Source organism: Candidatus Microthrix parvicella Bio17-1 (genome assembly GCF_000299415.1).
Lineage (GTDB): Bacteria > Actinomycetota > Acidimicrobiia > Acidimicrobiales > Microtrichaceae > Microthrix > Microthrix parvicella.
In genome coordinates this window covers 115196-172366 of the sequence record NZ_AMPG01000002.1, presented here as the reverse complement: position 1 = coordinate 172366, position 57171 = coordinate 115196, and the positions used below count along the sequence as shown (strand labels likewise).

Annotated in this window: 56 protein-coding genes (2 of these 56 only partly in view); 40 read left to right on the top strand and 16 right to left on the bottom strand. The window is 68.1% G+C overall.

The features are described 5' to 3' along the window. Both MPARV_RS0108975 and MPARV_RS0108970 read left to right on the top strand, forming a co-directional pair. Positions 1-844: the 3' portion of an ABC transporter permease gene (locus MPARV_RS0108975; RefSeq protein WP_012224702.1), read on the top strand. Its footprint begins 275 nt before the window's first position; the window shows 844 of its 1119 coding nt (coding positions 276-1119); the start codon falls outside the window, past its left edge; the stop codon is at positions 842-844. Beyond that, positions 837-1523, top strand: coding sequence for an ABC transporter ATP-binding protein (locus MPARV_RS0108970; RefSeq protein ID WP_012224700.1), 687 nt, complete (start codon positions 837-839; stop codon positions 1521-1523). The genes MPARV_RS0108975 and MPARV_RS0108970 overlap by 8 nt, the downstream gene beginning before the upstream one ends. Before the next feature lie 7 nt (positions 1524-1530). On the opposite strand, the gene MPARV_RS22545 is transcribed toward MPARV_RS0108970, so the two are convergent. Together MPARV_RS22545 and glpK are read right to left on the bottom strand one after the other, a co-directional pair. Continuing rightward, complete coding sequence (locus MPARV_RS22545) at positions 1531-2154, bottom strand: TetR/AcrR family transcriptional regulator (RefSeq protein WP_157789531.1); 624 nt, start codon at positions 2152-2154, stop codon at positions 1531-1533. 117 nt (positions 2155-2271) lie between these two features. After that, the gene (gene glpK / locus MPARV_RS0108960; protein ID WP_020377999.1) at positions 2272-3759 is read right to left on the bottom strand and encodes a glycerol kinase GlpK; all 1488 of its coding nucleotides are present in this window, start codon (positions 3757-3759) and stop codon (positions 2272-2274) included. A 78-nt stretch (positions 3760-3837) separates the two neighbouring features. Here glpK and MPARV_RS0108955 point away from each other — a divergent pair, with 78 nt between their 5' ends. Then, positions 3838-4869 carry a 6-phosphofructokinase gene (locus tag MPARV_RS0108955; protein WP_012224695.1) on the top strand — a complete coding sequence of 344 codons (1032 nt, stop codon included), beginning with the start codon at positions 3838-3840 and terminating at the stop codon, positions 4867-4869. Between the two features lie 24 nt (positions 4870-4893). On the opposite strand, the gene MPARV_RS0108950 is transcribed toward MPARV_RS0108955, so the two are convergent. From MPARV_RS0108950 to MPARV_RS25330, 5 genes are all read right to left on the bottom strand, one after another. Further along, complete coding sequence (locus MPARV_RS0108950) at positions 4894-5595, bottom strand: GerMN domain-containing protein (protein ID WP_020377997.1); 702 nt, start codon at positions 5593-5595, stop codon at positions 4894-4896. 4 nt (positions 5596-5599) lie between these two features. Next, positions 5600-7186: a HAMP domain-containing sensor histidine kinase gene (locus MPARV_RS0108945; protein WP_020377996.1), complete on the bottom strand. Its 1587-nt coding sequence runs from the start codon at positions 7184-7186 to the stop codon at positions 5600-5602. After that, the gene (locus MPARV_RS0108940) at positions 7183-7863 is read right to left on the bottom strand and encodes a response regulator transcription factor (protein WP_012224690.1); all 681 of its coding nucleotides are present in this window, start codon (positions 7861-7863) and stop codon (positions 7183-7185) included. The genes MPARV_RS0108945 and MPARV_RS0108940 overlap by 4 nt, the downstream gene beginning before the upstream one ends. A 106-nt stretch (positions 7864-7969) precedes the next feature. Further along, a complete protein-coding gene (locus MPARV_RS0108935; RefSeq protein WP_051011953.1) occupies positions 7970-8842 on the bottom strand; it encodes an inositol monophosphatase family protein in 873 nt (290 codons plus the stop codon). Continuing rightward, positions 8839-9120, bottom strand: coding sequence for a hypothetical protein (locus MPARV_RS25330; RefSeq protein WP_012224686.1), 282 nt, complete (start codon positions 9118-9120; stop codon positions 8839-8841). The genes MPARV_RS0108935 and MPARV_RS25330 overlap by 4 nt, the downstream gene beginning before the upstream one ends. 50 nt (positions 9121-9170) lie before the next feature. On the opposite strand from MPARV_RS25330, the gene MPARV_RS0108925 reads away from it, so the two are divergent. The 3 genes from MPARV_RS0108925 to MPARV_RS22540 are packed head-to-tail and all read left to right on the top strand — an operon-like array spanning position 9171 to position 11366. Then, complete coding sequence (locus tag MPARV_RS0108925; RefSeq protein ID WP_020377994.1) at positions 9171-9719, top strand: NUDIX hydrolase; 549 nt, start codon at positions 9171-9173, stop codon at positions 9717-9719. Continuing rightward, positions 9716-11014: a DNA polymerase IV gene (locus MPARV_RS0108920; protein WP_012224682.1), complete on the top strand. Its 1299-nt coding sequence runs from the start codon at positions 9716-9718 to the stop codon at positions 11012-11014. The genes MPARV_RS0108925 and MPARV_RS0108920 overlap by 4 nt, the downstream gene beginning before the upstream one ends. Further along, on the top strand, positions 11001-11366 hold the full coding sequence (locus tag MPARV_RS22540; protein ID WP_012224680.1) for a DUF3040 domain-containing protein: 366 nt from the start codon (positions 11001-11003) through the stop codon (positions 11364-11366). Before MPARV_RS0108920 ends, MPARV_RS22540 begins: the two co-directional genes overlap by 14 nt. Before the next feature lie 12 nt (positions 11367-11378). On the opposite strand, the gene MPARV_RS0108910 is transcribed toward MPARV_RS22540, so the two are convergent. The 3 genes from MPARV_RS0108910 to MPARV_RS0108895 form a co-directional block, all read right to left on the bottom strand. Then, a complete protein-coding gene (locus MPARV_RS0108910; RefSeq protein ID WP_157789530.1) occupies positions 11379-13619 on the bottom strand; it encodes a transglutaminase TgpA family protein in 2241 nt (746 codons plus the stop codon). Continuing rightward, on the bottom strand, positions 13619-14821 hold the full coding sequence (locus MPARV_RS22535; protein ID WP_155852357.1) for a DUF58 domain-containing protein: 1203 nt from the start codon (positions 14819-14821) through the stop codon (positions 13619-13621). Before MPARV_RS22535 ends, MPARV_RS0108910 begins: the two co-directional genes overlap by 1 nt. Before the next feature lie 139 nt (positions 14822-14960). Continuing rightward, complete coding sequence (locus MPARV_RS0108895) at positions 14961-15920, bottom strand: AAA family ATPase (RefSeq protein WP_012224673.1); 960 nt, start codon at positions 15918-15920, stop codon at positions 14961-14963. Positions 15921-16070: 150 nt separating this feature from the next. Here MPARV_RS0108895 and MPARV_RS0108890 point away from each other — a divergent pair, with 150 nt between their 5' ends. Then, positions 16071-16946 carry an ROK family protein gene (locus tag MPARV_RS0108890; RefSeq protein WP_031277916.1) on the top strand — a complete coding sequence of 292 codons (876 nt, stop codon included), beginning with the start codon at positions 16071-16073 and terminating at the stop codon, positions 16944-16946. A gap of 255 nt (positions 16947-17201) precedes the next feature. On the opposite strand, the gene MPARV_RS24665 is transcribed toward MPARV_RS0108890, so the two are convergent. Then, on the bottom strand, positions 17202-17744 hold the full coding sequence (locus tag MPARV_RS24665) for an NUDIX hydrolase (RefSeq protein WP_157789529.1): 543 nt from the start codon (positions 17742-17744) through the stop codon (positions 17202-17204). A gap of 21 nt (positions 17745-17765) precedes the next feature. Between MPARV_RS24665 and MPARV_RS24660 the strand changes: the two genes are divergently transcribed. The 22 genes from MPARV_RS24660 (at position 17766) to MPARV_RS0108770 (ending at position 40038) form a co-directional block, all read left to right on the top strand. After that, positions 17766-18509, top strand: a complete 744-nt coding sequence (locus tag MPARV_RS24660) for a lipoyl protein ligase domain-containing protein (RefSeq protein WP_020377989.1) — start codon at positions 17766-17768, stop codon at positions 18507-18509. Between the two features lie 211 nt (positions 18510-18720). After that, positions 18721-19128 carry a division/cell wall cluster transcriptional repressor MraZ gene (locus MPARV_RS0108870; RefSeq protein ID WP_012224664.1) on the top strand — a complete coding sequence of 136 codons (408 nt, stop codon included), beginning with the start codon at positions 18721-18723 and terminating at the stop codon, positions 19126-19128. Positions 19129-19369: 241 nt separating this feature from the next. Then, entirely contained in the window at positions 19370-20329 is a 960-nt protein-coding gene (gene rsmH / locus MPARV_RS0108865; protein WP_020377988.1) for a 16S rRNA (cytosine(1402)-N(4))-methyltransferase RsmH, read from the top strand. A 74-nt stretch (positions 20330-20403) separates the two neighbouring features. Continuing rightward, positions 20404-21117: a hypothetical protein gene (locus tag MPARV_RS0108860; RefSeq protein ID WP_031277912.1), complete on the top strand. Its 714-nt coding sequence runs from the start codon at positions 20404-20406 to the stop codon at positions 21115-21117. After that, on the top strand, positions 21114-23294 hold the full coding sequence (locus MPARV_RS0108855; protein ID WP_020377987.1) for a penicillin-binding transpeptidase domain-containing protein: 2181 nt from the start codon (positions 21114-21116) through the stop codon (positions 23292-23294). Before MPARV_RS0108860 ends, MPARV_RS0108855 begins: the two co-directional genes overlap by 4 nt. After that, a complete protein-coding gene (locus tag MPARV_RS0108850; RefSeq protein WP_162143620.1) occupies positions 23287-24810 on the top strand; it encodes a UDP-N-acetylmuramoyl-L-alanyl-D-glutamate--2,6-diaminopimelate ligase in 1524 nt (507 codons plus the stop codon). Before MPARV_RS0108855 ends, MPARV_RS0108850 begins: the two co-directional genes overlap by 8 nt. Continuing rightward, complete coding sequence (mraY, locus tag MPARV_RS0108845) at positions 24807-25853, top strand: phospho-N-acetylmuramoyl-pentapeptide-transferase (RefSeq protein ID WP_012224655.1); 1047 nt, start codon at positions 24807-24809, stop codon at positions 25851-25853. The genes MPARV_RS0108850 and mraY overlap by 4 nt, the downstream gene beginning before the upstream one ends. Before the next feature lie 167 nt (positions 25854-26020). Then, positions 26021-27142: a putative lipid II flippase FtsW gene (ftsW, locus tag MPARV_RS0108840; RefSeq protein WP_157789528.1), complete on the top strand. Its 1122-nt coding sequence runs from the start codon at positions 26021-26023 to the stop codon at positions 27140-27142. Positions 27143-27147: 5 nt separating this feature from the next. Next, entirely contained in the window at positions 27148-28308 is a 1161-nt protein-coding gene (locus MPARV_RS0108835; RefSeq protein ID WP_162143618.1) for a UDP-N-acetylglucosamine--N-acetylmuramyl-(pentapeptide) pyrophosphoryl-undecaprenol N-acetylglucosamine transferase, read from the top strand. Beyond that, the gene (gene murC / locus MPARV_RS0108830; RefSeq protein ID WP_020377984.1) at positions 28305-29780 is read left to right on the top strand and encodes a UDP-N-acetylmuramate--L-alanine ligase; all 1476 of its coding nucleotides are present in this window, start codon (positions 28305-28307) and stop codon (positions 29778-29780) included. The genes MPARV_RS0108835 and murC overlap by 4 nt, the downstream gene beginning before the upstream one ends. Then, the gene (murB, locus tag MPARV_RS0108825; RefSeq protein WP_012224647.1) at positions 29777-30739 is read left to right on the top strand and encodes a UDP-N-acetylmuramate dehydrogenase; all 963 of its coding nucleotides are present in this window, start codon (positions 29777-29779) and stop codon (positions 30737-30739) included. The genes murC and murB overlap by 4 nt, the downstream gene beginning before the upstream one ends. Then, positions 30736-31539: a cell division protein FtsQ/DivIB gene (locus MPARV_RS22530; protein ID WP_012224645.1), complete on the top strand. Its 804-nt coding sequence runs from the start codon at positions 30736-30738 to the stop codon at positions 31537-31539. The genes murB and MPARV_RS22530 overlap by 4 nt, the downstream gene beginning before the upstream one ends. A gap of 191 nt (positions 31540-31730) precedes the next feature. Further along, a complete protein-coding gene (gene ftsZ, locus MPARV_RS0108815; RefSeq protein ID WP_012224643.1) occupies positions 31731-32876 on the top strand; it encodes a cell division protein FtsZ in 1146 nt (381 codons plus the stop codon). After that, positions 32839-33585, top strand: a complete 747-nt coding sequence (locus MPARV_RS22525) for a purine nucleoside phosphorylase YfiH/LACC1 family protein (protein ID WP_020377981.1) — start codon at positions 32839-32841, stop codon at positions 33583-33585. Before ftsZ ends, MPARV_RS22525 begins: the two co-directional genes overlap by 38 nt. Continuing rightward, the gene (locus MPARV_RS0108805) at positions 33582-34298 is read left to right on the top strand and encodes a YggS family pyridoxal phosphate-dependent enzyme (protein ID WP_020377980.1); all 717 of its coding nucleotides are present in this window, start codon (positions 33582-33584) and stop codon (positions 34296-34298) included. The genes MPARV_RS22525 and MPARV_RS0108805 overlap by 4 nt, the downstream gene beginning before the upstream one ends. Before the next feature lie 23 nt (positions 34299-34321). Beyond that, positions 34322-34951: a cell division protein SepF gene (locus MPARV_RS23545; RefSeq protein ID WP_081582194.1), complete on the top strand. Its 630-nt coding sequence runs from the start codon at positions 34322-34324 to the stop codon at positions 34949-34951. A gap of 28 nt (positions 34952-34979) precedes the next feature. Continuing rightward, positions 34980-35246 carry a YggT family protein gene (locus MPARV_RS0108795; protein ID WP_012224635.1) on the top strand — a complete coding sequence of 89 codons (267 nt, stop codon included), beginning with the start codon at positions 34980-34982 and terminating at the stop codon, positions 35244-35246. Positions 35247-35347: 101 nt separating this feature from the next. Continuing rightward, a complete protein-coding gene (locus MPARV_RS0108790; protein ID WP_020377978.1) occupies positions 35348-36733 on the top strand; it encodes a DivIVA domain-containing protein in 1386 nt (461 codons plus the stop codon). Positions 36734-36799: 66 nt separating this feature from the next. Next, positions 36800-37345, top strand: coding sequence for a TraR/DksA family transcriptional regulator (locus MPARV_RS24655; RefSeq protein WP_012228920.1), 546 nt, complete (start codon positions 36800-36802; stop codon positions 37343-37345). Continuing rightward, positions 37332-37865 (top strand): signal peptidase II, encoded by a 534-nt coding sequence (locus MPARV_RS0108780; protein WP_012228918.1) that lies wholly within the window; start codon positions 37332-37334, stop codon positions 37863-37865. Before MPARV_RS24655 ends, MPARV_RS0108780 begins: the two co-directional genes overlap by 14 nt. 22 nt (positions 37866-37887) lie before the next feature. Further along, positions 37888-38826, top strand: a complete 939-nt coding sequence (locus MPARV_RS0108775; protein ID WP_020377977.1) for an RluA family pseudouridine synthase — start codon at positions 37888-37890, stop codon at positions 38824-38826. A gap of 60 nt (positions 38827-38886) precedes the next feature. Beyond that, entirely contained in the window at positions 38887-40038 is a 1152-nt protein-coding gene (locus MPARV_RS0108770) for a winged helix DNA-binding domain-containing protein (RefSeq protein WP_020377976.1), read from the top strand. Here MPARV_RS0108770 and MPARV_RS0108765 read toward each other — a convergent pair. Continuing rightward, entirely contained in the window at positions 40022-40471 is a 450-nt protein-coding gene (locus MPARV_RS0108765) for an RrF2 family transcriptional regulator (protein ID WP_012228915.1), read from the bottom strand. The two genes, MPARV_RS0108770 and MPARV_RS0108765, sit on opposite strands and share 17 nt — an antisense overlap. 2 nt (positions 40472-40473) lie before the next feature. Here MPARV_RS0108765 and MPARV_RS24650 point away from each other — a divergent pair, with 2 nt between their 5' ends. From MPARV_RS24650 to MPARV_RS0108730, 8 genes are all read left to right on the top strand, one after another. Continuing rightward, the gene (locus tag MPARV_RS24650) at positions 40474-40644 is read left to right on the top strand and encodes a hypothetical protein (protein WP_012228913.1); all 171 of its coding nucleotides are present in this window, start codon (positions 40474-40476) and stop codon (positions 40642-40644) included. Between the two features lie 7 nt (positions 40645-40651). Then, positions 40652-41761, top strand: coding sequence for an alkaline phosphatase family protein (locus MPARV_RS0108760; RefSeq protein ID WP_020377975.1), 1110 nt, complete (start codon positions 40652-40654; stop codon positions 41759-41761). Positions 41762-41780: 19 nt separating this feature from the next. After that, complete coding sequence (locus tag MPARV_RS0108755; RefSeq protein WP_012228911.1) at positions 41781-42377, top strand: proteasome activator; 597 nt, start codon at positions 41781-41783, stop codon at positions 42375-42377. Positions 42378-42428: 51 nt separating this feature from the next. Next, positions 42429-45968 carry a DNA polymerase III subunit alpha gene (gene dnaE, locus MPARV_RS0108750; RefSeq protein ID WP_020377974.1) on the top strand — a complete coding sequence of 1180 codons (3540 nt, stop codon included), beginning with the start codon at positions 42429-42431 and terminating at the stop codon, positions 45966-45968. A 99-nt stretch (positions 45969-46067) separates the two neighbouring features. Further along, positions 46068-46754 (top strand): hypothetical protein, encoded by a 687-nt coding sequence (locus MPARV_RS0108745; protein ID WP_012228907.1) that lies wholly within the window; start codon positions 46068-46070, stop codon positions 46752-46754. Between the two features lie 8 nt (positions 46755-46762). Beyond that, positions 46763-47446, top strand: a complete 684-nt coding sequence (locus tag MPARV_RS0108740) for a nitroreductase family protein (protein WP_020377973.1) — start codon at positions 46763-46765, stop codon at positions 47444-47446. A gap of 47 nt (positions 47447-47493) precedes the next feature. Then, entirely contained in the window at positions 47494-48009 is a 516-nt protein-coding gene (locus tag MPARV_RS0108735) for a GNAT family N-acetyltransferase (protein WP_012228900.1), read from the top strand. Next, on the top strand, positions 48006-48791 hold the full coding sequence (locus MPARV_RS0108730; protein ID WP_012228899.1) for a class I SAM-dependent methyltransferase: 786 nt from the start codon (positions 48006-48008) through the stop codon (positions 48789-48791). Before MPARV_RS0108735 ends, MPARV_RS0108730 begins: the two co-directional genes overlap by 4 nt. On the opposite strand, the gene MPARV_RS0108725 is transcribed toward MPARV_RS0108730, so the two are convergent. Continuing rightward, entirely contained in the window at positions 48775-49746 is a 972-nt protein-coding gene (locus MPARV_RS0108725; protein ID WP_012228898.1) for an alpha/beta hydrolase, read from the bottom strand. The genes MPARV_RS0108730 and MPARV_RS0108725 overlap by 17 nt on opposite strands. 121 nt (positions 49747-49867) lie before the next feature. After that, positions 49868-51907, bottom strand: coding sequence for a thioredoxin domain-containing protein (locus tag MPARV_RS0108720; protein WP_020377971.1), 2040 nt, complete (start codon positions 51905-51907; stop codon positions 49868-49870). A gap of 43 nt (positions 51908-51950) precedes the next feature. Here MPARV_RS0108720 and MPARV_RS22515 point away from each other — a divergent pair, with 43 nt between their 5' ends. Further along, on the top strand, positions 51951-53567 hold the full coding sequence (locus MPARV_RS22515) for a hypothetical protein (RefSeq protein ID WP_020377970.1): 1617 nt from the start codon (positions 51951-51953) through the stop codon (positions 53565-53567). Between the two features lie 32 nt (positions 53568-53599). Here MPARV_RS22515 and MPARV_RS0108705 read toward each other — a convergent pair whose 3' ends face one another. Then, a complete protein-coding gene (locus MPARV_RS0108705) occupies positions 53600-54256 on the bottom strand; it encodes a hypothetical protein (protein WP_012228895.1) in 657 nt (218 codons plus the stop codon). 160 nt (positions 54257-54416) lie between these two features. Between MPARV_RS0108705 and MPARV_RS0108700 the strand changes: the two genes are divergently transcribed. Further along, positions 54417-55070: a 5' nucleotidase, NT5C type gene (locus tag MPARV_RS0108700; protein WP_020377969.1), complete on the top strand. Its 654-nt coding sequence runs from the start codon at positions 54417-54419 to the stop codon at positions 55068-55070. A gap of 3 nt (positions 55071-55073) precedes the next feature. Here the strand turns inward: MPARV_RS0108700 and MPARV_RS0108695 are convergent, their stop codons facing one another. Continuing rightward, entirely contained in the window at positions 55074-56204 is a 1131-nt protein-coding gene (locus MPARV_RS0108695) for a class I adenylate-forming enzyme family protein (RefSeq protein ID WP_020377968.1), read from the bottom strand. 36 nt (positions 56205-56240) lie between these two features. Between MPARV_RS0108695 and MPARV_RS0108690 the strand changes: the two genes are divergently transcribed. Beyond that, positions 56241-57171: the 5' portion of a 1,4-dihydroxy-2-naphthoate polyprenyltransferase gene (locus MPARV_RS0108690; RefSeq protein ID WP_020377967.1), read on the top strand. Its footprint extends 2 nt past the window's final position; 931 of the gene's 933 nt are visible here — the first part of the coding sequence; its start codon is at positions 56241-56243; its stop codon straddles the right edge of the window (only 1 of its three bases is visible, at position 57171).

The following is a 57171-nucleotide window of genomic DNA, read 5'->3' as shown; positions in this document are numbered from 1 at the left end:
GCTGATCGAGCTGGGCCACTATGACTCCGCCAACCCGTCGGTTGTGCAGGTTGGGCTGGACCCGGATGCGCAGAAGAGCTTTGGAGTCATTCTGCTGAAGGGCAGGACCTACGGGGCTACGAGCACCGACGAGGTGATGTTGGGATACACCCTGGCCGAATCGATCCACAAGGGCGTGGGTGACTCCCTGACGATGGACGGTCACAAGTACCGCGTGACCGGTTTGTACCGCACCAATGTCGCGTATGGAAACTCCACGATGATGTTTCCGTTGCCCGTGCTCCAAGGCCGCTACCAGGCGGCGGGCCAGATCACGCTGGGGTTCGTCAAGTTGGCGCCGGGGGCCAACAAGGCCAAGGTGAAGAGCGACCTGGAGGCGAAGTTTCCGCAGTTGGCGGTCGTAGCGTCCGAGAGCGACTACGGACTGGTCGACAACACCTTGGTGCTGATCTCCGCAGCAAACACCGGCGCCGGGATTCTCGCCGGGGTTATCGCCATGACGGGGGTGCTCAACACGTCGTTGCTGTCGTTCTTCGAGCGCATGCGGGAGTTTGGGGTGTTGCGTGCCATCGGATGGGCCCGACGCCGAATTGTGGCGCTGGTGCTGGGCGAGGCGTTGGTGGTCAGCCTGATCGGTGCGGTGGTGGGTGTTGCTCTGGGCTGGGGTGCGGTCAACGTGCTGCAAAACCTGGCGGCGCTGAAGGGCGTGTTCCACCCGCAGTACACGGCGGCCATCTTCTGGCGCTCGTTGGGGTTCGCCGTCGGAGTGGCGTTCATCGGCGCGTTGTATCCGGCACTCCGGGCGGCCCTGCTCTCGCCGGCGGAGGCGATGCGTCGTGAGTGACCCCACGGTGAAAGGTCCGATGCCCATGGTTGAGGTGCAGGGCCTGGAAAGGTCGTTCGGCTCGACGCGTGTGCTCCACGACGTCGCCTTCGAGGTTGCCGGCGGCGAGTTCGTCACCATCGTCGGTCCGTCGGGTTCTGGTAAGACCACGTTGCTGCATCTTCTCGCCGGCCTGGACCGTGCCGATGGCGGCAGGATCATCGTCGCCGGCACCGACGTCGCCCATCACCGCCGACTGACCCGGTATCGGCGGGACGTGATCGGGCTCGTCTTTCAACTGCACAACCTGATCCCCAGGCTGACCGCTGCCCAGAATGTTGCATTGGCCATGTTTGGCACCAACCTTGGTCATCGTGAGCGGGCCCGACGCGCCGACGAACTGTTGAAACTCGTTGGTCTGGAGAACCGAACCGACTCCACGCCACCGAACATGTCGGGTGGGGAACGTCAACGGGTGGCGGTGGCGCGGGCGTTGGCCAACCGGCCCAAGCTGTTGCTGGCCGATGAGCCAACGGGCAGCCTGGACGACGACTCGGCGAAGGTGGTGCTCGACGTGTTCGATCGGCTGCGGGAGGAGTCGGGTTTGACGATGGTGGCGGTCAGTCACGACGTGCGCCTCAACGTGCGTGCTGATCGCCTGCTCCGCCTTGCCGACGGGAGCGTCAGCCCCGGCGTTTGAGGGGTGCCTACACCGCCGGCTTCAGCGACGGGACGGGGGAGCCCTTGCGGCCCCCCAACCCATCCAGGCAGAAGACAACGATGTCGTCGGTCACCTCGTCGATGCTGCGGTGGGCGTCGTGCAGGCCGTGGGTGGCCAGCGCATCGGTGACGGCCAGAATGGCCCTGGCCTGCCCGATGGGGTCGCCACGACGGATTGCTCCGGCGTCCATGGCGGCCCTCAGTTCGTTGACGGCATCGTCGATCAGCAGGTCCTGGAGGCGTCGTGCCAGCGGGCCGAATGTGGCGTCGCGATGGGCAAACTCGAAAAGGGCCGTCAGTTGTTGGTGCTCGGCGGCCCAGCGAACCGCTGCTCGAATCGCTGCGGGAATCCGCACCAGGGGGTCGTCGCTGTGGGACACCGCCGCCAGTTGGCAGCGCCGCAGATCGGTCATACCGGCAGACAACAGGTACCCGAACAGCTCTTCCTTGGAGCGGAAGTACCAGTAAAAGACGCCCTTGCCGACACCCATCGAGTCGACGATGTCAGCGATCGAGGTGGCCCGGTAGCCGCGTTCGGCGAACCGGGCCGTGGCGACTTCGAGCAACTGTGCTCGGCGTTCCTCGCCGCGCGGGGTCAGGGATCGATCCACCGCGACCACCGTAGTTCCCTTGACCGTTCGGTCAAGCTTGGCCGTCTCCCGAAGGTCGACACCGCCGGGTGGGAAACCGGCTCCTCCGTCGGCGCATCGCTCAATTCGCCGTTGGGCTCAAGCGAGTGGTCGATCCCACCCGCGGGACCGTTCCACCGCTTCCAGCCAGCGCCGATAGTTCGCCTCGATGACAGTGGCGTCGCCATCGGCCTCGAAGGTGGCGTCGCTCGCCCATGCCGCGGCCACGTCGTCGAGTGAGGCCCAGAAACCTTCGGCCAGTCCGGCGAGAAATGCGGCGCCCTGGGCGGTGGTCTCGCGTTCGCGTGAGCGTCGCACCGGCACACCGAGCTGGTCGGCCTGGATGCGGACCAGGAGGTCGGCCGCCGAAGCGCCACCGTCCACCCGGAGCTCCGCCAACGGGGTGCCGGAGGCGTTTGTCATGGCGTCGACGACGTCGCGGGTTTGGTAGGCGATCGATTCGAGTACGGCCCGAGCGAGGTGGGCCTTGGTGGTGCCTCGGGTGATGCCGAGCATCGTGCCGCGCGCGTAGGGATCCCACCACGGGGAGCCCAGCCCGGTGAACGCCGGCACGACGACGACGCCGTCGGTGTCCGACACTGACTCGGCCAGCGAACCCACCTCGGCCGCCTCGTCGATGATGCCCAGACCGTCGCGCAGCCACTGAATCCCCGCGCCGGTCACGAAGATCGAGCCTTCCAGCGCGTACGTCACCCGTCGCCCGCCCGCGCCGTCCGGGAGCGACCAGGCGGTGGTGGTGATCAGGCCCTCGACGGCGTCGGGTCGTTCGGTACCGACGTTCATCAGCACGAACGATCCGGTGCCATAGGTGTTCTTGGTCATGCCCGGCTCGAAGCACGCCTGCCCAAACAGTGAGGCCTGCTGATCGCCGGCGATACCCGAGATGGGGGTGCCCTCGGGCAGACCCCAGCCGGGCGCCACCGTGCCGAATCGCCCCGAGGAGGCCAAAATTTCGGGAAGGGCCGCGCGGGGTACGCCGAAGAGGTTGCACAGTTCGTCGGACCAGTCACCGGAAGCGAGGTCGTACAGCATGGTGCGGCTGGCGTTGGTGTCATCGGTGGCGTGAACCGCGCCCCCGGTGAGGTTCCACAGGAGCCACGAGTCGATGGTGCCCACGGCAAGGTCGTCGCTGCGCTCGACGCCGCCTTCGGTGAACATCCACTCGAGTTTGGAGGCCGAGAAGTATGGGTCGGCGACCAGGCCGGTCTTGTGACGAATCAGGTCCAGGTGTCCATCGGCAACCAACCGCTCACAGCGATCGGCGGTGCGGCGGTCCTGCCAGACGATGGCCCGGTGGAGGGGCTCGGAGGTACTGCGGCTCCAGGCGACGACGGTCTCGCGCTGATTGGTGATGCCGACGGTCGCCACGGGCTCCGTCAAGGACGCAGTCAGCTCAAGGAGCACTTCGCGGATCACCGAGGCGATCTCCGTGGCGTCGTGCTCGACCCAACCCGGCTGGGGGAAGTACTGGGTGAACTCCCGATAGGCCAGACCGACGGTGCGAGCCGCCTCGTCGATGGCCAAGGCCCTCACCCCGGTGGTTCCGGCATCGATTGCAATGACCACTGGCACGGTTGCCGATCGTAGTGCAGCGAGTTGTCACCGATCGGTCCCGGAGGCGCCGGGCTCTGCCATGCTGGTTGCATGCGATTAGGAGTGCTGACCTCCGGCGGCGACTGCCCGGGCCTGAATGCCGTGATCCGTGCCGTGGTGCGCCGGGCAGAGCGGGCGTTCGGTGCTGAGGTGATCGGTTTCGCCGACGCATGGCGCGGCGTGTTGGAGGGTGACTACGAGACCCTGACCGTGGAGCGCTGCCGGGGCCTGCTGCCCCGTGGTGGCACCATTTTGGGTACGTCCCGAATTCAGCCCTACCAGTTCGATGATGGGGTCCAGCGTGTGCGGAAGACCATGTTCCGTTTGGGTCTCGACGGGATCATCGTGATCGGCGGCAACGGATCGCTGGGCGCTGCGCGGGATCTGTGCGTCGACGGAGTGCCCTGCATCGGGGTGCCAAAGACCATCGACAATGACGTCGCCGGCACCGACGAGACATTTGGGTTCGACACCGCGGTCGGCGTGGCCACCGACGCCATCGACCGACTGCACACCACCGCCGAGGCCCACGAGCGGGCCATGGTGGTCGAGGTGATGGGGCGAGACGTGGGCCACATCGCACTCCACGCCGGGCTGGCCGGGGGCGCGGCCACGATCCTGATACCCGAGGTGCCGTTCCACATCGACGACGTGGTGGCCGTGATCGAGCGTCGGCGAAAGCTGGGCCGGTACGCCTCGATCGTGGTGGTGGCCGAGGGCTCGATGCCGGCCGAGGGCACACTCGACATGCCGAGCTACGAAACCGACGAGTTTGGACACCGGCGGTTGGGTGGGATCGGCGGCGTGGTGGCCCAGGAACTGGAACGCCGCAGCGGCATGGAGTGTCGCCTCACCACCCTGGGTTACGTCGTGCGCGGCGGTACCCCCTCATCTCGAGACCGCGTGTTGGCCACCCGGTTTGGGGTGGCGGCGGTCGACCTGGCCGCCGAGGGTCGCTGGGGTTCGATGGTGGGACTGGCCGGGACCTCGGTGGTGCCAGTGCCGCTGGACGAGGTGGCCGGGCGGATCAAGACGTGCGACCTGGATCTCTACCACGAGGTGGCCGAGGTCTTTTTCAGCTGAGTTGGAGCGGTGCGTCAACAGGCGCTAGTCGGTGGTGCTGCTGCACTCCGAGCTGAGCGTGCTCCGCTGCTCCACCAGGGTGACCAGGTCGACCGCCTCTTCGACGGTGGCGTCCAGCTTGGCCGGCTGGGCCATGGCCCCAACGAAGTCGCACGGCGTGACCGTGTTTTGGGCCCCGTCAGCAGTGGAGATGGTGGCGCGCTGTCCGGCGATGAAAAACCTGAAGCGACGGTCGGGTTGGAACTGTGACCCGACGCCCAACACGATCTGGCCGATGGCGGTGGTGCGAACCGCCCCATCCACCTGCAGAAATTCCTTGGACAGGTCGATGGCGATCACTCCATCGGCGCGAACCTCGCCCGAGAGCAGCTTCGTATTGCGTGGAATGCTGGTGGAGACCCCGGCGTCCACTTCATCGGCGGTTGGACTGGCCAGGGTTGCCCGGGTGATTGCGGCCACCGTCACCTGACGAACATCACGCTTCACGGGAACCAGTTGCGACTCGCCGTCCACGAGATAGATGGGAGCGCTTTCGTCGCCGGTGCTGGGTGCATCGGGGGTGACGGGCACCGGGTCGGTGAGGTCGGATGGGAATGCCCGAGGGGTGTCGTCGGGGGTGATACCGCACCCGGTGGCCAGCGACAGGCAGCCGGCAAGGACCCCGATGGCCGCCAACCTGAACATGGGGCGGCGTGGCTGGGTTTGTGGGAGAGCGGTCAGGATCATTTCCCTACAATTCCATCACGGTGTCTGAGTCGGTGGGCGGCACCTCGGGGATGTGGAGCACGAACACGGCGCCGCTCTCGCCGTCGTCCCGATCGGCCACCCCAACCTCACCGCCCATCAAACGGGCGTGCTCCGCCACCAAGGCGAGACCCAGCCCGACGCCGCTACCGGCGCCGCGGCGGCCGCCCTGCACCCCTCGACTGAACCGCTCGAAGATGAGGTCCCGTTCGTCGACGGGGACACCAGGCCCGCCATCAACCACCGAGATCGAGACGGTGCCGTCGGATCGGTGAACCTCCACCCGCTGCACCCCGTCGCCGTACTTGGCGGCGTTGTCGATGAAGTTGGACAGCACCCGAACCACGCGCACCTTGTCCATGGGCATCACCAATGCGTCCAGGTCGTCATCGGCGACGATCGTCGTGTCCTTCCCGGCCACCGCTTCCACGGCGCGGCGGACCACACCCATCAGCGAGATTTCGTTGACGTCAAGTCGAACCGCCCCGGCATCAAAGCGGGAGATCTCCAAAAGGTCTTCCACCAACTGCGTGAACCGAACCAGATCGGACTCCAGCAGGTCGAGGGCGGTTTTGGCCCGATCTGGAAGGTTGTCGGCGGCCCGGCTGAGCACATCAACCGACGCGTTGATCGTGGTGAGCGGTGACCGGAGTTCGTGGCTGACGTCGGAGGCAAATCGCGCGTCGCGGTCGATGCGCGCCTGCAGCTTCTCCACCATGCCGTTGAAGGATGAGACCAGAGGGCCCAGCTCGGGGTCCTCTGCATAGTCGGCCGCATTCAGCCGGGTCTCGAGATGACCATCGGCGATCCGACCGGCTGCATCGCCCACCAGCATCAACGGTCGGAGGGCCCTGCGGCTTGCCCACCAACCCAGCGCGGCACCCGCCAGCGTGGTGATCGAGCTGACAATGATGAGGGTCACGGTCTGCGACTGCACGGCGGTGGCAATGTCGTCGATGGCGTTGAGTTCGAAGTAGGCGCCGTTGGCATCGGGCAGGGGCACGCCCACCGCCGTGTAGAGCGTGTCCTTCGACTCGACCCGCATCACCGCCGGCTGTCCGTCCCACAGGGCCTTGGTGACCAGGCTTTGCGGGAGGTCACCGATGGGAACCTCCCCGGTGAGGAACAGTTGGGGCTCACGATTGCCCGAACCCGGGTTCTTCAGCATGAGAAACTGTGGGCCCTGGGCCTGGAGGTCGCTGAGCAGCGGGGTGGGATCGGCGCCGGGCTGAAGGTTCTTGAGGAGCCCGTCCAGGGTGGTGGCGCTGACCGAGGTTCGGGTGATGGTGCGGCGTTCACGCTCGGCCAGCAGTGACCGACGGGTGAGGTTCAGCGTGGCTGCTCCGAGAATGATCGACAAAACCAAGGCGCCCAGGGTGAAGGCGAGGGTGACACGTGATCGCAGACCCAACTGCGACTCGCTCGTCTGGCTCCGCTTGCGGGCGTGCGGGGAGAGGAGCTTCGTCGGCCCCGCGGTGGTGGGTGCCCCGGCACCGGCAGCCTGCAGGGTTGACTCGGAACCGACCTGATCGGAATCAGACGACCCGCCGCCGGCCTGGTCGACCGAGCTCACGCCGCCAGCTTGTAGCCCAGGCCCCGAACGGTCAGCACATGCCGTGGGTTGCCCGGGTCGGCCTCCACCTTGGTCCGCAGCCGACGAACGTGGACGTCCACCAAACGGCTGTCGGCCAGGTAACCGTGCCCCCACACCTTGTCGAGGAGGTCCTCGCGGGAAAAGATCTTGCCGGGTGAACTGGCGAGTTCGACCAGGAGTCGAAACTCGGTCTTGGTGAGGTGGATGGTGACACCGGCCAGGGTGACCACGCCCTCATCAGGGATGATGTCGAGGTCGCCGAAACGCATGCGGTGCTGCACCGTGTCGCCCGACCGAACCCGACGAAGCAGCGCCCGGATGCGGGCCGACAGCTCCTTGGGCACGAAGGGCTTGGTGAGATAGTCGTCGGCGCCTGCCTCAAGACCGGCAACCACGTCGTGGGTGTCGGCCCTGGCGGTCACCATGATGATCGGGACGTCACTCTGACGGCGCACGGCGCGGCACACCTCGAAGCCGTCCACCCCGGGCAACATGATGTCGATGAGCACGACATCGGTGGGACCGGCGCGGAATGCCTCGATCGCAGCCTCGCCGGTGGCGGCCTCCACCACTTCCCAACCCTCATCCTCCAGGGCCAGCTTCACCGCGGTGCGGATTCGTTCGTCGTCCTCGACGGTCAGGATTCGGGTGCTCAACGTGGGGCTTTCATTTCTGGGCCGGGCGGGCGCGGGGCTTGTTGCAGGCTACCGGGCGCGAGACGTGAAGCCGGAACGGCGCAGCGCGGCCGGCTGTGGACAACACTCAGCCGTCGGCGGCGCCCAACCCCATGAGCACCTCCAGCAGGCCGTCGAACAGTGGGGGGGCGGCGGCGACGAGGAACCAACCGTGCGATCCCGTCGAGGCTGACGCACCGAGCGGTTGCGTCAACACGGCCGCCCCCGCCTCGGACGCCACCAGAGAACCCGCCGCGAAGTCCCACCACTGCGGGCCCGCCTCGTAATAGGCGTCGGCGCTGCCGTCGGCCACGAAACAGAAGTCCAGTGCGGCGGCGCCGCGGCGCCGTAGGTCCCGCACCTGTGGCAGCATCGCGGCCGCTACGGCACCCTGGCGCCCACGGCGGCCGGGATCGTAACCGAACCCGGTGGCCACCAGCGCGCGGCCCAGCGGGGGTGGTGCACCCAGCTTGAGCGCAACGCCGTTTCGGGTTGCTCCACCGTGCAGCGACGCGCGGTACTCCAAGCCCAAAATGGGTGCGACAACCGCAGCGGCCAGCGATGCGCCGTGCCTGGTGGCGGCCACCGAGATCGCCCAGTCGGGCTGCCCATAGACATAGTTGGTGGTGCCATCGATGGGGTCGACCACCCAGAGGATGTCCGAGCCGTCGGCCAGACCGCCGGCCTGTGCCGTGGCGCTCTCCTCGCCGAGGAAACGATCGGTGGGACGGGCGACGAGCAATGCCTGACGAATGGCGTCCTCGGCTGCGCGATCGGCGCGGGTGACCAGGTCGGTGTCGCTCGACTTTGTGAAGCGCGTCGCGGTGTCGGCCCGCACTTCGGCCTGAGAGGCCGCCGCCACCTCAGCCCCGACCCGGGCCACGGACAGGGCAACCTCGGCCAGGTCGATTGCTGTTGGGGTGTCTGCGGCCTGCGGGGTTTCGGCGCCGGCCGAACTCACGAGCCGCCAACCCACTCGCGTGCCACCCGCAGGGTGATGACGGCCACCACCGCCACACCCACGGCACCAACCACAGTTCCGGCCAGCATCGTTGTTCCGATGACCCCGTCGCAGGCTCCGGTGCAGGCCACAGCGCCGAAACGGCCGCCCACCAGCGCCCCGCCAAGACCGCCCACCATGATGGCCACAAAGGCGACGACCCGCATCCACACGGGGGCCAGGGCGGTCAGGGGATCTGCGCTGGATGGTTCTGTGGGCGGTCCTTGGGGTGCGGGCATCGCTGCGCATGGTACCCGTAGTAGGCCGGTTGGCTCGTAGGGTGGGAAGGGTGAGCGATGCGGCGAGCGACGCAGGGGACGAAGGTTCCGAAGGCCCGGACGGCCTCCGAGACTGGACCGTCGGTGGAGCTGTGATCGAAGGCCCGGCGGGTGTCCTGCTGGTGCGTAACCACCGCAGTGGCGGGGTGGTGGACTGGTCGCCGCCCGGTGGGGTGATCGATCCCGGGGAGGAACTGATCGAGGGGCTGACGCGTGAGGTCGCCGAGGAGACAGGCCTGGTGGTCCCCAGGTGGCGGGGTCCGCTGTACGAGATCACCTGCCGGGCGCCGCAGTTGGGCTGGTGCCTGCGAGTGGTCGCCTTCGGGGCCGAATACCCGGGCGGTGAGCTGAGCTTCAACGATCCGGACGGCATCGTCGAGTCCGGCGACTTCTTTCACAGGACCGCGTGCGATGAACCCCTGGCGGGTTCGCCGCAATGGGTGCGTGAGCCGTTGGTGGACTACCTCGCCCACCGATGGGCCGAGCCTCGTCGGTACGCCTATCTGATCGAGGGCACCCGACGATCAGAGCTCCGGGTCACCCGCTCCGAACACCGATGATCACCGGCCCTGGACGCAGCGGCGGGGCGACACCTGGGCGGCGCTGGGTGCTGCATGTCGACATGGACTGCTTTTTTGCGGCGGTGGAGGTGTTGCGTCACCCCGAGTTGGTCGGTCGTCCGGTGCTCGTTGGTGGAGACGGCCGCCGAGGGGTGGTCGCCGCCGCGTCCTACGAGGCGCGTGCAACCGGCGTTCGCTCGGCCATGGCCATGACCGAGGCACTCCGGAGATGCCCGGTGGCGGTGGTGCTTCCGGGCGACCTCGACCACTACCGCAGCGTGTCCGGAAGGTTCATGTCGATTCTTGACGAGTTGAGCCCCCTGGTGGAGCCGCTTTCGCTTGATGAGGCCTTCGTGGAGCTCACCGGCAGCGAACGCCGCTTGGGCGACCCGGTGGTGACCGCCGCCCGCCTCAGGCAGCGGGTTCACAGCGACCTGGGCCTCTGGGTGTCAGTGGGTTTGGGCCCCAGCAAGTTGGTGGCCAAGTTGGCGTCCGAAGCGGCCAAACCCACTCCCGATCCCAGGGGTCCCGTGGCGGGTCCCGGGGTGGTGGTGGTGCGACCTCCCGACGTGGAGGGCTTTCTCGGACCTTTGCCGGTTCGGGCGCTGCCAGGGGTGGGCCCCGTCGCGGCCGACAAGCTGGGGCGCCTCGGATTGGGCACCGTGGGCGAGGTGGCAGCGGCCGGTGAGACAACCCTTCGGCGGGTGTTGGGTGGGCCGGCTGCCCGTCAGTTGGTGGCGTTGGCCCGGGGCAACGACCCCCGGCCCGTCGTTGCCGACGCACCCACCAAGTCGATCAGTTCCGAGCGGACCTTCGCCACCGACCGGGCCGATGCCGGGGAGTTGGAGGGCGATCTGGCCGTGATGGCCGACAGCGTGGCCACCCGCCTGCGGTCGGCGGGCCTGACCGCAACCACCGTGCAGATCAAGGTGCGTCACGGTGATTTTCGCACGTTGACCCGGGCCCGGCGCCTGGATACCCCAACCGATGCCACCGCCACCATCCGGGAGGTGGCATGGAACCTGCTGTGCGGCCTGGACCTGTCGCCGGGGGTACGCCTGGTGGGCGTGGGCACCAGCGGCCTGGCTGCCGCCGCACCCGCCCAGCTTCGCCTCGATAGGCTGTCCGACGATGAGGAGCGAATCTTGGACCGCACGGTCGACAGTGTCCGCAGACGCTTTGGCAGCAAAGCGATCGGCGCGGCGCGACAGGCCGGCAACGTTCGCACGTCGGGCGCCCCTGTGGGCACCCCTGGCCACCGGAACGACGAGGGGGTAAGCGATGCCACTCTCTGAAGACGAGCAGCGCATTTTGCGAGAGATCGAGGATCAGCTCTACGAGTCTGACCCTGCGTTGGCGAACGAGGTACGCACCCGCACCGTGAACTCGTCGGTGCTGCGTCGTATCCGCCTGGCGGCGGTCGGCATGGTGGTGTCGCTGGCGGCCACCATCTTCCTGCTCTCGGTTCACTTTCTCCTGGCGTTCGTCGGGTTCCTCGTGACCTTCGCCCTCGGAGCGGTGATCGAGGCCAGCATCCGTCAACTGGGCCAGGACGGCATCGGCGAGCTCTTCAGCCCGATCACCCGGCTCTCCGGCGTGCACCGCAGCGAGGCCTCCACCGGGGCCGAGTCCAGCGACGAGGGCTGAGCGCCGCAGCGTTCAGCCCGGTCCGGGGCGTCCCCGCCCCGACGGGATGAGGCCCAGCATCCAGCGGAGCCGGTCGGTCCTCGACCACTCCGACGTCAGGGCCGTCGACGCCGAAGTCGCCAGCCGGCGGGACTGCTCCACCTGATCGTCGTCGAGTGGCGTGTCGCCGAACGTGCCGGCCGCAGCCAGGTCGCTGAGGGGCTCCAGCGTGGCAAGTCCGGTTTCGGTTTCGGCGCGTCGGGCAAACTCATGCGCGGTCTCGGCGGCTCTCGGCAGGTGCCGGCGCATCGCGAGCCGATCGGTGACCTCGGCCCAGGCACCGACCGGAACCAGGTTGGCGTCAGCGGGCGTGTAACGGCGTGATCGCTGATTGCGGACCCATGCGATACGTCCAGCGAAACCACCGGAGGCCAGGGCGAGCAGGGCGACGAGGCCGATGAGCCACCAGGGGGTGCTCCGAGGCTGCTCGGGAACGGCAAGTTTGGGCTGTTCGACCGGCCCGGGGTCGGCGCCCTGCGACGGTACCGACGAGGGGGTCGGCGACGCGGTGGTGGTGGGTGGGGCCGTGGTTGCGGGTGCCACGGGCTCGGGGTTGCCATCGCCCGAGTCCTGCTCAAATGGCACACCGGTGAGCGGCTCGGTGACCGGGTTGCCGCGTCCTGGGGTGGGCTCGAATGCCACCCACCCGTAGTCGGGGAGAAACACCTCGGGCCAGGCGTGGGCCTGGCGGCCGGTGACGGTCCAGGTGGCCGTGGCCTCGTCGTAGTTGCCCGGGGTGAACCCGACGCCAAGTCGCGCCGGAAAGCCCAACGAGCGCGCCATCAACACGAACGCGCTGGCGTACTGGGTACAGAACCCGCGTCGGCTCTCCAGAAAGGCCGCAGTGGGATCGGCCGCGCCGCGGTAGTCGGCGGAGGTGTCGTATTCCCCCTTACGGAGGTCGTTCTGAAGCGCCTGCAGCTTCGGGAGGTCACCTTGAACGCCTTCGGTGATGAGCTTCGCTTCGCGGGACACCTGCGTGCTGAGGTCGGTGGGAAGCGCCAGGGCGGCGTCAACCTCGTCGCCACGCGGCACCTTCGCCACCGGGGCGCTCACGTTTGGTATCGCCGATCGCACCGCGTAGGTCATGCCCTGGGGCATCTCGTTGCCGTCGGTCACGATCAGCGTCGCCGACGGCTGATCGAAGCTCGCCGGGATCTCCGAGGCCACCTCCACCGGGTCGGCCGCCGCGGGCATCCAGATACCGGTCAGGCCGTCGATCGCCACCGTCTGGTCGATGATGGTGCGGCTGGGCAGGGCGCCGACCTCGGGCAGACGGCCGGCGGCATCCTCGTAGGAGGCGGTGGAACTCCACACGTTGTTTTCGAAGCTGTCGAGTGCGGTGAGGCGCCAATACGTGGGGTCCACCTTGGTGCTCTCCACCGTGAACATCACATTGTTGCTCTGCGGGCCCAGCTGATCGGCCACCGACACCAGTGGCGAGAGCACTTCGCGATCTGCCCGATCGGAGCTGAACTTGGTGAGATCCACCACGGGGCTCCGATCCTGAGTGAATGCGAGGTGGGCAACGGTGCCCCCCAACACCGCCACCGCCAAGGCCCCCGCCCCGATACGTGCGGCGGCCCAGGTTCCACCCGTCCGCTCGCCGCTGCGCCAGCGGCCTCGTCCTGCGCTGACGGTACGCACGGCCAACAGGTGCGCGCCCAGCGCCGCGGTGAACACCACTGCGGAGAAGAGCTGGCCCGGCCCCCTGGCCAGGGTGGCACCGAAGATGAACACACCGATGTGGGTGGTCACCGCCTGCACCGGCACGTTGCCGCGATGGGCGGCGGTGTCGGAATACAACGCAACCACCAGTAGCGCCAGGGATGCGGCGGCTATGAAGCCGGGCTGGGCGGGAGCTGGGGCAACCAGCTTGCGGAAGGTTTCGAACGAGTCACCGGTGAGTGCGATGAAGCGGGGCACGGTGTCGACACCGGGCAGCCCAAGCCGGGTGGTTTCGGGCAGCGTGAGGTTGACCCAGGTGATCAGGCCCAGCACCGTGGCGATCAGCGGGGCGATCCAGACCGACAGCCTGGCTCGGCGGGCGGCCGCCTCGGAGGCGTGAACCACCAGCGCGGGCGCCAGCACCGGAATCAGCCAGTCCCAGCCCGAGAACAGGCGGGCGAAGCTGAGGGCCAGGGCCACGGTGAGACCCACCAGCGTGATCTCAGGCAGCCACCAGGCGGGAGGGCGTCGCTCCTCGGTGCTCATCAGGCCCACCAGGAGGGAGGAGAGGAGGCTGTGGCATCGGTCGGTGCCACAGGGGTGGAGCCGCTCGGGGCGGCAGGAACGCGCCGCGCTGCAGAGCGTCCGAGACTCGACAGCTCCTGGGCCCACGCGTCGGCCCAGGATTCGTTGAGTTTCACCCCGGAGCCGAAGGGGATCGTTCCGGGGCGGCGTTCGGTGGCCGAACAGTCCACCGACATCACCCGGCGTGACAGGTCACCGCGGTTCAGCAGGCGCGTGTCCTCATCGCTCAGCGTGGTGCCGCACACGATGATCAGCCCGGTGGCGTCGTCGGCCAGCGACCGGGCGATGCCCGACAGGTTGGTCTCGTTGCCCATCGACACGGTCGCCAGCCGATCCATGACGGGGCCCAACGCCGATCGGGGCGCCAATGTGCGCGTGTCGTAGCCGTCGGTGGTGATCAAGCGGACCGGCCGGTCGGCCACCACGGCAGCCAACACGCTTGCTGCCGCCTCAACCGCCCGCTCGAACGAGCTGACCGTATGACGCGTCAACCGACCATCGAGCACCACCGCCACATGGCTTTCGTCGGGGCGTTCGAACTGACGCACCATCAGGTTGCCGCTGCGGGCCACCGCCGGCCAGTGGATGTGTCGGATGTCGTCGCCCGCCTGGTACTGACGCAGGCCGACGAAGTCCTCGGGTGACTGCGTGGGCGTCATCAGTTGGGCGTGTTGGCGATCGTGCTGCCGGCCGCCGCCGGGCAACCCGGCAAGGGCGTACAGCCGCGGCCGTACCAACACGATGGCCGCGGCCTGGGGGGCCATCGATCGTTCGAAAAGACCGAACGGGTCGTGGTTGGCCAGCTGGGCAGGGCCCAGGTGGAGAACGCCTCGGGCGGTGGTCGACACCCGGGTGCGCAGCCGTCGCCGCTCGCCGCGCCCGAGTGGCGCCAACCGAACGGGGTCGGTCCGTTGCCCCGCAGGGTTCATGGGTTCGGCCACCCGGTCCCGCAGCGACACCAGGCCGCTCGGCAGGCCGTGGTTGATGATGAGCACCTCCTGCTCCACGTCGTCGCCGTTGGTGACCGCAGCGGGCGCCACCCGCCGCACCTCCAAACCGCCCGTGCGCAACACGAGCAGAGCTGCGACGGCCGCGGCCACGATCATCGTGAAGGTGGCCACCCACAACTCCGGATAGGAGAACACCACGGAGGTGGGAATCATGACGGCAATGGCAATGATGAGGAGCCAACCGGACCTGGTGGGCACCGGTGAACGAGAAGCTGCCGATCCTGAACGTGGGGTTCTCGGGCTGGAGGTGACGGCCACGATGTATCGGCTCCCGGATTGGAAGGGGTGCTGGTCAGCCCGGCCGGGGTGCCGGAACGGTGGCGAGGATCTCGGCCAGGGTGTCCTCGGTACGGGCACCGGCCGACAACGACTCACCGGAGAGCACCACGCGGTGCGACATCACGAGGGCGAACAGCGCCTTGATGTCGTCGGGCATGACGTAGGAACGGCCCTGGCTTGCGGCCCGAACCCGGGCCGCCGATTGCAAACCGAGGATGGCTCGGGGTGACGCGCCCAACGAGATGCCCGGATGGGTTCGAGTGGCGCGCGCCAGGTCGACCACGTACTCGCCCACCGGCCCGGCAATGTGGATCGACTCGGCGAATCGGGCCATTTTGGCCAGCGAATCCACATCCATGACGGGTGAGAGGTCGGCCAACAGGCGTGTGCGGTCACCGCCGGCGAGCAGGGCGAGCTCGTCGGCCCGGGACGGGTAACCGACGCTCAGCCGCATCAGGAAGCGGTCCAGTTGGCTCTCCGGCAACGGAAAGGTGCCGTGGTGCTCCATCGGGTTTTGGGTGGCGATCACCATAAACACCTCGGGCAGGGCGTTGGTGGTGCCGTCCACGGTGACCTGCTCCTCGGCCATGGCCTCCAGGAGCGCTGATTGGGTTTTGGGGGAGGCGCGGTTCACCTCGTCGGCCAGCACGAAGTTGGCGAACACCGGGCCGGGTCGGAAGGAGAAGTTGGACTCCGCCGAGTTCCACACCGAGGTTCCGACGACGTCGGCGGGCAACAGGTCGGGTGTGAACTGCAGCCGCCCGAACCGGCCGTGCACCGACGCAGCCAGCGCCTTGGCCAACAGGGTCTTGCCCACCCCGGGTACGTCCTCCAACAGGATGTGGCCGCCCGACAGCAGGCAGGTGACCGCCAGGCCGACCACCTCGGTCTTGCCGGACACCACCTGGTTGACGTTGTCGCACAGCTGCGTGAATCGCTGGGCGAACGCGGTCACCCGGTCAGTTTCGACCACTCGTCCTCCTGCGGTGTGAGCGGAGGTTCACACTAACCGGCGGACGGCTCCGGGTTGCGAGCGGGCTCGTCGGGCACCAACGTGGTGGGCGATGAGGACCGAAAAGCGTGTCGGACTGCCGCGTGGGCCCTTCACCTGTGGGGTTCGGGCGTGAACTCCCGTCCCTACGTGGTGGCGATCGACGTCGGTGCCACCAAGTTTGAGGCAGCGCTCGTTGATGGCGACGGCACCCTCGGCGAGCGTCACCGGGTGGAGACGGCCGGTGCGACCACCGCAACCGGGCTGGCCGACCGTCTGGTCGACGTGGCCCGGTCCGCATGCGCCGACGGCGGCCGAGACGTAGCGATGGCGGGGGTGGGGAGCGCCGGGCCGTTTCGGGTCGCCGGGCGCACGATCGCCCCGGTCAACCTGCCGCTGTGGGACGGCTTCGACATCCACAACTGTTTGGCCGAGGGGCTGGGCCTCGACGTGGTGGTGGCGGGCGATGCCCAGGCGCTGGCGTTGGGGGAGGGCTGGCTGGGCGCGGCCCGGGGCCACGAGAACTACCTGGCCATGGTGGTGTCCACCGGCATCGGTGGTGGGTTGGTGGTGGATGGCCGCCTCCTGCGGGGCGCCCTGGGCAACGCGGGGCATCTGGGTCACGTGGTGGTGGAGCCCGATGGTCGCCCCTGCGGGTGCGGCGGTCGGGGTTGCGTGGAGGCCGAGGCCTCGGGAACAGCGCTGCGGGCCATCACCGGAGCGGACCCGAGATCGGCCTCAGTCCGGCTTCGCCGCCGCACCGGCACCTTGGTGGGTCGAGCCGTCGCCTCGGTGGTCGCCACGCTGGACGTGCCCCTCGCCCTGGTCGCCGGCGGCGTGGCGCTGGGGTTCGGCGAGGACTTCTTCGATGCGGCTCAGCTTGAACTTTCGGCCCGTGCCCGGCTCAGCTTCGCCCGGGATGCCCGCATCATTCCCGCCGGGCTGGGGGACTCGGGTCCGCTGCTCGGTGCCGCCGCACTGGCCTACAACACGATGAAGGAAACCTGATGAGCCGACCGGTGATCCCTGTACGAGCCTGCTTGGCGGTTGCGTCCCGCCCCGACCTTTGGGGCACATGCGCTCGGGCGGGCGTGCGGTTTCGACCCCGGCGAGGGGGGCATCTGGGTCCCTACGTGGCCTTCCGGCTTGAAACCCAGTACGGCTCGCGCCGGGCCCAACGCGGGCTCGCCCCGGACCCTGCCGACGTCGTGGCCTACCTCGAGTGGTTGCGCACCCAAGTGTGAGGTCCCGTTCCGAAGGCCTTCAGCCGATGTCCACCGGGTGGTCGGGCACGTCGCCCGCCACTACGGGCCCCAGCAGTTCGCCCAGTCGAGGGGGCAACGTCGCCACCTGCTCGGCCAGCAGTTCGTCGCAGGACCACCAGCGGCGGTCCTCAAACGCCATCGCCTCGAACGCCTCCAAGCGTTGCTCGCCCAGCGTCTCGCCACCCGCCGGCACCTCCGCGAGGTGGATCACCTCGTCCTGGTCGAAGTGCCAGCCGGCGAAGTCGAAGGTGACGTGTTGGGTCCAAATCACCGGGCCCATCAGCGCCGAGGCCACGCCGCCCTCCTCGTGGAGTTCGCGCAGGCAGGCGTGCTCGGACGATTCCCCGCGCTCGATGCCGCCTCCCGGAAGCTCCCACCACGACCCGGCGTCGGGCCGGGCAGGATCGTGGGCCTTGATCAGCAGCACGCGTCCGCGTTCGTCGATTGCAACAACTCGGGCGGCCTGGCGGCGGAGGGTGGGGCGCATTGTCGCCAAATCTACCGGGCCGGCACCGACCGTTGCAGCGGTTGGGGTTCTCACGGCACCTCCTGGGCACATTCGATGAAACCGGGCCCCGAAGCGACGCCCCTCGAGGAATCGCCCCACCACGGCCTGCGCCGCTGGTCGGGCGCCCCGGCCGCCTTCCATGCTGCGGATCTGCCAACTCCGGCGCTGGGAAGCGTCGAGGTGTGGGCGGTGACGTCCGATCGACCCACGGTGGTTGCCGGTTCCACGCAGCGAGACCTGCTCGATGTGGGCCTGGCCGCTCGAGCGGGCTTGGATGTCGCCCGCCGACGAACCGGCGGCGGGGTGGTGGTGGTCGATCCGCAGTCCTCGGTGTGGCTGGACGTCGTGCTGGCCCGGGGGGACGGTCGGGTGAGTGACGACGTGGGTCGATCCTTCGACTGGGTCGGCTCGGTGCTGGCCGGGGCCCTGCGGGAGGCCGGGGTCGAGGTTGCGGTCCATCGGGGCCCGGGCAGGTGGGACGAGTTGGGTCGATTGATCTGCTTCGCCGGTGTCGGACCGGGTGAGTGCCTCGATCGCGATGGTCGCAAGGTGTTGGGTCTGAGCCAGCGCCGCACGCGGGACCAGGTGCGTTTTCAGGCGATGGCCTACCTCGAGGTCCCGGTGGCGCTCACTCCGGCTTCCATTGCCGACCACCGGCTTCCTGGCGCCGGAGATGGCAAACCCATGAGCCGACAGGCTGTGGAGGCCGAGTTGGGGCGACGCACGGCTTCGCTTGGCACCGGTCGAACCATCGCCTGGTGGCGCTCGCACCTTGGCCAGTCGCTGCTGAACGCCTGATGCCGTGAGGGTGATACGTCGAGGGGCCTGTCGGTCACGGTCGTAGCCCGGTCGAGCGTTGAAGCAGGAGAAATCCTTGGAATGATGCGCGGTGGTGGGAGGAAGTGGGGCTATGGTGTCTCCTTGTGGGAGGAAGTGGGCCAACAGAGTCACTGGCAGGTGATTCGATCGGTCCAAGCTCCCCGCTGGAGAACCCGACCGAGATGGACCCGTGCTTGCTGGCAGCTACGACCACCGAATCGACTCGAAGTCGAGACTGGTGCTCCCCAGCGCGGCGCGTCCGGCCTTTGCCAACGGCGGCTTCGCCTCGGACCAGGGCGGCTACATCGGGCTCTTCCCGACGCAGGAATGGCAGGAGTTCATCGCCAAGCTCCGGCGACGCGTTGAAGACGGCACCACGCCCCGCAAGGTCTTCCAGAAGGTCTCCGGCAACTCGTTTCCCATCAGCCCCGATGGGGCAGGACGGGTCTTGTTGCCGGCCAAGCTGCGGCAGCGCTTTGCCGACGAGGTCACCCTCATCGGCTCCGAAACCCACCTCGCGGTCTACCGCCCCGAGGACTGGACCGCCGTGGATGACGAGGTCGGCGACCTCGCCGACTACCTGGAGCATCTGCTGTGAGCGCTCCATCTGCAATCGCCCGACCCAATCGCAGCACCGCAATTCTCAACGCAGCAACCCTCACAACCCGGGCCGGCGGCGCCACTCCGACGTTGCACAGCCCCTCGACTGGCGGGATGGACCAACCGAACTCCGCCCGCTGCCCATCCAGTCTGACCGGGGAGACATCCCGGCAGACGCTGTCCAGTCGAGGGGCTGTGGAACGCCGGGGTCGCACGGCGACTAACGGAGGATCGCTCCCATGGAGAATGACCCGAATCCAGGCGGTGCTTCGGTGTTCCAACACCGAAGCGTGCTCCTGGCCGAGGTGCTCGAAGCGATGGAGCCCGTACCGCCCGGCCTCGTGCTGGACGCCACGCTCGGCGGTGCAGGACACGCCGCGGCGTTGCTCGCCGCCCGATCCGACCTCGAGCTCCTGGGCGTCGACCGTGATCCCGATGCGCTCGTCGTGGCCGCCGGCCGGCTGGAACGCTTCGGCACACGGGTGCGCACCGCGCACGCCAACTTCGCCCAATTGGGCGACCTTCTTGATGAGCTCGACGAGCCGCTCGTCGGGGCGCTGTTCGACCTGGGGGTCTCATCCCCGCAGATCGATCGGCCCGAGCGTGGCTTCAGCTATCGATTCACCGGTCCGCTCGACATGCGAATGGACCCAACTCAGGAACTCACCGCGGAGGTGGTCGTGAACACCTATCCAGTCGACCGATTGACCAGGATTCTCGCTGATGGGGGCGACGTGCCGGCGGCTCGTCGCGTGGCCCGTGAGATTGTGGCACGCCGTCCGCTTGAGACCACCGACGACCTGGTGGAGGCCACCAACGCCGGCACACCCGCCGCTGTTCGACGCCGTGGCAACCCGGCGAAGCGGGTCTTTCAAGGTATTCGTCTTGAGGTGAACGACGAGCTGGAGAGCCTGATCGATGCGCTGGATCAGACCATCGATCGTCTGGTTCCGGGCGGACGGGTGACCGTGCTTGCGTACCACTCGGGCGAAGACCGCCTGGTGAAGGAGCGATTTCGACGTGCCGACCGGGGCGGCTGCAGTTGTCCGTCGGGCCTGCCCTGCGTGTGTGGTTCGACGCCCGAAGGCCGCCTGATCAACCGCAAGCCCATCGTGGCCTCCGAGGCCGAGGTGGCCGCGAACCCACGCGCCGCAAGCGTGAGGATGCGCACCTTGGAGAAGGGGCGCAGAGCGTCGTGACGGCGCTGGTCCGCCCAGCGCCCCGAAGCCGGGCCCGGCCTCAACCGAAGGCCGAACGGCCGAAACTGCGCGTCTTGGATTCGGGTGACGAGCGTCGCCGGCGACGGACGTTCGTGCTGATGGCGGCCGCCGGAGGCACCGTGTTGGTGACGCTGCTTGGCGTGTTGTACCTGCAGGTGGTGATGCTGCAACGGCAACGCCAACTGGACGGCTTGGCTCGCGATCGCACCGAGGTGACCCGCGAGTACCAGAATCTGCGTCGCAAGGTGGCCCAACTGGAGAGCCCGGAGGCCGTCGTTCGTCGGGCAACCGACGAACTGGGCATGGTGAGCGCCCCGGGGGTGCTCTATCTGGAACCCGCAGCGGCGAACGGACCATCCACAAGCCTCGTCCGGGACCTGGGGGACGGTGCACCAAACCCGGCGCCGGCCACGACGGCTGCCGCTGACGTTGAAGCCGGCGCCCAGGTGGCGGAAACGCCGGGCGCCCCCAACGCCGCTGCGGCTCCACCAACCGGCGAGGCGGCCCCGCCCGAGACAGCCGCACCGGAGGGAACCGCACCCGAGGACTCGGGCACCCCGTCAACCGACGCCGAGTCACCGCCGACCGATCCATCGGCTACTCGGCCCACGGGCACCCCAACGACCGATCCGGCCAACGGATTGCCGATCGACCCTCGAACCGGCAAAACCGAATATGACCCGGCCACGGGCCTTGCCATCGACCCGACGACCGGACAGCCGGTGTCGTTGGATGCGAGCTCCGCGACGAACGGTGCGGGGACATGACGGACCGCCACCCCCCCGAAGGTCGGGATGGGCGCCGGCCGGGCCATACAGGCCGCCCAGCCGGTCGTCACGCTGCGTCGCAGCGACCGGGGCGCGCATCCGGCCAACGAACCACCGCCCAGAGCATTCGAACCGCCGATACGGCGGCCGAGGCGTGGGAGCTGTTCAGCGCAGGGGCCCACCGACGTTTCGTGGCCCGTCGTGCCCGGCACCGCAGCCAGGGCCCGCCCCGCTACTCCGAGCGCACCCGTTACCGCACCCTGGTGGGGGTGGTTGGCCTGTTGTCGGTGCTGGTCACCGTGAAGCTGGTGAACGTTCAGGTGGTGGCGCCCGAAAGATACCTTGACCTGGGCGCCAACCAGCGCGTGAAGCTGGAGGACCTGCCGGGGTTGCGAGGCACGATTCGAGATCGAAACGGTGTCGATCTGGCGCTGTCGGTGCAGCTGGTCAACCTGATCGTCGATCCCATGCGGGTGACCGATCCTGACAGGGCGGCCGACCTGGTGGCCGGCGCCACCGACGTCGACCGGGACCGCCTCCGGGCGCGGCTGGTCGAGCCCGGCTCCAGGTTTGCCTATGTGGCCCGTCAGATGGATCCTCGCAAGGCCGACCGGGTGCTGGCCAAGCTGAAGGCGGCCAAGATCAGCGGCTTTTTTGTCGAGGACACCCAGGAGCGGGTCAACCCCGCCGGGTCGCTGGCGTCGGCGATCGTCGGACGCACCGACATCGATGGGGCGGGCATCTCGGGTTTGGAGAAGATCGATGACGCCCGGCTGACCGGCACCCCAGGTGAACGCGTGGTGGAGCAGGCGCCCGATGGCTCATCGATCGCCAACGCCGCACGCCCCGGCTCGCCGGCAGTGCCGGGCGCCGACCTGACCTTGACCTTGGACCAGACGCTGCAGTTTGAGGCTGAACGCCAACTGATGGCGGCGGTCGATCAGCAAGGTGCCAAGTCCGGCGTGGCGATCGTGGGCGACCCCCGCTCCGGCGAACTGCTGGCCGTGGCCAACGTCGAACGCAACAAGGAAACAAATGTGGTCAGCCCGGTGGCCAACAACATGGCCTTCACCGCCTCCTACGAGGCCGGGTCGGTCATGAAGTTGGTGACGGTGGCCGGAGCGTTTGAAACGGGGAAGACCGACCCTGACGAGGTGCTCGCCGTGCCGTGGCGCCTGACGGTGGGCGATCACGAATACTCCGACCACGACTGGCATCCGACCGAGCAGTGGCGGGTGGACGACATCGTGGCCAAGTCCTCCAACATCGGCACGGTGATGCTGGCCAAGCGGCTGGGTGCAGCCGGGCTCGAGCACGCACTGCGTGACTTTGGATTCGGCAGCTCCTCGCCACTGGGACTTCCCGGTGAGACGGGCGGCATCCTGTCGGCCTCCAAGGGCTGGTACCCGACGGATCTGGCGTCGATCGCCATCGGCCAGGGCGTCGCGGTGACCCCGATCCAGCTGTGGTCGGCCTACAACGTGGTCGCCAACGAAGGCATGTACGTCCCGCCGCGGCTGGTTGAGAAGACGACGCGTTCCAACGGCAAGGTCGAGGCGACCAAGCCGGGTCAGCAGCGCCGCGTGATCCGACCCGAGGTGGCCCGGTGGATGAACTCGGCGTTGCAGCAGGTGGTCGACGATGGCACTGCGTCGCAGTGGCAGATCCCCGGGTACACGATTGCCGCAAAGACCGGCACGGCACGTAAACCCAACCCACTCAACGGCAGCTACAACTGGGGTGGCAACGGCAGCGCCGGCTATCGCTACACCACGGTCTTCTCCGGGTTCCTGCCGGCATCGGACCCACAATTGTCGATCACCGTGTTGCTGGACGAGCCGGTCAACGCCACCAGCGGCGCCACAGCAGCCGGGCCGGTGTTCAACGCCTTGGCCAAGTCGGGCCTGAACCACCTGCGCATTCCCCCCGATCGTCCCAGCCTGCCCGGCACCGACCTGGTGACCGACGTTGGCAGCGGCACCAGCTCGAACAAGCCCGTTCGTGCCACGCCGGCGCCGCAGGCGGCGCCGCGCGAGACCGACGAGGCTGCGGTTGAGGAGGGCGGAGACGGCTCGGCCGGCGCTCCCGGCGATGCTGGGGCTCCCGGCGATGCTGGGGCTCCCGGCGATGCTGGGGCGTCCGGTGATGATGTGGCGCTCGGTGATCAAAATGGGTGACGCTCGTGGAGGTCGGCAGGCCGGTGGCCGGACCGACGCACCCGCCCGGCCCACCACCACGGGAATCTCGTTGTCGGAGTTGGCCGAACAGGTTGGGGGCCGCTTGGCCGGAGCGGACGCCACCTCGGTCGTCGTGGACGACGTGTCCTTCGACAGCAGGGCACGCGCAACGAAACGCACGATGTTTGCCGCGGTTCGAGGGGAACGGGCCGACGGCCATGACTTTGCCGCCGATGCGGTGGCCAACGGGGTCGGCTCGCTGCTGGTGGAGCAGGAACTGTCGGGCCTCAAAGTGCCGCAGTTGGTGGTGCCGGACGTTCGGGCGGCGATGGGCCCGGTGGCGCAGGTCGCCCACGGCCACCCCGGCACCCGGTTGCAACTGGTCGGGGTCACCGGCACCAACGGCAAGACCACCTTCGTCAGTTTGTTGGCCAAACTGCTGAACCGCCTGGGGGTCGGCGCAGAGTCTATGGGAACCCTCACTGGAGCCCGGACCACCCCGGAGGGGCCCGAGTTGGCCCGCCACCTCCACGAGGCGGCCGATGCCGGGGTTGAGGCGGTGGCGCTCGAGGTGTCGTCGCATGCGCTGGCCCTCCATCGGGCGGACGGTCTGGTCTTCGATGTGGCGGTCTTCACCAACCTCGGGCGGGATCACCTGGACTTTCATGACACCCAGGAGGCCTACTTCGCGGCGAAGGCACGCCTCTTTGAGCCGCAGCGAGCCCGCCATGCGCTCCTGAACATCGACGATGTGCACGGTCGGTTGCTCCGCGACGCCGCCGGAGGGCTTCCCGTGATGGAGTACTCCCTGGACGATTTGGACGAGGTGGTGCTGACGCCCCGAGGATCGACGTTTACGTGGCGCGGTCATCGGGTGAATGTGGCGCTGCCGGGGCGAGTGAACCTGTCCAATGTCCTACCGGTGCTTGAAACAGCCGTGCTGTTGGGGCACGACGTGAGCGCAGTGGCCGCCGCGGCATCGGACATCTCCGGGCCTCCGGGTCGGTTTCAGGCGGTCAACCTGAGCCCTGAGGGCCACGATCGTGTGCCGGCTGTGGTGGTTGATTACGCGCACAGTCCGGACGCACTGGCTGCCGTGCTGGAGAGCGCTCGCGAACTGCTGCCCGTCGACGGCGAACTGATCGTCGTGTTTGGTTGCGGAGGTGACCGGGATCGTGAGAAGCGACCGGAGATGGGTCGCGTGGCCGCCGAGCGGGCCGACCGGGTGATCATCACCTCTGACAACCCTCGCAGCGAGGACCCGTTGGCGATCATGGAGTCGGCCGCGCAAGGATCGACGGGTGTGGCCACCACTCCTGCCGAGCTCATTGTCGATCGACGTGCCGCCATTGCGGCAGCACTCGCCGGCGCCCCGTCGTCGTCGTCGCTGGTGGTGATCGCCGGGAAGGGTCACGAGACCACCCAGACCTTTGCCGACCGGGTGGAGCACTTCGACGATGCCGAGGTTGCCGTTGAAGAGTGGGCACGGCTGGCAGAGGACGGTGACCCACGATGATCCGCCTCCTGCTCGCCGCCGGAATCGCCCTGATCGTTTCGCTGTTCGGCACCAAGTTTCTGATCTTCTGGTTGACGAAGCACCGCATCGGTCAGCCGATTCACGAGGATGTTCCGCGCGGTCACACCACCAAGGCGGGCACTCCGACGATGGGGGGCATCGCCATCGTGTCCGGCGGGTTGATCGGCTACCTGGGCTCCAACCTGTACCGGGGCACCGAGTCGAACCTGGGCTATACCCGGACAGGGCTGTATGTGATGTTGGCCATTGCCGGAGCCGGGGTGGTGGGGCTGGCCGACGACTGGATCAAGGTGGCCAACGAACGCAACCTCGGCCTCAACAGCCGGGCCAAGATGCTGGGCCTGCTGGCGGTGGCGGTTGCGGTCGCCTGGGCGTTGGCGTCGCGCACCAACGTGGCACTGACGATCAACTTCACCCGCGGAACCCTGCCGGGCTGGGAACTGCCCAAGCTGGCCTGGGTGGCCTGGGCGGTGGTGCTGATCACCGGATCGGCCAACGCGGTCAACCTCACCGACGGCCTCGATGGGCTGGCCGCCGGATCCGCCAGCTTTGGCTTCTCGGCCTACGTCGTCGTCGGGTTTTGGACGTTCCGCTACCCGGAGATCTACCAGGTGACCGACGCCCTCGACGTGGCCGTGGTGGCCGCTGCGATGCTGGGCGCCTGCGTCGGCTTTCTTTGGTGGAACGCGGCACCGGCCCAGATCTTCATGGGCGACACCGGTTCGCTGGCGATCGGCGCCGGGCTCGCCTGTCTGGCGTTGGCCACCAACACCCAACTGCTGCTGCCCATCGTCGGCGCCCTGTTCGTCATCGAGACGCTGTCGGTCATCCTGCAGGTGGCCAGCTTCAAGGCCACGGGGCGTCGGGTGTTTCGCATGGCACCCATCCATCACCACTTCGAGATGGCCGGTTGGCCCGAGACCACCGTGATCATTCGTATGTGGCTGCTGACCGGAATCTGCACGGCGCTGGGGATCGGGCTCTTCTACGCCGATTTTCTGGGCACGGGGGCGACGGGCTGATGGGCATGACGTTTACCCCTCAGCCGGGTCGCTCACGCGGTTCGACGTCGGGCGCAGGGTCGCCTCGCTCCGGGCGGACGCGTGCTCCGAGGTCCACCGGCCCGCCGGGCACGCGCGGGTCGAAAAGAGCGATGCGTCGTCCCCACCTGCCAGGGTCGGCCAACCCGATGACTCCGACCGCCATGTTGCTGGTGGCGCTGGTGGCGGGCCTGTGCGGCATGGGTCTGGTGATGGTGCTCTCGGCGTCGGCGGTGAAATCGCTCGACATCGGCGGGTCGCCCTACCGGTTCTTTACCCGTCAGGCCATGTTTGTTGGCTTGGGTGCCGTGGCCATGTGGGTGATGTCGCGGTTCGATCATCGACGTCTGCGGGACCTGGCAACCCCGCTGTTGGCGACTTCGTTTGGGCTGTTGTTTCTGGTCGCCATTCCCGGCAACCCGCTCGCGGTCACCGTCAACGGATCCCGCCGCTGGCTCGGCATCGGGTTCCTCCAGTTTCAGCCGTCGGAGCTGGCCAAGATCGCTCTGATCGTCTTCGCGGCCGACCTGCTGGCCGGTCGGCGGGACCAGATGGGCGACCCGGTGCGCACGGTACGTCCGGTGATGGTGGTGTTGGCCGGGTTTGCCGCGTTCGTCATGTTGCAGCCGGACCTGGGCACCACCGTGCTGCTCGCCGTGCTCGCCTTCGCGATCCTGGGAGTCGCCGGAGCCACGCCCATCAGCCTGGCCACCTACGCACTGCCTGCGAGCGCCGTGGGCGCCGCCGCCTCGATGTGGGGCTACCGCCGGGCCCGCATGTTGGCCTTTCTGGATCCCTGGCAGCATCCGACCACGTCGGGCTACCAAACGCTGCAGGCACAGGTCAGTCTGGCGTCGGGGGGCTGGTTTGGGTCGGGCATCGGCACCAGCCGTGCCAAGTACGGGTTTCTCCCCGAGGCTCACACCGACTTTGTCTACGCCATCATCGGCGAGGAGTTTGGGCTGTTCGGTGCCCTGGCCGTGCAGGCGCTGTACCTGTTGTTCTTCACGGCCGGTTTGCGGGTGGCCCGCTCGGCACAGGACCGATTCTCCAAGCTGGTGGCCACCGGCATTTCCACCTGGATCGGCGTGCAGGCGTTCGTCAACCTTGGGGTGGCCACCGGTGCATTGCCCAACAAGGGCATCACCCTGCCGTTCCTCAGCTACGGCGGCTCGTCGATCATCATCACGATGGCCGCCGCCGGCATTCTGGTGAACATCGCACGAAGCCAAGGCACACCGGCGCGTCGCCCCGCCCGATCCTCCGGGTGATGGGCGTGAGCGGCACAGACGATCACGAGGCGAAACGGCCCGCTGAGAGGCCGACCTTTGTCATCGCCGGCGGCGGCACCGCCGGACACCTGATCCCGGGTCTGGTCGTGGCGGACGAGCTGGTGCGGCGGGGCCACAGGCGGTCGACGGTACTTTTTGTGGGCGCCGAGCGGGGCCCCGAGGCCACCCTGGTGCCCGAGCGTGGATTTCCCGTCAGGCTGCTGCCGGGTCGCGGGATTCAGCGGTCGCTGACCGCCGAGAACCTGGCCGCCGGCTGGGGGTTGGCGAGGGCCGCCGGCCAGGCCCTGAGGTTGTTGCGACGCGAACGGCCCCAGGCGGTGTTGGCGCTGGGAGGTTTCGCCTCGGTGGCCTGCGCCGCGTCCGCGGCGCTGCTGGGAATCCCGCTGGTGGTGGCCGATCAGAATGCGTTGGCGGGCTCGGCCAACCGGCTGGTGGCGCGCTTCGCCACGTCGTGCGCAGCTGCGTTTGAGGGGGTGGATCTGCCCCGTGCGGTGCTCACCGGTAACCCGGTGCGGCCCGAGATCATCGCGGCCGCATCGCTTTCCAAAGCCGAGGCGCGGGCCCGGCTGGGGCTACCGGCGGATCGCACCGTGTTGGCGGTGTTCTCGGGGTCGCTCGGATCCCAGCGGATCAACACCGCCGTCGTCGGGGCGTTGGGCCGCCTGGCCGGGCGAGGGGATCTGGCGATCTATCACGTCTTCGGCCGCCGGGACTGGGCGCTGCGCGACCAGCCCCGGTTTCGTCCGCCGCCGCTTCCCGCCGACGGCCTGAGCTACCGCGCGGTGGAGTATTCCGATGAGATCGGCGACCTGCTGGCGGCGGCCGACCTCGGGCTGACCAGGGCGGGGGGCTCCACCGTGGCCGAGCTGGCGATCGTGGGTCTGCCGTCGATCCTGGTGCCCCTCCCCATCGCCACCCGCGATCATCAGCGGGCCAACGCAGCCGGGTTGGTCGAGGCGGGCGGTGCGGCGTTGGTGACCGATTCCGACCTCAGCTCCGATCGCCTGCTCGCCGAACTACTGCCGTTGATCGACGAGCCGGAGCGGCTGCTACCAATGGCGGCTGCGGCCAGGTCGCAGGGGCACCCCGACGCGGCCGCCCGCGTGGCCGACCTGTTGGAGGCCGCGGCGAAGGGACGAACATGAGCGCGACGCACGACACGCCGATCCCCGGCAAATCGACACGACCGGGCGGGCCTGTCGACGCTCACGCCGTGGCCGGGTTGCTGGCCGGCACGCCCCGCCGGATCCATCTGATCGGGCTGGCGGGCACGGGCATTTCCGCGCTGGCGATGATCCTTCGGGAATTGGGCCACGAGGTGTCGGGAAGCGACCAGCGGGCGGCCCCCGTGCTGGAGCGGCTGACCGAACTGGGGGTGACGGCACACGTGGGCCATGATCCGGCCCACGTGGTGGACGCCGACCTGGTCATCTGCTCCACGGCGATCAAGGCCGACCACCCCGAGCGTCAGGCGGCCGTTGACGCCGGGTTGCCGGTGCTCAGCCGGGCTGAGGCCCTGGCGGGCTTGACGCGGTTGCGACCGACCATCGCCGTGTCCGGTACCCACGGTAAGACCACCTCGACGGCGATGTTGGCGCTGGCGATGCGCAGTGCCGGTGCAAACGTGAGTTGGCTGGTCGGCTCGACCGTGCCGGCGTTGGGCTCCCCGGCGCATTGGGGCGATGGCGATTGGTTCGTGGTGGAGGCCGACGAGTCCGACGACACCCACCTGGCGTTGGCTCGAACGGCGGTGTTGCTGACCAATGCCGAAGGCGAGCATCTCGACTTCCACGGCACGTTGGGGCGGGTGATCGACGGCTACGTCGAGTTCCTCACCGGCAACCCGGCCGATGCTGCAACTTCGCCGACCGTTCGGGTTGCAGGCCTCGACGATCACGGCGCGGCGCTGGTGGCCAATGCCGTCGGAGGAGTGGTCACCTTCGGCACCACCCCGGGTACCGACTGGTGGCTGGAGGTGCTGACCGAAGCGGTCACCGGCACCACGTCGATGCTCACCTCGCCGAGCGGTGACCGAATCGCCCTTCGCCTGGCGGTACCGGGCGACCACAACGCTCGAAACGCCGCCGGGGTGGTTGCGCTGGTGGGGGAGTTGGGCTTCGACCCGCACCTGGCCGCCGCCGGAGTTGCATCATTCACCGGCACCGGTCGACGTTTCGAGCATCGCGGCTCGGTCGGCGGCGTCAGCTTCATCGACGACTACGCACATCACCCCACCGAGGTCGCCGCCACGCTGGCTGCCGCGTCGGGTTGGGACGGTGGCCGCGTGGTGGCCGTTTTTCAGCCCCATCTCTACAGCCGCACGCAGCGTCTGGCCGAGCACTTTGGGGCCGCGCTCGCCGCCGCCGACGTGGTGGTGGTGACCGATGTCTTCGCCGCCCGTGAGGAGCCGATCGAGGGAGTGGACGGCACGCTCATCTCCGAGGCCACCCGGCGTCACGGGGGCGTCCACGTGGCCGATGCGCCGAACCGCTCCGACCTTGGGGCCGTGGTGCGTGCGCTGGTGCGATCGGGCGACCTCGTGCTCACGATGGGTGCCGGGGACGTCACCACCCTGGCCGACGAACTGGGTGCGGTCCGTCCGGGTGCCGGGTCGTGAGCGGCTCCGAGGCAGCTACGACGGTGGTGGCTCGACTGGTGGATGCCATGGGGGAACGGGTTCAGGTCGGTGTCTCGATGGCCAAGGCCAGCTGGTACCGGGTGGGCGGCCCCGCCGCCGCCTGGGTGGATGTCGACTCCGTCGAAGCGCTGCGTCTTGTCGCCGCGGCCCTCACGGGCGAGGACGTGGACCTGTTGGTGGTGGGGGAGGGGTCGAACCTGTTGGTGTCCGATGCTGGATACGACGGCCTGGTGGTGCACCTGGATCGCAACGGCCCCCTTGGCGACATCGACGTCGATGCGGTGACCGACGAGGTGTGCGTGACCGCTGGCGGTGCGGTGCGGATGCCCGACCTGGCGCGCCGCTGTGCCGAGACCGGCCACGCCGGCTTGTCCTGGATGGCCGGGATCCCAGGGTCGGTCGGCGGTGCGGTTCGAATGAACGCGGGCGTGTCGACCGACGCCGTCGAGGTCCGACATGCGCTGCGGTGGGCCGACGTGTTCGACGTGGCGACCGGGACGCTCGAACGGCGGGAGCCTGATTGGTTCGATTTTGGCTACCGTCGCTCCCGCCTGAGCCGCACCCAGGTGGTCACCGCGGCCGGCTTTGCCACGTCGGTCGGCGACCCCGGCGAGATCGCCGCGGACAACACGGTGCACCTGAACCATCGGCGGGATTTCCAGGAGACCCGGCGCACGGGCGGTTCGGTATGGACCAACCCGGCGAAGGGCTCGGCGTGGCGTCTGGTGGAGGAGGCGGGCGCCCAGGGCCTGCGGGTGGGCACGGCGCAGGTGTCCAACAAGCACGCCAACTTCATCGTGGCGGATTCCGGCGGCTCCGCTGACGACGTGCGCGAGCTGATGGCCGTCGTTCGACGGATGGTCCACCACCACAGCGGTGTCGTGTTGGAAGCTGAGACGGTGATGATCGGATTCGAGCCCTTCGAGGACCTGGAATGAGCCGCGGCTCGGGGTCTCGACCGACGGGCGTCGACCCACGGATGCGGGCTCGTCGAATCGGTGTCACCCGTGGGCGGGCCCGCCGCAGGCTGCGCCTGGCGATCGGGGTGGGCGTCACGACGCTCCTCGTTGGCGTGGCCACCGTCGTCTACGCCACCCCGCTGCTGGGGGTGAGAACCGTCGAGGTCAACGGTGTCAATGAGGCCTCGTCGGCCGAGGTGCTCCGTGCGCTCGGCGATGTCAAGGGCAGGCCGGTGCTTCGGGTGGACGCTGCCGATCTGACCAGGCAGGTTGCTGCGCTCCCCGGCATGGCCGACGCCGACGTCACCGTGTCGGTGCTCGGAACCGTCACGGTGACGGTGTCCGATGACCGGCCGGTGGCCTACGTGCCCACCACCAAGGGTGCGGCTGCGCTGGTGGGCCCAACCGGGCGTGTGTTGTCGCTGCGCAACGAGGTTCCTCAGGATCTGGTGCGGGTCGAGGCCACGGTGGAGCCGTCGGTCGGGGGCGCCGTGCCCAAGCCGATGCTGGCGGCGGTCGATGTGGCCGCCGCACTTCCCGCCGACCTGGTGGCCGTGACGGTGGCGGTCGGTGTGGGCGACGACGGCGTGGAACTCGAGCTCCTCGATGGGGTTCGGGCGAGGGTCGGCACGACCGATCAGTTGGATCGAAAGCTGGCCGCGGTCTCCACACTGTTGTCGGGTCGGGTCGTGCTCGATTGTCTGAAGTCGATCAACGCGACCGAACCCTCGCTGGTCACGATCAGCCGGGACTCCGCCTGCTCCGGAGGCCCGGTGTGAGGCCGGCGTCCGCACCGTTGGCGCACCGTGGCGCCGGCAGCGAACCCGACCGTGTTGTGACCGTCGCCACGGGTCCACCAGTTCCAGGTGGTGGACATGAAATAATGAACCCACGCGCTGGTTCCCGCACGGGAATCCAGTCGGCCGCTCGGGCACACCCGGTCGGTTCACCTCAGGAGGACTGAGCTCCCATGGCACACAACCCGCAGAACTACCTGGCGGTCATCAAGGTGATCGGCGTTGGTGGCGCCGGTTGCAACGCGGTGAACCGCATGATCGACGCCGGCCTGAAGGGCGTGGAGTTCATCGGTGTGAACACCGATGCGCAGGCACTGCTGATGTCCGACGCCGACCTGAAACTGGATATCGGTCGCGAGCTCACCCGTGGCCTGGGCGCCGGCTCGGATCCCGAGGTCGGCCGCCAGGCGGCCGAGGATCATCGCACCGACATCGAGGAGTCGCTCCGCGGGGCGGACATGGTCTTCATCACGGCGGGCGAGGGAGGTGGCACCGGCACCGGTGCCGCTCCTGTGATCGCCGATGTGGCCAAGTCGATGGGTGCACTCACCATCGGTGTGGTCACCCGGCCGTTCACCTTCGAGGGGCGTCGCCGCTCGGTGCAGGCCGACCAGGGCATCGCCAAGCTGAAGGAGAAGGTCGACACCCTCATCGTCATCCCCAACGACCGCCTGCTGTCGGTTGCCAACGAGAAGACGTCGGTGATGAACGCCTTCAAGATGGCCGACGAGGTGCTGCTGCAGGGGGTGCAGGGCATCACCGAACTGATCACCACCCCGGGCATGATCAACACCGACTTTGCCGACGTGAAGATGATCATGTCGGACGCCGGTTCGGCGCTGATGGGTATCGGCTACGGCACCGGTGAGAATCGTGCTGTCAATTCGGCCCGCCAGGCGATCAGCTCCCACCTGCTGGAGGCGGCCATCGAGGGTGCCCGCGGCATTCTGTTGAACATCTCCGGTGGCTCGGACCTGACGATCTTCGAGGTCAACGAGGCGGCCGAGATCATCCACGAGGTGGCTCACCCCGACGCCAACATCATCTTCGGCACGGTCATGGATGAGGAGATGGGCGATGAGGTTCGTATCACGGTCATCGCCGCAGGGTTTGAGCGCTGGGACGACGGCGGGTCTCCGCCCGCTGTCCAAGCCGACCAGAACGCACCGGCCGCCCGTCCCGGCTCGGCGCCCCCGGCTCCGGCCGGCCCCAGGGAGCGCCCCCAGGCACCCGGAGAGGTGCCCATCGCCGACGTGTTCGGCGACGATGATTTCCTCGACGGTGACGACGACTTCGACGTTCCCTCCTTCCTCCGCTGATCGGCCGTTCGTCGACGGGGTTGACCTGTCGAACGGCGGAGCGGTCCGCTGGTGTTTCACCGGTCGGACCCAAGGTGATCTCTCCGAGGCGGCACCGCAGGCCGTGACGCGCCTGGGTGAAACCCTGGGTGTGCCGATCCACACCGTGCACCAGGTACATGGCGACCAGGTGGTCGTGTTGGGCGCCGATGACGTCGACCCGTCTGGTCGGGCCGTGTCGCCTCATCACGCCGACGCGCTGGTGACCTCAGTGTGCGATGTGGGGTTGGGTGTTCGCACCGCCGACTGTGCCCCCGTGGTGCTGTGGTCCGACGGAGCCACCGACGGTGGTGTCATCGGCGCGGCCCACGGCGGGTGGAGTGGTCTTGAGGCCGGGATCGTCGAGGCGACGGCCGAGTCGATGCGTTCGATGGGTGCCACGCACCTCTCGGCGGTGCTCGGGCCGTGCATTGGGCCGGAGTGCTACGAGTTCGCCGACGCCGACCTCGACCGTCTGGTCGGACGCTTTGGCCCCACTGTGCGGTCGGTGACCGATTCCGGGGCGGCGGCACTCGACCTGCGAGCCGCCGTCGCTGCGGCCTGCCAACGCGCCGAGGTGCAGCTTCGACCCGGACCGCCGGCATGCACGGCGTGCGGGGGCTCCCACTATTCTCACCGTGCCAGGGGTGAGCGCATGCGCCAACTCGGCATTGTCTGGAGAACCCGATGAACGAACTCGCCAACGTGAGCCCGCCGCCGGACGTGCGCGTGCTGAGCGAGCAGATCGCCGAGCGTTCCGCCCTGGTCCGGGAGCGCCTCGATCGCACCGCCGGTCGGGAGGTGCGCGTGGTGGCCGTCAGCAAGTCCCACCCGCCCTCGACGGCATGGGCGGCCGCGTTGGCCGGTCACCGGGAGCTCGGCGAGAACTACGCCCAGGAACTCGTGGGCAAGGCCGGGTTCCTTGCCGAGCGGGGCATCGAGGTTCGCTGGCACATGATCGGTCCCGTGCAGTCGAATAAGGTCAAGGTGTTGGCGCCGGTGCTTGGTTGGTGGCACACCATCGATCGATCCAAGTTGGTGCGGACCATTGCCCGGTGGTCCCCGGAAGGGACCGTCATGATTCAACGCAATCTGTCGGGGGATCCGAACAAGGCGGGTTGCACGGCCGATGAGGTGGAGCCGCTCGTCGCCGAGGCCACCGAGGCCGGCCTGGACGTCGTGGGCCTCATGGGCGTCGCCACGGAGGGATCGCCACAACTCGCTGCGGCTGAGTTCGCTTCGCTGGTGGCCCAGGCCGACGCGCTGGCCCTGCGTGAGCGTTGCATCGGCATGAGCGGCGACCTCGATGTTGCGCTCGCAGCGGGTGCCACCACGGTGCGTCTCGGGTCGATGTTGTTTGGATCGCGGCCAGGGTCCGCCAACGGTGGGCCGTCGCGTGCTTGACTTACCTCCCGAAAGGAGCGGCTATGGCTGGGGTGTGGCGTAATGCGATGTCCTATCTCGGGTTAGGACCCGACGAGGACTATGACGATTTTGAGCCAGAGCGCGAGCCGGTCGATTCGGCCCCGCCTCGTCCCCAGCGCGTGCGGCCTCAGGGCCCGCCTCCTGAGGGGCAGCCGGTGCGACGACCGGTGGCGCCTCCGCAGCCGGAGTACGGCTACGAGCCCGAACCGGCACCAAGCGACGGCGGGGTGGTCCGTATGTTGCCCGGCGCCGGTGGGCCCCCTCCAGGTGCTCAGCAGATGCCGCCGGCACCTCGGCCCGTCCCACCCCGGGACGAGCGTCGGCCGCGGAGTGTGGTGCGCCCGTCGCCGCCCGCTCCGGTGAGTTCGAAGCCCCACAAGGTCACCCCGGACTCGTTCAACGAGGCCCAGCAGATTGCCGACGTGTTCAAGCGCCGGCAGCCGGTGATCGTCAACCTGGAGGCCGCAGATCGTGATCTCTCCCGCCGGTTGATCGATTTCGCCAGCGGGGTCTGTTACGGGCTCGGCGGCACGATGGAGCGGGTGGGTGGGCAGGTCTACCTGTTGACGCCGACCGACGTCGAGGTATCCGACGACGACAAGCGGCGTCTGACCCAGCGCGGCGGTTCCTAGTGGTAGCGGCTCCGCTGAGCGCAACTCGATGATCGCCCTGATCGACAACCTCCTCACCGTCTTTCTGATTCTGATTTTTGCCCGCATCATCCTCAGCTGGTTTCCTCCCAGCGGCGGGGTGATCGATCAGATCCGTGAGCTCGTCGGCCGCGCGACCGACTGGGCCATGGAGCCGCTTCGGAAGGTGATCCCACCCGTGCGAGTGGGATCGATGGCGCTCGACCTGTCGCCGTTGATTCTGATCATCGGAATTCAGATTCTGCAGGGTTTCCTCCGAGGGATGGGTCGCGTCTGAGTCGGGTGAAACCGGCCGACCGGCGATGACGCGGGGCCGGACGACCTGACGTTTTGGCGCTGGGGTCGCACCACCTCGGTGCTCCGGTAGGATCGGCGGTTATGGACATCACGCCAGAGCTGATCGCCGAGATCGATTTCCCCGACGCCTTGAAGGGGTTCGACAAGGATGCGGTCGACGACTTCCTGGGCCAGGTCGGTACCGAACTGGGTCGGGTGCGCTACGAACTTCGTAAGGCGGAGCGACGGGTCGCCGAGCTGGAGGAGGATGCGACCCGGGCGAGCTCGGCGCCGGCGCCGGCATCCAGGGAATCGGATGCGGTGAAGGCGACCCGCACGATCATGGCCGCCGAGGAAACCGCCGACCGGATCGAGTCGGACGCCACCGCTCAGGCCGAGAAGATGCTGACGGAGGCCAAGACCGAGGCCGATACTGCGGTTGAGGTGGCCGGGTCGGAGGCCAAGCGGCTGCTGGCCGACGCTCACTCGTCCGCCGAGCGGTTGGAGGGGGAGGCTCGTCGGGAGGCCGACGAACTGCTCGTGGCCGCTCGCCGCCGCGCCGAGGATGAGTACGACGCACGGGTCGCCGATTATGAACGCGTGCTCGGCGAGCAGGAGCAGCGCTCCGATGCCTTGGCCAACGACGTCGACTCCCTCGAGGGCCGTGTGGGCGAATACCGCTCGGTACTGGAGCGCCTCGCCGAGGAGGTGCGCCGGGTGCTGGACGATCCCGACGAGTTGCGCTTCCGCCCGACACTCGAGCTGACGGCACCCGCCGCGCCGACGGGCGTTGCAGCGCCGGTCCCCGGTTCGGTCGTACCCGACGACACCGGGGTCGAAGGCGACTCGGGTCCCACCGGTCGGGCCGAGGAGTGGCAGCCCGGCAGCTGGTCGCCCGACCTGGAGGCCACCGAGGACGTTGCCGCCGATGCGTCCCTTTCCGAGCAGCCGGCCGAGCGGGACGACCTCGTCATCGACGAGGGTGACGATGGTTCGGCCACGGACGACCCACCGACGCGCGAGGTTGAACAAGCAGCGTCCGAACCGGCGGACACCTTTGATTCCTCCGGCGCCGACGCCACTGACACGTTCGACGCCCCGCCGGCGAGCGACCTCACCGGCGAGTATCACGAGGTTGATGTCGATGACGGATCGGGGGCCGACGGTGGTGAGGCACCCAACCAGCTTCAGGCCTTCTCGGGCGCCGTCGACGCACCGGTGGCTCAGCCGTACGTGCCCAACAACGTCCAGGAAGCCACGGGCATCGTGCCGCAGACCTCACCGGGCTTTGACGTGGCCGACGACGCGTTTCCCGAGCCTCCGCCCTCCTGGGCGGTCGAGTCCCAGCCCATGGCGGGGGGCGTCGAGTTCGTCGATCTGGGTGACGACCAGCCCGGAAACGCAGCGTTCTCGGTGGACCCTGCAGCGTTTGCGCACGACGACGAGGATGAGGATCAGAAGGGTCTCCGCCGGTTCTTTGGCAAGTAGTCCGGCCGTCGCTCCGCCAACTGGTTAGTCTGTCGGCTCCTCAGTACGCCTCGTTCGGAGACCAACATGGCCCCCTCAGTATCCTCGAAGTCCTCAAAGAAGGCCTCGTCCAAGGAGTCGGCAAGCACGGAGGCTCCCGCCGAGCAGCCTGCGCCGACCACGGCCGAGCCCACACCGGTTGTCTCGGTGGTCAGTCGCGTCACCCGCGCAGGTGCCCCGGATCTCACCGAGGAGCCCCCGTTCGACGATGAGTTCATCGAGGTTCAGCGCCAGGCGCTGGTCTCCGAGCGTGCCACCTACCTCCGCCAGTCGGAGGTTCTGCAGGCCGAGGCCGACTCGTTGACGGAGAATCGCGAGCAGGGCGACACCCAGTTTGACGAGGAGTCGGGTGAGGGCGACGGCGTGGCGGTGGAGCGCGAACGCGACCTGGCCTTGTCCCAGCAGGCCCTCGCAGCGGTCGAGCAGATCGAGGCCGCCCTGGAGCGGATCGAGGCGGGTACCTACGGCATCTGTCGCGTGTCCGGCATGCGCATTCCGCGTGCTCGCCTGGAGGCGATCCCGTGGGCGACCGAACGGGTGGAACACAAGGTCGGCGGGTTTGGCCGTCGCTGAGCACGCATCATCCGGCGGCACGCTGGAGCAGCCTGCGGAGGCGACGCACCCGGTGGCTGCGCGCATCGCCGTGGGAGCGTCGGTTGCGGCGTTGGTGGTCGCCGTCGATCGGATCACCAAGGTGTGGGCACTCGACAACCTCGCGCCCGGCATCGTCCGGGACTTTCTTGGACCGCTGAAGTTGACGCTGGCCTTCAACGACGGGTCGGCGTTCAGCCTGGGGTCGGGTTCGGGCTCGGTGATCGCCGTGCTTGCCATCGTGATCGTCGGCGTCGTGGTGTGGGCGGGCCGGCATTACCGCTCATGGCCGGCCGTCATCATTCAGGGTCTTGTCGTCGGCGGTGCCATTGGCAACCTGGCCGACCGGGTGTTTCGAGCCGAGTCCGGCTGGTTCTCGGGTTCGGTGGTCGATTTTCTGCGATTGCCCAACTGGCCCATCTTCAACGTGGCCGACATGGCGATCACCGGCGGCGCGCTGGCCCTGGTCTTCCTCATCGGGCGCGATCGAGGCGAGGCATGAGTTGTTCCGGGCCGGTGGCCCCATGAGCGTGGAGGTCCACGCGGTCGGTGCGCCCCTCGAAGGCGAACGCCTGGACCGCGTGGTGTCGATGTTGTTGGGGTGCTCCCGATCCGAGGCGTCGTCGCTGATCGCTGCCGGTGAGGTGAGCCTGGGTGACGAGGTGGTCACCACCAAGAGTCGTCGGGTGACCGAGGGCGACACGGTGACGCTGGACCACGAGGTGAGCCCGGGGCAGCGCCCGCCTGCCGCCCAGGCCGAGTTGGGCCTGACCGTGGTGTTCAGCGACGACTCGATCGTGGTGGTGGACAAGCCCGCAGGGGTGGTGGTGCATCCCGCCCCGGGGCATGCCGATGGCACGCTGGTCAACGCGCTGCTGGCCCGATACCCCGAGTTGGTGGACGTCGGCGAGTCGCAGCGTCCCGGCATCGTGCACCGCCTGGACCGGGACACGTCCGGGCTGATGGTGGTGGCGCGCACCCAGGCTGCCTACACCACGCTGGTGGCGGCGATGTCGGAGCACCGTGTTGACCGGCGCTACGTCGCATTGGTCCACGGCCGACCGGAGACCACGCAGGGCACGATCGAGGCGCCGGTGGGGCGATCCAGGCGGGACCCGATGCGCATGACCATCACCCAGGCCGGTCGCGATGCGGTGACCCACTATTCGCTCAGCGCATCCTGGAACGAACCGGCCATCAGCCTGCTGGGCCTGGCCCTGGAGACCGGGCGAACACATCAGATCAGGGTGCACCTGGCCTCGCTGGGTTGGTACGTGGTCGGTGACCCCACCTATGGGCGCCCGCTTGCCGGTCATGTGTTGAACCGACCGTTCCTTCACGCGGCGCAGCTCGCCTTTGTTCACCCCGAACACGGCGAGCACGTGTCGTTCGAATCGGCACTTGCACCCGAGCTCGAGGCGCTTCTGCAGGCGCTCGGTCCACCCGATGAGGTCCGCTCGTGAACGACGCCGGCAAGCAGGTCGTGCCTCCGACCGCGGCACGAACCCTTCGTCGCTAACACGATGGGCACCGAGGTCCGGCTCATTCGGGCGCTTCGCCTCCGAAACCAGGGTTTGGCACCGGGCGCGCGTCCGTGGGCATCGGCGCCCGAGGTGGCACGCGGCATGCTGGCCATGCAGGCCCAGGACCCCCTGGGCGTTTTGTGGGCACTCTCGGTCAGGGCCGGGGGCCCACGTGAGGGGTCCGCGACGGCCCCCGACCGGCCGTCGGAGGCAATGATTCGTTCGGACCTGGCCGACGGGCGCATCGTGCGCAATCGTCCGTCGAGGGGCACGCTTCAGGTCACCGCACCCGAGGATCTGCACTGGCTCACCGACCTGCTGTCGGTGCGCTCCAACGTCGCAGCAAAGAAGCGACGTGCACAGCTCGACGTGACCGAGGCCATGGTCGAGACCGTTGGCGAGGTGTTGCGACGGGAGTTGGCGGGTGGACGCGTCATGACCCGGCCGGCGTTGGTGGAGGCCTGCGCGTCCGCCGGGGTGCCCCTTGACGGGTCTCAGGCCGGGCATGTCCTGCGCCACCACACCGAGGCGATGACGATCGTGTTCGCCGAACCGAAAGGTCGAACCGACACCTTTGCGCTGGCCGACGAGTGGATCGACCAGCGGCGCAGCCTCGATCGCAGCGAGGCACTGGCGGAGGTGGCCATCCGGTACTTCGAGTCCCGGGGGCCCGCCACGGCGCAGTGCCTGGCCTGGTGGGGCAACCTGACCATGGGAGATGTGCGGGCTGCCATCGAGCGGGCAGGCTCTGCGCTGGAACAGGTGGAGCTCGCAGGCGAGACGATGTTGATGGGGGCCGGTTTGGCCGGACTCACCGACGCCGAGGTGGACGCGGCGCTGGCCGAGCCGTTGCTGTTGGCTCCCTTTGATGAGTACCTGCTGGGTTACCGCAGTCGGGACGCGGTGATCAGTCCCGATCGGCAGGACGCGGTGGTGCCGGGCCGCAACGGCATGTTCAAGCCGATCGTCGTCGTCGATGGTGAGGTGGTGGGGTTGTGGTCCCGTGCGGCCACCTCACGGGCGGTCAGCGTGAAGATCCTGCCCTTTGAGACGCTGGGGGGCGACACGATCGAGCAGCTCGCAGGCCGGGCCAATGACTATGGGGCGTTCCTGGGGCGCGAGGCGACCCTGACGGTCACCTCGACGCGCTGACGGGAGGCCATGGCGCGTCGCCCTGTGCCATGGCCGCCATATCGGCCAACGTGTAGCCGGTCAGGTACTCCCGCATGCGCTCTCCGGCGTCCCACCACACCGCCAGCAGCACACATTGACCCTCGTGCTCGCAGGCCCCGTCGGTGTGTGGCAAACCGAAGTCGCCCGCCTGGATGGGCCCGTCCACCGCCGAGACGATGTCGGCCAACGTGATCTCCTCGGGACCCCTCGCCAGTACGTAGCCGCCACCCACCCCCCGCTTGGAGCGCACCAGGCCCGCACCTTTGAGGGCCAGGAGGATCTGTTCAAGATACGGCTGGGGCAACGCGGTCCGCTCGACGATGTCGCGCACCGAAGTCGGCCCGTCAGCTTGATGCAACACGAGCGACAACAGCGCGCGGCTGGCGTAGTCGCCCCGGGTGGAGACCTTCATGGGTGGCACACTACGGCCCGGGCGCCTCGGGTGTCGGAGTTGAGTCCATGTTGGAATCCACCCGGGGCCGTGTGATCGACTGGCGTCAGTCGGGCACGCAGGGCCGGGCACCAGGGCAACGCAGCATGCTGAAGGCGACGGGTGAAGACGACATGATGAAGACGACATGGTGAAGACGACATGGTGAACGAGACGGCACCGGTGTTGCCGGACTACGCCGGGGCGTGCGTCACCGCCATCGTGCCGACGCTGCTCGACCCGTCGGGCGAGGTACCCGCATGGATGCCCCAGGAATTGGTGGGCGCCCGCCAGAGCGCCCTGTTGGTGATCGACGGGCTGGGCTGGGACCAGCTTGAGGAACGGGCACACCTGGCCCCCACCCTGGCGTCGCTTCCCCGGACTGCCATCACCACCGTGTGCCCCACCACCACCGCCACGGGTCTCACCTCGATCACCACGGGCCTGGCCCCCGGGGCACACGGAGTGATCGGGTACCGCATGGCGGTGAACCGCCAGATCCTCAACGTGCTTCGGTGGTCCACGCCCAGGGGCGACGCCCGCGAATCGATCGTGCCCAACGGCATCCAACCCAACGATGCGTTCGGGTCGGAGCGACCACCGGTGATCACGCGCGCCGAGTTCATCGCCACGGGCTTTACCGAGGCCCATCTGCAGCCCAGCCGATTTGAGGGCTACCGCATGCCCTCAACCATGGTGGTCGAGATCACGGCGGCGCTCGACCGTGGCGAGCCGTTCCTGTACGCCTACTACGACGGCATCGACAAGGTGGCCCACGAGTACGGGATGGGCGACCACTACGATGCCGAACTGATGGCGGTCGACCAGATGGTGCGGGCCATCATCTCCCGCCTGCCCCAGGGCGCAGCCCTGGTGGTCACCGCTGATCACGGCCAGGTGCAGGTGGGTGACAACACGATCACCCCTGACCGCGACCTGTTGAAGCTGGTGGACTTCCAGTCGGGCGAGGGCCGGTTCCGGTGGTTCCACACCCGCCCAGGATCGGCGTCCGAGCTGGTCGCAGGGTTCAACGAACGCTACGGGGACCAGGCGTGGGTGGTTACTCGCGAGCAAACGATTGAGGAGGGTTGGTGGGGGCCGAGGCTGACCGATCAAGCTGCCGCCATGCTTGGCGACGTGGCCCTGGTCGCTCGCGAACCGGTGGCGTTTTTGGATCCGGCGGACACCGGGCCGTTCGTGTTGCAGAGCCGTCACGGGTCGTTGACCAGCGCCGAGGTCATGGTGCCGCTGGTGGTGGCCAGGGGCTGGTAGGTCGGTACGATGGGCCATCATGGCCACTGATTCAGACACATCCCAGCCGGTCGACTCCCCGCCGGTCGCCGACAAGGGCCCAGGTGAGCGCCCCGAGGTTCTGGCCCGGGGCGTGGGCACGGCATCGGGCGGTGGGGCAGGGGGATCCGACGGCGGATCCGACGACGGCGAGCGAATCGATTCGCCGGCCAAGATCATCCGTGTGGGTTCAATGGTGAAGCAACTGCTGGAGGAGCTGCGCAACACGCCGCTCGACGAGGCGGCTCGGGATCACATGGTGGACATCTACGGTCGTTCCGTCGACGAGTTGCAGGCGTCGTTGTCGCCCGACCTGGCCGAGGAGCTCGATCGCCTCGCCCCCGATTTCGACGGGGACGAGGTGCCGTCGGAGGCCACGCTGCGCATCGCTCAGGCCCAGCTGGTGGGCTGGCTGGAGGGCCTGTTTCACGGCATTCAGGCCACGCTCGTCGCTCAGCAGATGGCGGCCCGTCAACAGTTGGAGGGCGTCCGCGGTCAACTGCCCGGTCCCGGCGGCATCCAAGGCCAGACCGAGGGCCCGATGGGCGGCGGCCCACCGCCAGGCGCTCCGGGTCGTGGCCCCACCGGCTATCTGTGATCGGAGTCTCGGGGTTCCGCGCGGATCACAAGCGTGTAGTTTCGTCGGTACATGCCTGACTCCTTCGTTCACCTTCATCAGCACACCGAGTTCTCGATGCTCGATGGTGCCTCGCGTATCGGGGAGGTGGTGGCGGCCGCCGCCAAGGACGGCCAACCGGCACTGGGCATCACCGACCACGGCAACATGTACGGGGTGCTCGACTTTTACAAGGAGGCGCGAGCCCAGGGGATCAACCCGATCATCGGGACCGAGGCCTACATGGCCTACGACAGCCGCTTTGAGCGTCCGTCACGGCGAGGTCGGGTGGACGACTCCGGCGGCGAGGTTGAGGGCGGCAGGAAGCTCTACTACCACCTCACGCTGCTGGCCGAGAACCTCACCGGCTACAAGAACCTCATCCAGCTGAGTTCCAAGGCGTTCCTCGAGGGGTACTACTACAAGCCACGGCTCGACTGGGAGTTGTTGTCGCAGCACGCCGAGGGCGTGATCGCCACCACCGGCTGCCTGGGTGGCCATGTGCTGCAGGCGCTGATGAACGAGAGCTTCGACGCGGCGCTGGAGAAGGCCGGTCGCCTGCAAGACATCTTTGGACGCGACAACCTGTTCGTCGAGATCCAGGATCACGGCATCCCCGAACAGCACAAGACCAACCCTCAACTGATCGAGATCGCCAAGCGCCTGAGGGCGCCGCTGCTGGCCACCAACGACGGCCACTACGTCACGCGTGAGGACGCCGAGGCCCACGACGCTCTGCTCTGCGTGCAGACCGGGTCGCTCGTCTCCGACGAAAAGCGGTTCAGGTTCCACGGTTCGGACCACTACCTGAAGTCGGCCCAGGAAATGCGACACCTGTTTCGCGAGGTGGAGGTGTCGTGCGACAACACCCTGTGGATCGCCGAGCGCTGCAACCTCGAAATCGAGTTCCCCGAGCCGGAACTGCCCCAGTTTCCGTTGCCCGAGGGCTACGCCACCGACACCGAGTATCTGAAGGCGCTGACCTACGAGGGCGCCCACATGCGTTGGGGCGCAACGCTCACCCCCGAGGCACGCGAGCGCATCGACTACGAGCTCGACGTCATCGACGAGATGGGCTACTCGTCGTACTTCATCATCACCTGGGACCTGATCAAGCACGCCCGTGACCTGAACATCCGGGTGGGTCCGGGCCGCGGCTCCGCGGCCGGCTGCGCGGTGGCCTACTGCCTTCGCATCACCGAACTGGATCCGATCCGCTACGACCTGCTTTTCGAACGGTTTCTCAACCCGGAGCGCGTGTCGATGCCCGATATCGACATGGACTTCGACTCTCGTTACCGGGACGAGATGATCCGCTATGCGGCCGAGCGGTACGGCCGCGAGCACGTCGCCCAGATCGTCACGTTCTCCACGATCAAGGCCCGTGCCGCGGTGCGCGACTCGGCGCGGGTGCTCGGCTACCCGTACTCGCTCGGCGACAAGGTGGCCAAGGCCATGCCGCCGCTGGTGATGGGCCGTGACACGCCGCTCTACGCCTGCCTGGAGGAGCACCCCAAGTACCTTGGCGGCTACAAGGTGGCCACCGAGCTGCGGGACATGTACGCCACCGATCCCGACGCAAAAAAGGTCATGGACGTCGCCAAGGGCATCGAGGGGCTGCGGCGCCAGGACGGCATCCACGCCGCCGCGGTGGTGATTACCAAGGGTCCGCTCACCGACTACCTGCCGATTCAGCGGAAGCCGGAATCCGGCGGCAACCCCGAGGATGCCCCGGTGGTGACCCAGTTCGAGGGGGGTACCTGCGAAGACCTCGGCCTGTTGAAGATGGACTTCCTCGGCCTGCGCAACCTTGACGTGATCTCGGACGCGCTCGAGCTGATCAGCGAGCATCGTGGCGTGGACGTCGACATCGACAACGTCGCGCTCGACGACCCCCCCACGTTCGCCATGTTGGCCAAGGGCGAGACCATCGGGGTCTTCCAGCTGGAGTCGCCTCCGATGCGGGCGTTGATTCGGGCGGTTGCCCCGGACAGCTTCGAGGACGTCGCCGCGCTCATCGCCCTGTACCGGCCGGGCCCCATGGGGGCCAACATGCACTACGACTACGCCGACCGCAAAAACGGACGCAAACCGGTCGACTTCTTCCACCCGGCGGCCGAGGAGGTGCTCAGCGACACCTACGGGCTGATGATCTACCAGGAGTCGGTGATGCGGGTGGCCCAACGCTTCGCCGGGTACTCCCTGGCCCAGGCCGACAACCTGCGTAAAGCCTGCGGCAAGAAGAAGCCCGAACTGATGATCAAGGAGCGGGCCAGCTTCGAGGAGGGCGTCGAGGCCACCGGTTTTGAGCGCTCGCTGGGTAAAGAACTGTTCGACATCATCGAGCGCTTTGCCGATTACGCCTTCAACAAGTCTCACAGCTACGGCTATGGGCTCGTCACCTATCAAACCGCCTATCTCAAAGCGAACTACCCCGAGGAGTACCTGGCGGCGCTCCTCACCTCGGTCAGTCACACGCTGGAAAAAGCCGCGGTCTACCTGGCCGAGTGCCGCTCGATGGGCATCACGGTCGAGGTGCCCGATATCAACCGGTCGGCGGCGTTTTTCACCCCGGGTGATCAGTCGATCATTTTCGGGCTGGCCGCGGTGCGCAACGTGGGGGAGGGGCTGGTCGACCTCATCGTCGCCGAGCGAGAGGCAAAGGGGCCCTTCACGGCCCGGGCGATCGACGGCCGTCCCATCGACGCGTTCGACGACTTCTGCCTGCGGGTGCCCTACGAGGTACTCAACAAGCGCACGATCGAGTCGATCATCAAGGCGGGAGGTTTCGACCGCTGTGATCTACCCCGCAAGGGTCTGCTGTTGCGCATGGAGGAGCGGATCGACCACATCGTCGCCCGCCGTCGCGAGCACGACATGGGCGTGATGTCGTTGTTTGGTTCGGGCGGTGACGAGCCCACCATCGACGAACATCCGGTGACCGACGTGGAGTTCGACAAGGCCGAACGCCTCAGCCACGAAAAGGAGATGCTCGGCCTGTACGTGTCGGATCACCCCCTGATGGGCTACGAGGAGGCGCTCGGCCGCAAGACCGACGGCCCGCTGTCGGAGCTGTCCGAACTGTCCGACGGTGCCTCGCGTTCGATCGGCGGCGTCGTCACCAACCTGCAGCGCAAGTGGACCAAAAAGGGCGACCTGATGGCCATCTTCCAGCTGGAGGACCTGCAGAGCCAGATCGAGGTCATGGTCTTTCCTCGCACGATGACCGAGCACGGTCACAAGCTGGATGACGATGTGCTGGTGATCGTGAACGGTCGGGTGGATCAGCGCGACGACACCCCCAAGTTCATCGCCTTCGACATCGAGGTGTTCGATGGTGCGGAGGCCACCTCCGACAACCCCCTGAACCTGAGGATCAGCCCGTCCAAATTGGACGACGCGCTGGTGGAGGAGCTTCGCCGGGTGATCCTGGAGTTTCCTGGTCGGTCCGAGGTCCACATCGACCTCGGCGGCTCGTCGGTGCATCTGCGACCGCCGTTCTGTGTCAACCATTCAGCTTCGTTGATCTCCGAATTGCGCGTGTTGTTGGGCACCTCGGCAGTGGTGCTCTAAGGGCTGCGCCAGTCCATGAACTGAGTGTTTCGGTTTGCAAATCTCGCAGTTTGACGCTGAACTAGTGCGGCCACCACTGCGGCCCAGACGGGGGAACACATGGCGTTTAAGACCTACACGAAGGACTGCACCGCGCTGAGCGATGCCGAGTTGACCGAGATGGCCGACCTGGCGGCGGAGTGTGAGCGCGGCTTCGATGTCGGCCTGCTCTCCAAACAGCGTGAGGAGTGGGTGCTGGTCACCCTCATTCGGGAGGCCGACGAGGTCGAGTCGCTCGTCGGTTACTCGTACTCCACCCTCGAACGCATCGGAGGAACTCCAGCGGTGCTGCTGGGATTGGCGTACGTGCGTCGTTCCGATGACCGGGACGATGTGCTCAATGCGGTGATGTCGGCCAACTACCACCGGGCCCTGATGGCCTTCCCCGACGAGGACGTGCTGTTGGGGTGCCGCATGGTCAACCCCGGGGCCATGGCCGGTTTCGAGCGGCTGGAGGACATTCAGCCCCACCCCGATGTGGAGGCCGGGGGCGAGGAGCGTCAGTGGGGGCGACGCCTGGCCAAGCGTTTCAGCATTGGCGCCTCACGCTACGCCGCCAAGGCCTTTACCGTTGAGGGTGATGGCTCGTTCCCACCCTGTCTCGATTTCAAGCCACTCGATTCGGCCACCATCGACCCCAAGGTGGCCGAGATGTTCGCCCATCTCGATGTCGACAATGGCGACTCGCTCATCACCTACGGGTGGGCGATGGAGGAAGAGCTGCGCGGCTACACCAAGCCGGACTGAGGCCACCGATGCCCGGCAACCTGGCCGACGGCTCGCTGGCGGTCGTGATGGGTCGGCGACGCATGTGTCGAGATTTCTCGGGTGAGGCTCTGAAGCCCGACCAGTTGGAACGACTGCTCAACCTGGCCCGGCGTGCGCCGTCGGCGGGTTTCACCCAGGGAGTCGCCTTCGTCAGCCTGGAACGATTCTCCGACGACCGCGCGGGGGCCGGTCGCGCCGACCCGCGTCGCGCCGATCCGGTGGAGGCCTACTGGAACCTCACACTTCCGCCGTCGCGTCGAGCTTCGTTCGCCTGGCCGGGTCTGCTCGATGCTCCGGTGCTGGTCACGTTGTGGGTGCGACCGGAGGCGTGGGTTGAGCGCTACGGCTGTGATGACAAGGCACGCGCCCACCTTGGCGACAACCAAGAGTCCTGGCCGGTGCCCTACTGGTGGGTTGATGCGGGTGCCGTGGTGCAAAACCTGCTGCTGGCCGCCGAGGCCGAAGGCCTGGGCGCGCTGTTCTTCGGGATGTTCCACCATGAACCGGAGGTGGCCGAGCGGTTGGGAGTGCCGGCCGGGTGGCGAGGCGTGGGCACGGTGGCGCTGGGCCACCCGGCCCCCGACGGTCGGCGGCCGTCAACATCAGCACGAGCCGGCCGTCCGCCATTGAGCGATCAGTGGCATCGCAACACCTGGGCCACCGACACCTGAGCCGAGCGACTGCGCCCGTATCCCAACCCTCCTCCAGGAGACCCCGCGTGAGCCCCGACATCAGAGATCTGACCACCGCCGACGACGCATCGCTCCTGGCGCTCAACAACGTCGAGGTACCCAGGGTGACCGCCCTGGATGAGGCTGCGCTGAAGCGATACAGGCCGGTGTTGCGCGATGCGCTGGCCGTGGGAGCCGAGGGCGACCCCGACGGCTTCTGCTGGACCGTTGGCCCGGACGCCGACTACTGGTCGGCCAACTATGCCTGGACGTCCCGGCACTACAGCCGGTTTGTCTACCTCGATCGTGTGGTTGTGGCGCCCCGGGCGCGAGGCCGTGGCGTGGCCCGGGCGCTGTACGACGCGGTTTCCGCCCGTGCGGTGGGCACCGCCGATTGGTTCGTGTTGGAGGTGAACACCCGGCCCCGCAACGACGAGTCGCTCGCCTTCCACGCCAGGTTGGGTTTCGAGGAGGTCGGCCGGGCGGAGCCGTACGGCATCGACCCCGCAACAGGCGTCGCCGCCGAGGTTGCCTACCTCGCTCGTCCGGTGCCGTCGCCATGAGCACTTCCGGTGGCGAGGGTTCCTACGGCGCCAAGCTGGCCCGCATCTACGACCTGAACTACTCGGGCATGGGCAAGGACTACGCGGCCGAGGCCAGGCAGGTGCGCACCATGGTGGCCAGGGCGGGCAGCGCCGTGCCATCGCCCAACGCCCCCAGGACGCTGCTCGATGTCGCCTGCGGCACCGGGACCCACCTGGCCGAGTTCGCCCGGTTGGGCTATCGGGTGGCCGGCACCGACCTCAGCGAGCCGATGCTCGAGATGGCCCGAGCACGCCTCGGTGGCGACGTGCCGCTGGTGGCAGGTTCGTTCGAGGACCTGCCCGGTGCGCTCACCAAGATGGCGCCGTTCGACCTGGTGACCTGCCTGTTCTCTTCGATCGCCTACGCGGCCAACGTCGAAACGCTCCAACGGGTACTCGGCGACCTGGCCGCCCTGCTGGGCCCCGGTGGGGCGCTGGTGGTTGAACCCTGGATCGCTGCGGAAGACTGGGTGGTGGACCACATCGGCCACGACACGGCGACCAGCGACGGCACCACGGTGATGCGCATGGCGCACTCCGGCATCGACGGCGACCGGGCGACGATCCATTTCGAACACCTCGTCGGCGACGCCGACGGAATCTGGCGATTCGCCGAACACCACCGCCTGCTCATGGCCCCAACCTCGGTGTACGTCGGCGCGATGGAGGCGGTCGGGCTGACCGTCACCTTCGACCCGGAGGGGTTTGAGTTCGGCGCCGCCCGCCGCGGCCTGATCGTTGGCGTCAGGGCAGGGTCGTGATGGTCCCGGCGGACACCAGGCCCTGATAGGTGGAGCCACCCGGGTAGAAGGTGGTGTTGTTGGTACCGGCAAACTGGTCGCCGAACCAGCCGAGCGTCAGCGTTTGCGTGGCCGACGTGTTCTTGGCTTGCGGCGTGCCGCAGGTGGTCGCACCCAGAGCATTCTGAGCGGGGCCGAAGATGTCGCCGTGGGCCCCGGAGGTGACCTGCGCACCGTGGAAGCTACGGCTGGTCAGGGCCTTGATCACCGCCTGGGTTCCGCTCTGATCGGAGTTACAGCTGTACTTGGGGGAGGCCAACGCATAGACGGGCAGGGAGGTGTTGTTCAGGCCCTTGGCGGCGGTGTCGGTGTTGCTGCCGACGATTGACTTCACCGGGTCCTGCAGCACGACCCCCTTCAGTTTGGCGAAGGTGGAGGCGTCCGAACCGCGCAGTTGGTTGGCCACATACAGCACGGCCTCGCCGCCGGCGGAATGACCTGTGAAGGCCAGCTTCTGTGGCAGTGCCTGCCCGCTTCGGCCGGCCTTCGTCGCGGCATCGGCGTGGCTCGTGCCCAGGGCACTGGAGGGACTGCCAAGACCGCCGAACAATGTCGCCAAATTCTTGAGGAAGGCGGTGTTGTTCCCGATGTTCTGCACGGTGCAACCCTGGACATCGGCGGTGGGCAGGGTGGTGGCCATGGCCAGGTAACCGTTGGCGGCCACCTTGGGACCAAAGTCGGCCCAGTCGTCTTTGGATTCTGTGAATCCGTGCTGAAGCCAGACCAGGCCTTTGGGGGTGCCGGTGGGAAAGTACCAGTCGACCGGCACGTTCTTGCTGCCCAGCCCACATGCCACCTTGACGGTGTTGGAGGCTTTGGCGACGGCGGATGGGGGAGCGGCCGCGCACGCGGCGGCGGCCATCAGGCACAGCGCTGCTGTCGCTGAAATGATGATGCGTCGAACGGAGGAGTGCATGGTCTGGCTCCCGAGGTGTTGGAGAGGGTATGCCAAACGGCACAATCTCAACGTAACCCGACAGCGTTTCCCGTTACCGGTCGAGGAACCCATCAATCCTGATGAGAAAATGCAGCGAGGCCTAATGTCCCAGCAGCTGGTGACGGAGCTCCTCGGGTGTCGTCGCCGGTGGTGAACACACCGAGCCCCGACAGACATAGGCCCGTCCCGCATCGTCACCCTCACCAAGACCGCCCGACTCGTTGCGCCCCTCCCACAACGGGCTGTCGCCGGGCTGACCCCAAGCCAACACGACCGCCGGCAGCCAGTGCGCCCGAACCTCCTCGACCAGGTCGGGTCGGTCGCCGGTGATGACCACCTCGGTCATGCCGCCCGCGTCGTCCTCTGCAGCCGCCAACAGGTGGGCAAACGACATGCCCCGGCCCTCGGCCAGCGGGGCGACCGCGGCGATGATCGCTCGTCCCGCATCGGCGTAGTGGGTGGCGCCGGTGAGCGCGGCCAGCCTCAGCATGGCTCCGGCCGCGACCGAGTTGGCCGAGGGGATGGCCCCGTCCACGACATCGCGTGGCCGCCCCACCAACGTCTCGCCGTCGTCGGGGGTGGTCCAGAGCGTTCCCGTTGACTCGTCCAGGTGGTTGTTCAGCAACTCATCGGCCACGTCCCGGGCTTCAGCCTCCCAGCGGCGCTCGCCGGTGAGCTCACCCAGTCGCACCAGCGCATCGATCAATGCCGCCAGATCGTTGGCCACCGCCCGATGGGAGGCCTCCGCAGCCTGGGCCGACCACGAACGGTGCCAGCGGCCGTCCCGCCGCAGGTGTTCCAGGAGGAACTCGGCGGCGCCCACGGCAGCGTCGCCCCAGCCGGGTTGATCCATGGCGGCGGCCGCCTCGGCCAGCGATGCGATGATCAGGGCGTTCCACTCCACGAGCACCTTGTCGTCCAAACCCGGCTGGGGCCGGTGGCGACGAACCTGCAGCAGACCGGCACGAACCTCGTCGAGAACCCGATCGCGCTGGGGCTCGTCGAGATGCCCGATCCGGTGGGGGATCGACCGGCCCTCAAAGTTTCCAGCAGCGGTGATTCCCCAGTAACCGGCCACCTTGTTTCCTCCATCCTCGCCCATCACCTCGATCAGCTCTGCCGGGGTCCAGGTGGCAAATCGACCCTCCCGACCCGGACCGTTGGGGTGATCGGGTTCGGCGCTGTCCGCATCCTGGGCCGATGCAAACCCACCGGCGGGCAGACGGAGCTCGTCGAGCAGGTAGACAATGGTCTCCTCGACGATCTGGCGGTAGCGGTCCTCGCCCGTGAGTTGCCAGGCATGCAGATAGGGGCGGATCAGCAGGGCGTTGTCGTAGGCCATCTTCTCGAAGTGGGGCACCAGCCATTGGCGGTCGGTCGAGTAGCGAGCAAAACCGCCACCGATGTGGTCCCAGATGCCCCCGGTGGCCATGTGGTCGAGCGCGCTGCGGGCAACCGACAGCGAGGTCTCCGACCCGGTGCGGCGGGCGTGGCGTAGCAGCAGATCGATCGCTGCGCTCTGCGGAAACTTGGGTGCCGACCCGAACCCACCCCATTCGGCGTCGGCGATGTGAGCCAGCCCGAGGACGGCCTCGTCGATCGCCGTCAGGTTTGGGGCGGGGGCGCCGGGATCCAGCGGTTCCGATCTGCGGATCGCCTCGGCCAACGTGTCGGCCTGTTCCTCCAACTCGCCGCGCCTGGTGGTCCATGCGTCGGCGAGCGCGTCGATCAGTTGGGTGAACCCGGGCATGCCCTGACGCGGTTCGGGCGGGAAGTACGTGCCGCAGAAGAAGGGGCGCCCATCTGGGGTGGCCAGCACGGTCATCGGCCAGCCGCCGTGGCCGGTCATCGCCTGGGTGGCCAACATGTACACCGCGTCGATGTCGGGACGTTCTTCGCGGTCCACTTTGACGTTGATGAAGTGCTGGTTCATCCTCGCCGCCACGTCGGGGTTCTCGAAGCTCTCGTGGGCCATCACGTGGCACCAGTGGCACGACGAGTAGCCCACCGAGATCAGCAGCGGCACGTCGCGCTCACTGGCCGCGGTGAATGCGGCGTCACCCCACGGGTACCAGTCCACCGGATTGTGGGCGTGCTGGCGCAGGTAGGGGCTGGTGGAGTTGGCGAGACGGTTGGCCATCACCTCAAGGTAACGGCGGGCGGCCCGGCCATAGGCTCAACCTGTGAACGACACGATCGAACCGAGCCTTTCGCCCGCACCCACCATCGTGGGAGTGGCGACGGCCGTCGGTCGACCGGGCGATCACGAGGCGCCGGACGCCGTCGGGTGGATGGAGCGGGCGCTGGTCGGCGCGCTCGACGATGCGGCCGGGCCGGGTGGGTCGGCGCGTGTTGAGCTGGCCGCCGAGGTTGGCTGGGTCGGGGTAGCCGAGGGCACCTGGCGTTGCAGCGATGCCGGCGCCGTCCTGGCCGAACGCCTGGGGTTGGGAGCAGGCGGGCCCGTGCACACGGTGCGCGCCGACATCGGCATCCTCCAGCAGCGGCTGATCGCCGAAGCGTGCGGGGCGATTCTGCGAGGGGAGGTGCAGGCGGCCGTGGTGGTGGGCGGCGAGGCCCGGGCCCGGGACCGGGCCATCGCCAGGCGCGGCGGCGTGCCGACCGAGACCGCCGGTCCCGAGGGCGCCCAACCGGACGAGGTGATCCATCCGGCCGCCGACCTGATGAGCGACCTGGAACTGGAGCGCGACCTGGCCACCCCGGCAACCCAGTACGCGATCATCGAGGATGCGCTGGCCGGTGCAGACGGCATCGACCGGGCGGCGCTTCGGCGCCGGCTGGGCGACCTGTGGGCCGGGTTTGCCGCCGTGGCCGCCGACAACCCCACCGCCTGGGATCGGAGCGAGCCGCCGTCGGGGGCCATCGTGTCGACCGAGGGCGGAAACCGGATGGTGGCCGACCCGTACACCCGGTCGCTGTGCTCACAGTGGAATGTGGATTCGGCATCGGCCCTGGTGTTGGTGTCCACCGGGTTGGCTGAACGCCTGCGCATCCCGCCTCGACGCCGGGTGACCGTTGAGGCGACGGCCGAGTCAAACCTCATCGTGCCGTTGCCGCAGCGGGCCGATCCCCACCGTTGGCCGGCATTCGAAAATGTGGTCGAGGCACTGGCCGCCCACCTTGGGGTTCAGGTTGAGGAGGGCCTCGGTGCGGAGTTGGTCGACCTGTATGCGTGTTTCCCGTCGGCCGTCCAGGTGCAGGCCCGGGCCCTCGGTCTGCCGCTGGATGCCACGAGGCTGACGGTCACCGGTGGTATGACCTTTGCCGGCGGGCCGCTGAACAACGCCATGCTGGCCTCGGTGGTGGCGATGGCGCAGCGGCTACGTCGTCTGGAGACGAACGACGGATCGGCGAGGGGACTGGTGACGTCGATCAGCGGGATGCTCACCAAGCCCGGGGCCATGATGCTGCGCATCGGCCGGGACGAGCCCGGCGTCCCGGGCCATGGGTTGCCGGACACCGGCGTGAACACCGCGGGGGCTCCGGCGCCGTTCGTGGCGCTGGACGTCACCGAGGAGTCGAGCAGGCACACCGAAGCGGTGGACGTTGATGCCAACCTGACCGGCCGGGCCACGGTGGTTGGCGCCACCGTGATCCCCACCTTCGAGGGACACGATCGCGTGGTGGCGGTGTTGCGAACCCCTCCGGTGGGTGGTCCGGTGTTTCACACGGTGGCCACCAGCGATGCGGAGGCCGACGCGGTTCGGGTCCGTGCATTCGGCGGCGCCGGGGCGACGGCCCACCTGGATGGCCAGGGTGGGTTCACGCTGCTTGAGGCCTGACGTCCCAGGCTGCGGACGGGCATGGGGACGAGCTACGGGCCACCGAGGGTGGTGGGGGTGGGCGTGGGCGGTGGGCCCGCCTGGGCCAACGGAAGGCGCCGGGCCAACGCGTCGGCCAGCGCGGTCATCAGCGGTTCCGCACCCGGGTCGGTGCGTGAGAGTTCCACGCGGGCGGTGACCGTGTCCGTGCGCACCCACAGAGCGCGACCGTCGGTATCGGCCCGACCGGCAACCGACACCGCGCCGACGCCCAAATCGACCACGGTGGCACCCTCCACCCTGCGCTGGGCACCCTCGGGCAGGGCCTCGGGGTCTCGGGGATGTAATTGGATTTCCAGCACCGTGCCGTCGGCGGACTTCCAGATGCAGCCCCCGCCCAGAACGGGCAGTTGCTTTGGAGAGCCGGGCTTGGAGCCGAGCAGGTCGGTGACCTCGTCGCCGGGCACCAGCGCGCATCCGTCGCGGAACTCGCTCTGGTCGCGCAGATCCACCTTGGGGTCGGGCACGTCCTCCCGGCCGAGCACGGCGAACGACATCACGCCGAGCACGATCGTGAACCCGGCGATCACGCTGCCGATCAGCAGGATGACCGCCATGCCTCGGCCCAGCCTCCGCCGTTCGGTGTCGCGTCGCTCCGGCCTCGGCGACGGGGACTGGTCGCCGATCGGGTTCGCGGGTGCGTCATCCACACCGAAACCCTAACGGCCATGCTCGAAGCGAAAGCCGCAGCGATCGGTGTGTGCCCCAAGGCCGAGGGCCGGGCGACAGGCTCGATGCGATCGCGCAGCCTCGCTATTCTCGGATGGTGATCACACGGCACAATATCCACCGATCGATCCAGGTCCCTCGATGAACCCATTTGTGTTGGGCGTGGACCTGGATGGCGTGTGTGGTGATTTCACCGAGGCGTTCAAGCACGTGGTCGCCGACGAACTGGGCGTCCCCGTCGAATCGTTGCCGACCAATCGGTCGTGGGGCTTCGACGAGTGGGGTCTGGCCCCCGACACGTTGGGGGAACTGCTGCGCACCGCAGCGGTGAAGCATCGCATGCTGGCGAAGATGGAGCCGATCGCCGGGGCGGTTGAGTCCTTGTGGCGGCTGTCCGATGCCGGGGTGTGGATTCGTATCGTCACCCACCGCCTCTACGTCAACTGGAGTCACGCGGTCGTGGTGGCCGACACCGTGGCCTGGCTGGATCGGGTGCAGATCCCGTACCGCGACATCTGCTTTCTCGGCGCAAAACCCGATGTGGCCTGCGACTGCTACATCGACGATGCCCCCCACAATGTCAAGGCGTTGCGTGCCTCAGGCAATCAGGTGATTTGCTTTGGCCAGCCCTACAACACCGACATCGCCCAGCCACGGATGGACAGCTGGGATGAGGTGGAGGATTACGTGTTGCACCTGGCGGCCAACGGCGGTCATCAGGTACAGATCCAACTCCCTGGCTTCCCGGTGCACGTGGACAGGTTGGCCTCGGTGCAACGACCCGATCCGAGCTGACGCCTACCGCAGTCGGGACCGTCGCAGCTTGCCCAGCTCGGTGCGGGGCAGCTCGTCGACCAACGTGAGCTGCTGCGGGGCGCAGTAGGCGGGCAGGTGTTCCTTGACGATCCCGCGCAGTTCGCCAAGCGATGGGGGAGCCGAGGGGTCGGTCGGTACCACCAGCGCCTCCACCGCCTGGCCCCACTCCGGATCCGGCCGGGCCCGCACTGCGGCATCGGCCACCCGGGGGGCGCCGCGCAACAACGCCTCCACGGGCTCCGGCCACACTTTGTGCCCGCCGCTGACGATCACGTCGTCTGCCCGGCCCTGCACGCTGAGGCGCCCATCGGGGCCCATGCGCCCCAGGTCGCCGGTGGCCAGAAACCCCTCCGGGTCGAAGGGAACGGTGCCGTCCCGGTAACAGCGCATCATCGTGGGCGACGAGATGCGGATCTCGCCGAGACCGTCGTGGTCGGGTGCTTCGATGTGGACGGTCACCCCGTTGAGGGGCAGGCCGTCGTAGACGACTCCTCCTGCGGTCTCGGTCATGCCGTAGGTGGCGATGCAGTTGTCCGGCCGATCGGTGGGGATTGCCGAGCCACCCAGCAGAATGCGACGAAACAGCGACGGGTCGATCCGGGCCAGGGCCGTGGTCACCAGTGAGGTGTGGGTGGCGCCTGCTCTGGCGGCGGCCTCGACTGCGCCGGCCTCGAACCGGGGCAGGAGTTCCAGCCCGGCGCCGGTGTGAAGTGCCCGAGGGATGATCGAGAAGCCGCCGATGTGGTTCAGTGGCAGCGCCACCAGCCACCGGGTGTCGCCTTCGACTCCGAGCGCCGTGGACGTTGCGAACGCCATGTACTCGAGTGAGCGGTGGGTGTGGACGATGCCCTTGGGTCTCCCTGAGGTGCCCGAGGTGGCAATGATGAGCGCATCGCCGACGGCGATCGGTCGTCCACCGGTGAGGGCGAACGGGTCGCCGGCGGCGTCGATGAGCACGTCCGGGGCCAGCGTCGCCAGCAGGGTGTCGAGATGGGGTTTGGGCGCATCAACCGGAAGCGGCGCCACGGCATCGCCCTCGTCCCAGATGCGTTGTACTTCACGAAGAAAGCGGAGCCCGCCCTCCATCTGCAACGCCACGAGCCGTCCGGTCACGTTGGCATCGTAGAGGCCCCGGATAAAGTCGCCCGGGTGCCAACCGATGCAGCGACCGCTCTGACGACCCAGAACCGGTGGGTGCTCGGCGCCCGCCCGCGCACCCTGCCTGCGGCAATTGCGCCCGTGCTGGTGGGAACTGCGGTGGGGGTGTGGACCTCGGTTGGGGTTGAAGCGCAGTTTCACTTCATCGCCTGGCGCTTTCTGTGTGCCCTCGTCGTGGCGCTGGCCGTTCAGGTCGCCACCAACTACGCCAACGACTACTCCGATGGCCGGCGGGGCACCGATGACCCGGGACGGCGCGTGGGCCCACCCCGCCTGGTGGGCGACGGCCTGGCCACACCCGCCGAGGTCAAGCGGGCCATGCTGGTGGCGTTCGGGGTGACACTGGTCGCCGGCGCACCGTTGGTGATCCTGGTCGACTGGCGTTTGGCCCTGGTCGGTGTGGCGTCGGTGGCCGCCGGGTGGTTCTACACCGGCGGACCCAGTCCGTACGGCTACGCGGGACTGGGCGAAGTGTTCGTGTTCGTGTTCTTCGGCCTGGTGGCCACGGTGTTCTCAGCGTTTGTGCAGTCGGGACAGATCACGCTGCTTGCCATCGGCGCCGGTGCCGCCATGGGCCTGTTGGCCACGGCCCTGCTGGTGGTGAACAATCTGCGCGACATCCCGGGCGACACGCTCTCGGGCAAGCGAACGCTGGCGGTCCGGCTGGGACCGCCGAAGACCCGTGTCCTCTACGCCGTCTGCATGCTGGGACCGTTCATCCTGTTGATGTTCATCGCCGGATGGTCGGGTCGCCTGATCGGTGCCGCGGCGTTCGTCGCGCTGCCCTTGGCGAACATCGCCTTGACCCAGGTGTTTCGAGGGGCCGAGGGCCAGGGGCTGATCAAGGTCCTGGGACGCACCGGCCAGGTGCAACTGGTTTTTGGGGTGCTGCTGGCGATTGGCCTGGCGATCGGGCCGGTGT

Excerpts from the sequence above, each read along its gene's own strand:
- MPARV_RS0108725 (WP_012228898.1), bottom strand. The coding sequence starts at position 49,746 with ATGCACTCCTCCGTTCGACGCATCATCATTTCAGCGACAGCAGCGCTG.
- MPARV_RS22535 (WP_155852357.1), bottom strand. The coding sequence starts at position 14,821 with ATGATTCCCACCTCCGTGGTGTTCTCCTATCCGGAGTTGTGGGTGGCC.
- ftsW (WP_157789528.1), top strand. The coding sequence starts at position 26,021 with ATGACTCCGACCGCCATGTTGCTGGTGGCGCTGGTGGCGGGCCTGTGC.
- MPARV_RS24655 (WP_012228920.1), top strand. The coding sequence starts at position 36,800 with ATGGCCCCCTCAGTATCCTCGAAGTCCTCAAAGAAGGCCTCGTCCAAG.
- rsmH (WP_020377988.1), top strand. The coding sequence starts at position 19,370 with ATGGAGAATGACCCGAATCCAGGCGGTGCTTCGGTGTTCCAACACCGA.
- MPARV_RS0108805 (WP_020377980.1), top strand. The coding sequence starts at position 33,582 with ATGAACGAACTCGCCAACGTGAGCCCGCCGCCGGACGTGCGCGTGCTG.
- MPARV_RS0108760 (WP_020377975.1), top strand. The coding sequence starts at position 40,652 with ATGGTGAACGAGACGGCACCGGTGTTGCCGGACTACGCCGGGGCGTGC.
- MPARV_RS0108765 (WP_012228915.1), bottom strand. The coding sequence starts at position 40,471 with ATGAAGGTCTCCACCCGGGGCGACTACGCCAGCCGCGCGCTGTTGTCG.
- dnaE (WP_020377974.1), top strand. The coding sequence starts at position 42,429 with ATGCCTGACTCCTTCGTTCACCTTCATCAGCACACCGAGTTCTCGATG.
- MPARV_RS0108790 (WP_020377978.1), top strand. The coding sequence starts at position 35,348 with ATGGACATCACGCCAGAGCTGATCGCCGAGATCGATTTCCCCGACGCC.
- MPARV_RS0108795 (WP_012224635.1), top strand. The coding sequence starts at position 34,980 with ATGATCGCCCTGATCGACAACCTCCTCACCGTCTTTCTGATTCTGATT.
- MPARV_RS0108920 (WP_012224682.1), top strand. The coding sequence starts at position 9,716 with ATGATCACCGGCCCTGGACGCAGCGGCGGGGCGACACCTGGGCGGCGC.
- mraY (WP_012224655.1), top strand. The coding sequence starts at position 24,807 with ATGATCCGCCTCCTGCTCGCCGCCGGAATCGCCCTGATCGTTTCGCTG.
- MPARV_RS0108700 (WP_020377969.1), top strand. The coding sequence starts at position 54,417 with ATGAACCCATTTGTGTTGGGCGTGGACCTGGATGGCGTGTGTGGTGAT.
- MPARV_RS0108745 (WP_012228907.1), top strand. The coding sequence starts at position 46,068 with ATGGCGTTTAAGACCTACACGAAGGACTGCACCGCGCTGAGCGATGCC.
- MPARV_RS0108775 (WP_020377977.1), top strand. The coding sequence starts at position 37,888 with ATGAGCGTGGAGGTCCACGCGGTCGGTGCGCCCCTCGAAGGCGAACGC.
- MPARV_RS25330 (WP_012224686.1), bottom strand. The coding sequence starts at position 9,120 with ATGCCCGCACCCCAAGGACCGCCCACAGAACCATCCAGCGCAGATCCC.
- ftsZ (WP_012224643.1), top strand. The coding sequence starts at position 31,731 with ATGGCACACAACCCGCAGAACTACCTGGCGGTCATCAAGGTGATCGGC.
- murC (WP_020377984.1), top strand. The coding sequence starts at position 28,305 with ATGAGCGCGACGCACGACACGCCGATCCCCGGCAAATCGACACGACCG.
- MPARV_RS24660 (WP_020377989.1), top strand. The coding sequence starts at position 17,766 with ATGAAACCGGGCCCCGAAGCGACGCCCCTCGAGGAATCGCCCCACCAC.
- MPARV_RS0108770 (WP_020377976.1), top strand. The coding sequence starts at position 38,887 with ATGGGCACCGAGGTCCGGCTCATTCGGGCGCTTCGCCTCCGAAACCAG.
- MPARV_RS0108855 (WP_020377987.1), top strand. The coding sequence starts at position 21,114 with ATGACGGACCGCCACCCCCCCGAAGGTCGGGATGGGCGCCGGCCGGGC.
- MPARV_RS0108740 (WP_020377973.1), top strand. The coding sequence starts at position 46,763 with ATGCCCGGCAACCTGGCCGACGGCTCGCTGGCGGTCGTGATGGGTCGG.
- MPARV_RS23545 (WP_081582194.1), top strand. The coding sequence starts at position 34,322 with ATGGCTGGGGTGTGGCGTAATGCGATGTCCTATCTCGGGTTAGGACCC.
- MPARV_RS0108720 (WP_020377971.1), bottom strand. The coding sequence starts at position 51,907 with ATGGCCAACCGTCTCGCCAACTCCACCAGCCCCTACCTGCGCCAGCAC.
- MPARV_RS22540 (WP_012224680.1), top strand. The coding sequence starts at position 11,001 with ATGCCACTCTCTGAAGACGAGCAGCGCATTTTGCGAGAGATCGAGGAT.
- MPARV_RS22530 (WP_012224645.1), top strand. The coding sequence starts at position 30,736 with ATGAGCCGCGGCTCGGGGTCTCGACCGACGGGCGTCGACCCACGGATG.
- MPARV_RS0108950 (WP_020377997.1), bottom strand. The coding sequence starts at position 5,595 with ATGATCCTGACCGCTCTCCCACAAACCCAGCCACGCCGCCCCATGTTC.
- MPARV_RS0108730 (WP_012228899.1), top strand. The coding sequence starts at position 48,006 with ATGAGCACTTCCGGTGGCGAGGGTTCCTACGGCGCCAAGCTGGCCCGC.
- MPARV_RS0108910 (WP_157789530.1), bottom strand. The coding sequence starts at position 13,619 with ATGAGCACCGAGGAGCGACGCCCTCCCGCCTGGTGGCTGCCTGAGATC.
- MPARV_RS0108955 (WP_012224695.1), top strand. The coding sequence starts at position 3,838 with ATGCGATTAGGAGTGCTGACCTCCGGCGGCGACTGCCCGGGCCTGAAT.
- MPARV_RS0108755 (WP_012228911.1), top strand. The coding sequence starts at position 41,781 with ATGGCCACTGATTCAGACACATCCCAGCCGGTCGACTCCCCGCCGGTC.
- MPARV_RS0108850 (WP_162143620.1), top strand. The coding sequence starts at position 23,287 with ATGGGTGACGCTCGTGGAGGTCGGCAGGCCGGTGGCCGGACCGACGCA.